Source organism: Corynebacterium striatum ATCC 6940 (assembly GCF_000159135.1).
GTDB lineage: Bacteria > Actinomycetota > Actinomycetes > Mycobacteriales > Mycobacteriaceae > Corynebacterium > Corynebacterium striatum.
Genome location: NZ_GG667524.1, coordinates 22,423 through 62,905 on the forward strand (window position 1 = coordinate 22,423; position 40,483 = coordinate 62,905).

33 protein-coding genes, 3 tRNA genes and 1 pseudogene are annotated in these 40,483 nt (G+C 60.4%); 17 read left to right on the forward strand and 20 right to left on the reverse strand.

Going from position 1 to position 40,483, the window contains the following annotated elements:
- Positions 1-154 precede the first annotated feature (154 nt).
- Positions 155-440 (forward strand): annotated as a pseudogene (locus HMPREF0308_RS14220) (transposase); the annotation flags it as partial.
- A gap of 247 nt (positions 441-687) precedes the next feature.
- On the opposite strand, the gene HMPREF0308_RS13910 reads toward HMPREF0308_RS14220, so the two are convergent.
- The 3 genes from HMPREF0308_RS13910 to HMPREF0308_RS09340 all read right to left on the reverse strand — a co-directional run bounded on the left by HMPREF0308_RS13910 (position 688) and on the right by HMPREF0308_RS09340 (position 2,971).
- Positions 688-861 (reverse strand): hypothetical protein, encoded by a 174-nt coding sequence (locus tag HMPREF0308_RS13910; protein ID WP_005530995.1) that lies wholly within the window; start codon positions 859-861, stop codon positions 688-690.
- 22 nt (positions 862-883) lie between these two features.
- Positions 884-1,426, reverse strand: a complete 543-nt coding sequence (locus HMPREF0308_RS09335) for a hypothetical protein (RefSeq protein ID WP_005530997.1) — start codon at positions 1,424-1,426, stop codon at positions 884-886.
- Between the two features lie 393 nt (positions 1,427-1,819).
- Positions 1,820-2,971 (reverse strand): cystathionine gamma-synthase, encoded by a 1,152-nt coding sequence (locus HMPREF0308_RS09340; protein ID WP_034657402.1) that lies wholly within the window; start codon positions 2,969-2,971, stop codon positions 1,820-1,822.
- Between the two features lie 180 nt (positions 2,972-3,151).
- Here HMPREF0308_RS09340 and HMPREF0308_RS09345 point away from each other — a divergent pair, with 180 nt between their 5' ends.
- The 3 genes from HMPREF0308_RS09345 (at position 3,152) to chrA (ending at position 6,032) form a co-directional block, all read left to right on the forward strand.
- Positions 3,152-4,198: a mechanosensitive ion channel family protein gene (locus tag HMPREF0308_RS09345; RefSeq protein WP_005531000.1), complete on the forward strand. Its 1,047-nt coding sequence runs from the start codon at positions 3,152-3,154 to the stop codon at positions 4,196-4,198.
- Positions 4,199-4,203: 5 nt separating this feature from the next.
- A complete protein-coding gene (locus HMPREF0308_RS09350) occupies positions 4,204-4,593 on the forward strand; it encodes a globin (protein WP_005531002.1) in 390 nt (129 codons plus the stop codon).
- Between the two features lie 248 nt (positions 4,594-4,841).
- Complete coding sequence (gene chrA, locus HMPREF0308_RS09355; RefSeq protein WP_005531004.1) at positions 4,842-6,032, forward strand: chromate efflux transporter; 1,191 nt, start codon at positions 4,842-4,844, stop codon at positions 6,030-6,032.
- A 23-nt stretch (positions 6,033-6,055) separates the two neighbouring features.
- Here chrA and HMPREF0308_RS09360 read toward each other — a convergent pair whose 3' ends face one another.
- From HMPREF0308_RS09360 to HMPREF0308_RS09380, 5 genes are all read right to left on the reverse strand, one after another.
- Complete coding sequence (locus HMPREF0308_RS09360) at positions 6,056-6,700, reverse strand: DUF8185 domain-containing protein (protein WP_005531009.1); 645 nt, start codon at positions 6,698-6,700, stop codon at positions 6,056-6,058.
- A 57-nt stretch (positions 6,701-6,757) separates the two neighbouring features.
- Positions 6,758-7,186, reverse strand: coding sequence for an acyl-CoA thioesterase (locus HMPREF0308_RS09365; RefSeq protein WP_005531026.1), 429 nt, complete (start codon positions 7,184-7,186; stop codon positions 6,758-6,760).
- Positions 7,187-7,273: 87 nt separating this feature from the next.
- Complete coding sequence (gene ettA / locus HMPREF0308_RS09370; protein ID WP_005531027.1) at positions 7,274-8,944, reverse strand: energy-dependent translational throttle protein EttA; 1,671 nt, start codon at positions 8,942-8,944, stop codon at positions 7,274-7,276.
- 138 nt (positions 8,945-9,082) lie between these two features.
- Complete coding sequence (locus HMPREF0308_RS09375) at positions 9,083-9,721, reverse strand: single-stranded DNA-binding protein (RefSeq protein ID WP_005531030.1); 639 nt, start codon at positions 9,719-9,721, stop codon at positions 9,083-9,085.
- A gap of 212 nt (positions 9,722-9,933) precedes the next feature.
- The gene (locus HMPREF0308_RS09380; RefSeq protein ID WP_005531032.1) at positions 9,934-12,054 is read right to left on the reverse strand and encodes a bifunctional copper resistance protein CopD/cytochrome c oxidase assembly protein; all 2,121 of its coding nucleotides are present in this window, start codon (positions 12,052-12,054) and stop codon (positions 9,934-9,936) included.
- A 75-nt stretch (positions 12,055-12,129) separates the two neighbouring features.
- On the opposite strand from HMPREF0308_RS09380, the gene HMPREF0308_RS09385 reads away from it, so the two are divergent.
- From HMPREF0308_RS09385 to HMPREF0308_RS09395, 3 genes are all read left to right on the forward strand, one after another.
- Positions 12,130-13,077 carry a LysR family transcriptional regulator gene (locus HMPREF0308_RS09385; RefSeq protein WP_005531034.1) on the forward strand — a complete coding sequence of 316 codons (948 nt, stop codon included), beginning with the start codon at positions 12,130-12,132 and terminating at the stop codon, positions 13,075-13,077.
- A 108-nt stretch (positions 13,078-13,185) separates the two neighbouring features.
- Positions 13,186-13,259, forward strand: a tRNA-Arg gene (locus tag HMPREF0308_RS09390).
- A 104-nt stretch (positions 13,260-13,363) separates the two neighbouring features.
- Entirely contained in the window at positions 13,364-14,023 is a 660-nt protein-coding gene (locus tag HMPREF0308_RS09395) for an alkaline phosphatase family protein (RefSeq protein WP_034657382.1), read from the forward strand.
- Positions 14,024-14,061: 38 nt separating this feature from the next.
- Here HMPREF0308_RS09395 and HMPREF0308_RS09400 read toward each other — a convergent pair whose 3' ends face one another.
- On the reverse strand, positions 14,062-14,247 hold the full coding sequence (locus HMPREF0308_RS09400; RefSeq protein ID WP_034657383.1) for a PspC domain-containing protein: 186 nt from the start codon (positions 14,245-14,247) through the stop codon (positions 14,062-14,064).
- A 141-nt stretch (positions 14,248-14,388) separates the two neighbouring features.
- Here HMPREF0308_RS09400 and cmrA point away from each other — a divergent pair, with 141 nt between their 5' ends.
- The gene (cmrA, locus tag HMPREF0308_RS09405) at positions 14,389-15,201 is read left to right on the forward strand and encodes a mycolate reductase (protein ID WP_005531037.1); all 813 of its coding nucleotides are present in this window, start codon (positions 14,389-14,391) and stop codon (positions 15,199-15,201) included.
- A gap of 40 nt (positions 15,202-15,241) precedes the next feature.
- Here cmrA and HMPREF0308_RS09410 read toward each other — a convergent pair whose 3' ends face one another.
- Positions 15,242-16,753, reverse strand: a complete 1,512-nt coding sequence (locus HMPREF0308_RS09410) for an alanine/glycine:cation symporter family protein (protein ID WP_034657384.1) — start codon at positions 16,751-16,753, stop codon at positions 15,242-15,244.
- Between the two features lie 331 nt (positions 16,754-17,084).
- On the opposite strand from HMPREF0308_RS09410, the gene orn reads away from it, so the two are divergent.
- The 4 genes from orn (at position 17,085) to crtI (ending at position 20,459) form a co-directional block, all read left to right on the forward strand.
- Positions 17,085-17,717 (forward strand): oligoribonuclease, encoded by a 633-nt coding sequence (gene orn / locus HMPREF0308_RS09415; RefSeq protein WP_005531039.1) that lies wholly within the window; start codon positions 17,085-17,087, stop codon positions 17,715-17,717.
- A 50-nt stretch (positions 17,718-17,767) separates the two neighbouring features.
- Positions 17,768-17,840, forward strand: a tRNA-His gene (locus HMPREF0308_RS09420).
- A 130-nt stretch (positions 17,841-17,970) separates the two neighbouring features.
- Positions 17,971-18,867: a phytoene/squalene synthase family protein gene (locus HMPREF0308_RS09425; RefSeq protein ID WP_005531040.1), complete on the forward strand. Its 897-nt coding sequence runs from the start codon at positions 17,971-17,973 to the stop codon at positions 18,865-18,867.
- On the forward strand, positions 18,867-20,459 hold the full coding sequence (gene crtI / locus HMPREF0308_RS09430) for a phytoene desaturase family protein (protein WP_005531041.1): 1,593 nt from the start codon (positions 18,867-18,869) through the stop codon (positions 20,457-20,459). The genes HMPREF0308_RS09425 and crtI overlap by 1 nt, the downstream gene beginning before the upstream one ends.
- Before the next feature lie 92 nt (positions 20,460-20,551).
- Here crtI and HMPREF0308_RS09435 read toward each other — a convergent pair whose 3' ends face one another.
- Positions 20,552-21,436 carry an LLM class flavin-dependent oxidoreductase gene (locus HMPREF0308_RS09435; protein WP_080548649.1) on the reverse strand — a complete coding sequence of 295 codons (885 nt, stop codon included), beginning with the start codon at positions 21,434-21,436 and terminating at the stop codon, positions 20,552-20,554.
- Positions 21,369-22,592: a L,D-transpeptidase gene (locus HMPREF0308_RS09440; protein ID WP_034657386.1), complete on the reverse strand. Its 1,224-nt coding sequence runs from the start codon at positions 22,590-22,592 to the stop codon at positions 21,369-21,371. The genes HMPREF0308_RS09435 and HMPREF0308_RS09440 overlap by 68 nt, the downstream gene beginning before the upstream one ends.
- 262 nt (positions 22,593-22,854) lie before the next feature.
- Here HMPREF0308_RS09440 and HMPREF0308_RS09445 point away from each other — a divergent pair.
- Positions 22,855-22,927, forward strand: a tRNA-Lys gene (locus tag HMPREF0308_RS09445).
- Positions 22,928-23,069: 142 nt separating this feature from the next.
- On the opposite strand, the gene HMPREF0308_RS09450 is transcribed toward HMPREF0308_RS09445, so the two are convergent.
- The gene (locus HMPREF0308_RS09450) at positions 23,070-24,347 is read right to left on the reverse strand and encodes a glutaminase (RefSeq protein ID WP_005531046.1); all 1,278 of its coding nucleotides are present in this window, start codon (positions 24,345-24,347) and stop codon (positions 23,070-23,072) included.
- A gap of 35 nt (positions 24,348-24,382) precedes the next feature.
- Here HMPREF0308_RS09450 and HMPREF0308_RS09455 point away from each other — a divergent pair, with 35 nt between their 5' ends.
- Complete coding sequence (locus tag HMPREF0308_RS09455) at positions 24,383-24,937, forward strand: isochorismatase family protein (protein WP_034657417.1); 555 nt, start codon at positions 24,383-24,385, stop codon at positions 24,935-24,937.
- Positions 24,938-24,965: 28 nt separating this feature from the next.
- Here the strand turns inward: HMPREF0308_RS09455 and HMPREF0308_RS09460 are convergent, their stop codons facing one another.
- The gene (locus HMPREF0308_RS09460; RefSeq protein WP_005531048.1) at positions 24,966-25,244 is read right to left on the reverse strand and encodes a DUF3618 domain-containing protein; all 279 of its coding nucleotides are present in this window, start codon (positions 25,242-25,244) and stop codon (positions 24,966-24,968) included.
- A 171-nt stretch (positions 25,245-25,415) separates the two neighbouring features.
- Between HMPREF0308_RS09460 and bcp the strand changes: the two genes are divergently transcribed.
- Together bcp and HMPREF0308_RS09470 are read left to right on the forward strand one after the other, a co-directional pair.
- Positions 25,416-25,886 (forward strand): thioredoxin-dependent thiol peroxidase, encoded by a 471-nt coding sequence (gene bcp / locus HMPREF0308_RS09465; protein WP_034657419.1) that lies wholly within the window; start codon positions 25,416-25,418, stop codon positions 25,884-25,886.
- Between the two features lie 35 nt (positions 25,887-25,921).
- Positions 25,922-26,554, forward strand: coding sequence for a TetR family transcriptional regulator (locus HMPREF0308_RS09470; RefSeq protein ID WP_005531050.1), 633 nt, complete (start codon positions 25,922-25,924; stop codon positions 26,552-26,554).
- Here the strand turns inward: HMPREF0308_RS09470 and acpS are convergent.
- The 6 genes from acpS to HMPREF0308_RS09500 form a co-directional block, all read right to left on the reverse strand.
- On the reverse strand, positions 26,551-26,979 hold the full coding sequence (gene acpS, locus HMPREF0308_RS09475; protein ID WP_005531051.1) for a holo-ACP synthase AcpS: 429 nt from the start codon (positions 26,977-26,979) through the stop codon (positions 26,551-26,553). The genes HMPREF0308_RS09470 and acpS overlap by 4 nt on opposite strands.
- A gap of 11 nt (positions 26,980-26,990) precedes the next feature.
- The gene (locus HMPREF0308_RS09480; protein ID WP_034657387.1) at positions 26,991-27,761 is read right to left on the reverse strand and encodes an ATP-binding cassette domain-containing protein; all 771 of its coding nucleotides are present in this window, start codon (positions 27,759-27,761) and stop codon (positions 26,991-26,993) included.
- A 9-nt stretch (positions 27,762-27,770) separates the two neighbouring features.
- The gene (locus tag HMPREF0308_RS09485) at positions 27,771-28,805 is read right to left on the reverse strand and encodes an ABC transporter permease (protein ID WP_005531058.1); all 1,035 of its coding nucleotides are present in this window, start codon (positions 28,803-28,805) and stop codon (positions 27,771-27,773) included.
- Complete coding sequence (locus HMPREF0308_RS09490) at positions 28,802-29,803, reverse strand: substrate-binding domain-containing protein (protein ID WP_005531059.1); 1,002 nt, start codon at positions 29,801-29,803, stop codon at positions 28,802-28,804. The genes HMPREF0308_RS09485 and HMPREF0308_RS09490 overlap by 4 nt, the downstream gene beginning before the upstream one ends.
- Before the next feature lie 232 nt (positions 29,804-30,035).
- A complete protein-coding gene (locus tag HMPREF0308_RS09495; RefSeq protein ID WP_005531060.1) occupies positions 30,036-39,164 on the reverse strand; it encodes a type I polyketide synthase in 9,129 nt (3,042 codons plus the stop codon).
- 147 nt (positions 39,165-39,311) lie between these two features.
- Positions 39,312-39,515: a hypothetical protein gene (locus tag HMPREF0308_RS09500; protein WP_141276860.1), complete on the reverse strand. Its 204-nt coding sequence runs from the start codon at positions 39,513-39,515 to the stop codon at positions 39,312-39,314.
- Between the two features lie 37 nt (positions 39,516-39,552).
- Between HMPREF0308_RS09500 and HMPREF0308_RS09505 the strand changes: the two genes are divergently transcribed.
- Positions 39,553-40,365, forward strand: a complete 813-nt coding sequence (locus tag HMPREF0308_RS09505) for an HNH endonuclease family protein (RefSeq protein ID WP_005531062.1) — start codon at positions 39,553-39,555, stop codon at positions 40,363-40,365.
- The last annotated feature ends 118 nt before the right edge of the window (positions 40,366-40,483 follow it).

Below are 40,483 nucleotides of genomic sequence, written 5' to 3' on the forward strand. Positions count from 1 at the left end.
GCGCCCGCAGTCTTCGCGACGCTGCCCTCGTGGAGCATAGTCACGACGTTCATTTCCAAAAATTACGACGTCTACGGCGTACAGAAGATGCGGCACGTGCTGCGCCGCCGGGGCATTAACATTGGACGCGAGCACACAGCCCGGCTGATGCGCAGCGCTGGACTGTCCCGCAAGGACAAAGGCGGGCCCAATTTATCACTCGGACCACGGCTCACAAGGTGTACACATCAGCAGCGTTTAGCACACGATGCCAGGAACTTGGCGTAATCCAGTCCATGGGTGCTATCGGTACCAGTGCAGATAATGCGTTAGCAGAGTCATTTAATTCCACGATGAAAAGAGAAGTCCTGCGCAATAGGAAAGTCTTCGAGAATCCGCTGCAATGCCGGCGGGAGGTATTTCGGTGGTGCATCAGATACAACACACAGCGCCGACACTCATGATGCGGACAGGTATCGCCCGATGTCTTTGAAGCCCAATCTATTACACTGACCAAGGCAGCATTACTGCCACTCACCTTGTCTACTTTTCAGGGGTCACGCCCGGCGTCCTTTTCGAGGATAGGTAGAAGTTGATTCGAAAGGTACCCATGATGGTCGCCCTATTTGTCCTCGGGGCCCATCACAAGAACTAACTCGTACACCACGCTAACGGATGCAACCGCCGGCTGACGACTTTACTCACTGGTTATTCCTGATGATTGTTTTTGACGCGATTGACCAGAACTGCTGCAACTATAGTGAGCAGTATGAGGATGAAAAATCCGAGGATCGACTTGTTTGTGATGGCGACATAACCTGAAATTGCCAGCCCAAATAGTGCAACGACAATCGCATTGGGAGATATTTTATGTCTGTTCATTAGTCCTCTTTACACTTGATCGTTAAGTACACTCGATGCCTCGGACTCTTCCGGCCCACGTGTAATGGGCTTTTAAGCGATTATTGCAGCGTTTGTGGTGACTGAGGACTACTGTTGCCCCAGTGATGATGGCTCCAACGACGGTGCAGGCGGCCCACCCGACACCGGGAATGGCGCAGATGGCGGCCCCTAGGGCAAACCCCGATCCGCTGATGATCATATCCTGCTCAAGAGGGGTGAACTCTACCCAGAATCCCCCGTTTTCTTTCCCTCCGCTCACATAGGGGGTGATGGCATGTGGATCCCTTAACGTTAGATCCATGTGCTCGAGGTCGAAGGTTACGGTGGAGTCATCATTTACAGTTCGGGGAACATCCGAGTTGATCAGTTCTTCAAAAGCTTGATCCAGAACCTCCGGGGTGACTGTTCCTTCCGCAACGGTCTGTTCTTGGAACTCTTGAGGGGTTGTAGGATCGTCCTTTTCTGCAGCGGAGGCTAGTCCCTGACTAGCAAAAAGGATAGCTATGGAAGCTAGTGAAGTTAGTGCTTTTGACTGAGTTTTCATAGTGTTCCCGATCTCTAGAGAACCGAACTACTCCCGAGGTTACATACTGTCCAAATTGTGGGCAATAGTTTGACGAATTGTGTGAGGTGATCTATCGCACCTCACGTGAGAAAACACTTGGCTGGGTCAAGTCCGCGTATTGGTAAATATGCGCAGAACACCACCCCAATCAAGAAACAATGGAAATCAAGGCGAAAGCCTAGGAACAAAACCCAGGGCACTTCACAACACACAACCACCAAGCTGCGTGAAGAATTCAAAACATCCGCAGTCCCCGACGCGATAAAACGCAACCTCAGGGTCTGGTAATCCAGGGCCGGGTGCTTAGGGCTGGGCTTTTGGCAATGAGGCACCAAGCACTCGCCTTTAGCGGTTGTGGCGCCCCAACACTATCTAGTGCAGCGCGTCCAACGCCTGCTCGAAGTCCGCGATGAGGTCCGCAACGTCCTCGATGCCAATGGAGATGCGCACCAGATCCTCCGGCGGAACCAGTTCGGAGCCCTCCGCCGAAATGTGGGTCATGTTCTGCGGATGCTCGATGAGGGATTCCACGCCGCCCAAGGACTCCGCCAAGGACACCAGCTGGGTGTTCAGGCACACCTGTTTTGCATGCTCCGCATCGTGGAAGCGCACGGACATCATGCCTCCGAAGCCGCGCATCTGCTTCTTCGCCAGCTCGTGGCCTGGGTGCGAAGGAAGACCCGGATACAGGACCTGCTTGACCTCAGGGCGGGATTCCAGGAACTCGGCCACGGCCTGCGCATTCGAGCAGTGGCGGTCCATGCGCACGGACAAGGTCTTGATGCCACGGACGGTGAGGTAGGCGTCGAATGGCGAGGACACTGCGCCGACATTGCCCTGGAAGTAGAGCAGGCGCTCGTCCATCTCCGCCGAATTGGTCACCACGGCACCGCCCAGCACGTCAGAGTGTCCGCCCAAGTACTTCGTGGTGGAGTGCAGGATGTGGTCCGCGCCGAGATCCAGCGGGTTCTGCAGGTAAGGAGTAGCGAAGGTGTTGTCCACAACGATCTGAGCGTTGCCCTTGTGCTTGACCACCTCAGCGATGTCCGTGATGTTGGTAGCCGGGTTGGTTGGGGTCTCCAGCCAGATGAGCTTGGTGTTCTCACGCACCGCCGCAGCCACGGCAGAGGCATCGGTGGTATCCACGATGGATAGCTCGATACCCCACTGGCCATAGTCGTGGTGCAGCAAGCGGTACATTCCACCGTATGCGTCATTGCCCAAGATGACATGGTCGCCCGGGCGCACGATGATGCGGATCAGCGTGTCCACCGCCGCCATGCCGGAGGAAAAACATCGCGCGTACTCAGCGTTTTCCAGGGACGCGAGCGTTAACTCAAGCGAACGCACGGTGGGGTTGGCCACGCGTCCATACTCAAAACCACCGCGCAACTGCGCCAAACCGTCCTGCTGGAACGTAGTCGACGCGTAAATCGGCACGTTAATACTGCCCATGTAGGGGTCTGGGTGGTAGCCAGCATGAATCGATCGGGAGGAAAAGCCTGGGGCGCGGTTCTCAGTCATGTCTAGAAACTCTAGACCAAGCTGTCCATTCCAAACAGTGATTGCAATGTTTTTATTCATCTCATCAATGAGCGTTCCCTTAAGCTTTGAGAATTTCCGTACCATGGTGTGGTTGTGCGTCACACGGAATCATGACTGGTTCCGGCGTACACTTTGAATTTTCCCCGAGTAGAAAGCACCATGAGTTTTCCTACCACCACCGCAAGCACCGCGCTCCTTGCAGCTAGCCCTAATGCCGAGCAAGCAGTCGAAACCGTCACTGGGTTCTGGAAGAACGAAACCACACAATCGTGGCTCGTCGACAAACCAATTCGCATCGCGATCATCCTGCTCATCGCTTTGGTCGCCCACTGGCTTCTGCGCCGGCTCATCACCAAGCTCGCCGATAACAGCATCAAGAACGGGCGCCTGAAATCACAGGTTCGTCCACGCCGCAAGGTCGCTAAGCAGGACACCGCACTGGCGAAAACACACGAGGCACGCCGCGTTTCGCGCCTGCAGACCCTCGCGAGCGTGGGCCGTTCCGCCGCAGGCATCTTCGTCTGGGTGTGGGCAGTCCTCGCTATCTTATCCGAGGTCGGCGTCAACGTCGCACCTCTCGTGGCCTCCGCCGGTGTGGTTGGTGTCGCTCTTGGTTTCGGTGCGCAGTCGCTGGTCAAGGACTTCCTCTCCGGCATTTTCATGCTGCTGGAGGACCAGTACGGCATCGGCGACACCATCGACTTGGGCAATGGCGTCTTCGGCGACGTGGAGTCCATCTCCCTGCGCATCACCACGGTTCGCGACATAGACGGCGCCCTGTGGTACGTCCGCAATGGCGAGATCCTGCAGGTAGCCAACCACTCAGACCACTACTCGGTGGCCCGCGTGCAGGTTCCGGTCGCGCTTTCTAACGATCCCGACAAGGCATTTGAGGTCATCTCCAAGGCTGTCCAGGACGCTGCGCTTGACGACGCCGTCCGCGACGACCTCCTTGATCAGCCCGACGTCAACGGCATTTCCAGCCTCGAGGTCGATCACATGTCCTTCCGCGTGACCGTGAAGACGCTGCCGGGCAAGCAATGGGGCGTTCAGCGCAAGCTGCAGGCGAAGATTCTCAACGCAATGCACGCGCACAACATCGACACCCCATATCCTCAGGGAGTGAGCTTCTATGACATGGATGAGGCCGAATACCCATTCATCGAGAACTCTCTTAATCCCGCAGATCCCGGAAACGAGTCTTAAACACTATGCAGCCCACGAGCGTGTATGAAGCAGTTGGCGGTATGGAGACCTTCGACAAATTGGTCGGCGTTTTCTATGCCCAGGTCCGCACCGACGACGTCATCGGCCCAATGTATCCCGACCAAGATTGGGAGGGCGCCGAGGAACGCCTGAAGTGGTTCCTCGTGCAATATTGGGGAGGCCCGCAGCTGTTTAGCGATAACCGCGGGCACCCGCGCTTGCGCATGCGCCATGCGGAATACCCCATCAATCTTGAGGCGCATGACCGTTGGCTCGAACTCATGGCCAACTCGCTGGCCCAGATCGATGAGGAGACCATTCCGCCGGCTTACCGACACATGATCTGGGTCCACATGGAGCGCGTAGCGCAGATGCTAATCAACCGCCAGGGCTAATCAGCAGCGCTAGGTTTTCTTCCTAGTCTTCCCAGGAGAAAGCAGCACGGACCTGCTCAGAGACGAGGTTCCTTGACCAAGGTCTACACTGCAAGCGGAGTCAGAGCCACGCGATTCTCGTTATTCATAACCTTTTAGGGACGGCGATACGCATTGCTTTCTCCTTAGAAAAGAAAAAGTTTATTGATGCGAATGCGATTTACATCCGCAGCTCGCGAAGGCGCCCCCACGCCACTAGCATCCTTAGAATGACGACTTCACAAGGCGGCTTTTCAGAGGTCAACCGATCCTTTGGTCCGCTTGGCTGGACAGCTTTTGGTGGACCGGCCGCGCACTTGGGGTACTTCCGTACCGAGTTTGTCGAGCGCCGCCGTTGGCTCACCGACGCCACCTACGCAGATCTCGTCGCCATGTCCCAGTTTCTGCCCGGCCCGGCCAGCTCCAAGGTGGGCATGGCGGTGGGCTATCACCGCGCCGGCCTGCCGGGCATGGCCTTGTCATGGTTCCTCTTCACCATCCCCTCCGCACTCATATTGGCAGTGTTTGGCCTAGTGGTCGGCGGCGAAACCACTGCCTCGCCTGTAGGCGCAGGCTGGTTGGCTGGCCTGTTGGCAGCGGCAGCCGGCGTGGTCCTGCACGCCATCATCGGCATGTGTAAGAAGCTGCTCAAAACACCTGTGGCCTGGGCGCTGGCGGTGGTGAGCTCCCTCGTGCTGATCTTCGCGGGCTCCTCGTGGCAGCTCGCGGTCATCCTCATTGCGGGTTTCCTCGGGGCTACCATCTTGCGCGGGCAGTTGGGCGTCGGTGAGCAAGCGGGCGCTGAGCACGGGCTCCGTGCGGTGTCGGTCCGGCTGGCGTGGGGCTGCTTGGGCGCGTTCTTCCTCCTGCTCGGCGGGCTGGCCATAGCTGCACGTTTAAGCGATGCTTGGCTCATCACCCGTCTCAACGCGTTCTACCAATCAGGCGCTCTGGTCTTTGGCGGCGGACACGTAGTGCTGCCGCTGCTCGAGGATAAATTCGTGGGCGCAGGCTGGCTCACTCAACAGGAGTTCCTGGCCGGGTACTCAGTGGCGCAAGGCGTGCCGGGTCCGTTGTTCACGTTCGCGTCTTATCTTGGCGCGGTCGACGGCGGCGTGGGCGGCGCCGTGTTGGGCACGGTCATGATTTTCTTGCCTGGCGCTTTGCTAACACTTGCCGCACTGCACTTTTGGTCGCGGTGGCAACACTTAAGGTGGCTGCGCACCGCCTTCGCGGCGGTAAATGCCGCGGTCATCGGCCTACTGATCGCAGCGCTGTGGGACCCGATTATCACCCACGGCGTCACTGGCTGGGCTAGCGCCGGAATTGCGGTTGCGACCTACGTTGCTTTGCAATTCTTCAAGGCGCCGCCGTGGTCTGTAGCCGTGGGTGCGGCGCTGCTGGGGTGGGCGCTACTCTAGCGCCGTGGCCGACGAGGTATCGGCTAGAACAGGGAGAGCCGCGTCGAGCGATACACACTGCCAAAGGGGGCGTCGACGCGGACCCACCGGCCAAGGCCGGATACGCGTAGATGACGTGGAATATCCATCGGCGCAGCGAAGCCGGGAATAAGCCCCAGGTTGGTGCAGGCGAAAATCATGCGCATGGGGATTCCCACCTCTTGGTTCTCCGGACCAGTGACGGTAACCACGGTCTGATTCAGCAGGCTCGCCGGTGGGCCGAGGGGTCCAGAGAACTGGCGGGCGAGCTGCTGGCCCTTATCGGAAAGCTCCCGCACTACCTCAACGGGCAGGGTATCGAGCAAGACGAATCCGGTTGCTGGCGGCAGGGCGCCCGGCCACGAAGGGTCCCGAGCGGGGCCGAGCTCAAGGGTGCCGGGTTCGGCGTCGCCAAGCAGCAAAGCCTCATGCAGAGCATTCGCAGAGACCACTGCCCCGTCGCGGGAGACCGTGCCCTCCACGCGGCGGGAGGCCACCACCTCAAATGGCGTAGTGACAAACACGTCGACGGTGTTCTCGTCGAGCTGGCGCAAGCGCACTAACGCCGCCACGTCCAGCCCCACTGCACGCGCGATGAGGGCCCGCAATCCAGGTCCACCACCTCTTAATTCGAGTGATTCGTTGACCATGGCTTGCAGGCCCTCCTTCGACGTACTGATGCGCGGCGAGCTCGAATTCAGCTCACGCTATGCGTCCAGCTTAACCAAAGCATTCTCAAGAATGATCTTCTTCTCCTCCTCAGAGATAGCACGCGGCATCTGCGTTGCCTTGTCGATGACAACCTGGGTGCAAGTGATAACGCATGCGACGTTGCCGGTGCTGTCCTTGATCTCCTGGCGGGTGGTGAACGAGGTGTTACCCAGGCGCACCACGGTGGTCTCAACCGTGACCGTGCTGTTCTTGCCATCCCACTTGAGCGGACGAACGTAGTCGGCGTCGAGGTGACGCACGAACGCAATCATGTCCAGGCCGTTTTTGTAGAAGTGGTCCATGGCAAAAGCCAAACGGGCCTCTTGCGCCAGCTCGATGTAGTTGGCGTTCATCATGTGGCCGTACATGTCGAAGTCAGACCAACGGACACCAACGGTGTGCGCGTGCACGTTCTCAGAAGACATTCTTTAAAAATCTCTTTCCAATTGGGGTTGGGGTTTAGGGAAAAGCTAAAAGGGCGTCCGTTTTCCGGACGCCCTTTGCGTTAAACGCTAGCGGGTCAGCTTGCGGTGGGTCACGCGGCTCGGGCGAGCGGCGTCCTCGCCGAGGCGCTCGATCTTGTTCTTCTCGTAGTCGCCGAAGTTGCCTTCGAACCAGAACCACTTGCCCTCTTCCACGTTGCCTTCCCAGGCAAGGATGTGGGTACAGGTGCGGTCCAGGAACCAGCGGTCGTGGGAAATGACCACGGCGCAGCCCGGGAACTTCTCAAGGGCGTTCTCAAGGGAGCCCAGGGTCTCGACGTCCAGGTCGTTGGTCGGCTCGTCAAGGAGAATCAGGTTTCCGCCCTCTTTCAGGGTCAGAGCCAGGTTCAGGCGGTTACGCTCACCACCGGAGAGAACCTTGGAAGGCTTCTGCTGGTCCGGGCCCTTGAAGCCGAACGCGGACAGGTAAGCACGCGATGGCATTTCGTTCTGGCCGACGTGGATGTAATCCAGTCCGTCAGAAACAACCTCCCAGACGGTTGCCTCAGGGTCGATGTTCTCACGGCCCTGGTCAACGTAGGAAAGCTTGACAGTCTCGCCAACCTCAACGGAGCCGGAGTCCGGCTGCTCCAGACCAACGATGGTCTTGAACAGGGTGGACTTACCCACACCGTTCGGGCCGATAACGCCGACGATGCCGTTGCGCGGCAGGGTGAAGGACAGGTCCTTGATAAGAGTTCGGCCGTCGAAGCCCTTGACCAGGTTCTTGACCTCCACGACCTTGTTGCCCAAGCGCGGCGGGGTTGGAATCTGGATCTCTTCGAAGTCGAGCTTCTTGTACTGCTCAGCCTCCGCAGCCATCTCCTCGTAGCGCTGGAGACGAGCCTTGTTCTTGGCCTGACGAGCCTTGGCGCCGGAGCGAACCCAAGCGAGCTCTTCCTTCAGGCGCTTCTGCAGCTTCTTATCCTTGGCGCCAGCAACTTCCAGACGCTCGGCCTTCTTCTCCAGGTAGGTGGAGTAGTTGCCCTCGTATGGGTAGAGCTTGCCGCGGTCAACCTCACAGATCCAGCCCGCAACATGGTCGAGGAAGTAGCGGTCGTGGGTAACCGCCAGAACGGCGCCCTTGTAGTCAGCGAGGTGCTTCTCCAGCCATTCCACGGACTCGGCGTCCAGGTGGTTGGTCGGCTCGTCGAGCAGCAGCAGGTCCGGCTCGGAGAGAAGGAGCTTGGCCAAGGCGACGCGACGGCGCTCACCACCGGAGAGGTTGTTCACCGGGGCGTCGGAAGGCGGGCAGCGCAGCGCTTCCATGGCCTGCTCGATCTTGGAATCGACCTCCCAAGCATCGGCAGCGTCGAGCTCCTCCTGGAGCTTGCCCATTTCTTCCATGAGCTCATCGGTGTAGTTGGTGGCCATCTCTTCTGCGATGGCCTCGAAGCGCTGCTTCTTCTCAAAGATCTCGCCCAAGCCCTCTTCGACGTTGCCGCGAACGGTCTTCTCGTCATTGAGTGGTGGCTCCTGTAGAAGGATGCCCACGGTTTTGCCCGGATCGATGAATGCTTCACCGTTGGATGGCTGGTCGATTCCGGCCATGATCTTCAGAATGGAGGACTTACCTGCACCATTCGGGCCAACGACACCAATCTTGGCACCTGGGTAGAAGGCCATCGTTACATTGTCGAGAATGAGCTTCTCGCCGACTGCCTTACGCACATTTTTCATCGTGTAGATGAATTCGCCCATGTTTCACCCTTTGCTTAACTTGGGAATGGTTTATAACACAACAAAGAGTACATCACATGGGAGGACAAAGCGCCCCGGGTTAGGGTTATCCTTCGCAGGTATTTTCCTCCCCTCACCCGAGGAGCAATCCACCGCTTTTTATACGGATACCTCTTCTAGCTCTTGGGCTCCGCCTTCCTCGCTTGTTTCATTCTCAGCATCCACATGTAGAGCGTTCTGGCCACCGAGCCCGCGAGCTGCCTGCCGGCGGTCAGCGGCAGTGTCGTGCTCGTCATCGCGTTCGGCTTCGGACTCGGTGGTGGCGTCTGTTGGAGCAGCGTTTGACTGCGCCGTCCTATCCAGATCGATCTCCGGCATCTCATCGCCCGATGCCGGTGGCTCCAGGCCATCCGTGGTGTATACGTGTTCCAGCTTGCGAGAAGAAATGATGTAGCGGTTGAGGTCTAGCCCCACGTAGAAGGCCTTCACGAAGGTGCGGAACTTGTTTTGACCGTTCGGGCTGGTCCACGAGTCCGAACACACCGAACCAACGACAATAACCGGCATCCCACGGTGCAGGGACTTCTTCACGTTGATGGCAAACTGACCCCACATCTCAACATCGATGTAAATCAGATCAGTATCGCGCCACTCCCGCTCGCCGTTTACCGTGCTATCCGCGGGAACACGGCGCGAAGACGCCATACGCAGGCGTGTCTTGTACATGTCGGTATTAACTTTGACGAGCTCCGGCTCGTGGGTGAGATGACCAGTGATGGTGATAGGTAGCTGGGACATGTCCTTAAATTCCTTTTCTTTTAGAGTCTTAGGGTCTCAGATGACGGAAAGGGCCGCGCCCCTTCCTGCCTGCATCATCACTGCGAATGGACAAGGGCTACAAGAGGAAGTTTTGCAAGCTGTGGATAACTAGTTGGCAGCGTCAACAAAACGCAAATAACTCCCACCAGTTGGTGAGAGTTACTCACAGATTGCGCTGTTTCTCAGTGAAATTACTGCTGCCGGAAGCCGGTAGCGTCGCCCTCGCTCATGCGTCGCAGCATCTCGTTGTAGTCCTCCAAGTCCGCATCGCCATCAACCTCCGCCTTGGCATCGTGGCGACGCGCTATAGCGCGGTCGTCGCGCAGCCAGTCTAGGAAGAGTTTGCCAAAGACGATGACCAACGGGAACTGGCCAAAGCCCCATGCGATGCCGCCACCCACGCGCTGATCTTGCAATAGGTCGGGGTTCCACGGCAGGTTCAGCGACAGGTAGAACGCCTCGCCCAGCACGCTTTGCAGCTGCATGAGGTAGACGCCAGCGAAGAGGTGTAGCGGCATGGAGAAGAACAGCACTAGCAGGCGCAGGTTGGTCGGCGCACGGAACGGCAATGGGTCTGGGCCGATGACCTCCCAGTAATAGATGTAACCGGAGATGAGGAATGCCCAGTTCATAATGAGGTGACCGGCGTGCTCGGACACCGCCACCTGATAGAGATCGGGATACAGGTAGAGCACGTAGAGGAATACGAGGAACTGGATGAGGTTGACTGCCGGATGCGTCAGGAACTTCAGCACCTTGGCCTTGGTCACGGCCACAGCCGCATCATGGATGGTCGGCTTGCCGGGAGCACCTGGCTCAAAAGCTTCCATTACCAACGTCAGCGGTGCACCAAGCACCAAGAACAGCGGGATGGCCATAGACAAGAACATGTGCCCCAGCATGTGCATCGAGTACAACGCCGGAATGTAGAGACCAATGCCCGAGCTCATGATGAAGGTCAGACCAAGCGCGCCCAACATGAACCACGCGGTGCGCACTGGAGACCAGCTCAGACCACGGCGACGCAAGCGCAGCAGCGCGTAACCGTAAAGCGCCGCGAGTCCGAGACCGAGGGTGCCGAACATGAGGTCATAGCGGTACATGGTCCAAATGTTGGTGACGGTCGGGGCGTCGAGAAGCTCATAGCCCAACAGCACCTGCATGTTGTTCAGATTCGGATCCCGGGGCGGTGGCGGCGGGGTGCGCCCCATAGAAATCGCTACGCCTACCGTGGCAGCCATGACGAGGACCTCCACGAAGGCCACTCGCCTAAACAGCTCAGGGCGACGTTCCAGCTGCGGAATGGTGATTTGACGATGCGCCAGTCCAAAGACAGCAAGCAGGATGGTCAGTACCGTCTTGGTGACAATGAGCAGGCCGTAACGGGTGCTAAAGAGATCGCTGAACTCCACGCGGATAAGCGCATTGATGATGCCGGATGCCGCCATGGCCACGATAGATACAAACGCGACCACCGAATAGCGACGAACCGCCGTAGCCATTCCCGGGCCCAAACGCCGGCTATGGGCGATGAGCCCCAGCAGGCCACCCACCCACAGCACCAAGAAGAACAGGTGGAAGAGCAAGGAGTTCGTTCCATAGTCATGGTCGCCGCCAGCAGCCGAGTGTCCCTCCATGCCGAGTGGCACCATTTGCAGGAGCGAAACCATGAAAGCGATGGGCTGCATTGACCATTTTCTGGAGGCTAGGCCTAAGACACCAACGACTACTGAAATAGCTGCGGTGACGAGCCAAGCCTGGGAGGTAGCAATGCTTTCCAGCGCCATGCTCATCAATTGCGGGTTGAGCACCTGGGCAAAAGGAGTACCAGTGAGGTCCGACATCACCAAAGGAACTTCAAGAAGAGCCACGATGGCAACGCCGAATGCCGCAAAGGCACCCGTTCGGGCCGCAATATGCCCATCCACGGTGAGGCGAGATTCAATGAGACGCTCATTGTCTTTGTCGGGGATCTGCGGCGAGATAAGGAAGGCAGAGACCATGAACGATCCCACAGATAACGCCATAAGCAGCCAGGCGACGGCGCGGAAGAACGGCAGTCCGAAGGTGGTCAGGCGGCCTGGGTCAGGGATACCGAGCGCAGCAAGCGAATCCGCGAGGAAGAACAAGGAGATGAAGCCACCCACGAATCCCGCAAAGAATATTGCACTGGCGTACAACCATTTTGCATTTTTCGCACCGCCGCTGGCGGCAGCAGCGCTAGCGGGCTTAACGGCGGCGCCTTGCGGGCTTTCTTTCCCAGCCCCTGCTGCATGCAGCTGTGAACTGGCAGTACCGTCCTGTTTTTTCATAGGCGCAGTGTACCGCCGAAACCATTGCCTTACCTAAAACGAATAATTCTCTAAATTTTGGCATAATCACGAGTTATGGATTCGCGCCAGCTTCTCTATTTCCGAGCCGTTGTTGATCACGGTTCGTTTACTCATGCGGCTGAAGCATTAAACATGACTCAGCCATCTCTTAGCCTCTCCATCCGAAAGCTCGAAAAAGAACTCAACGTCCAACTTCTCACCCGCGGTCGCGCTGGCGTGAAGACTACGGAAGCAGGAGTTTATCTCTACAGCATCGCCTCCAAAGTTGAAACGCTGCTTAGCGACGCTACCCAGCGCATATCCGAAATCGCCGAAGGCGCTGCAGGCAGTGTTTCTATTTCCTCGGCGCCTGAGTTCAACTGGTTGTTCATGCCGGAGGTCCTGCACCGAATGTTTGAGAGCGCCCCTGACGTCAATATTTTCCTCGATGACCCAGAGCCCACCATCACCCTAAACCGCGTGTTGGAAGGCTCCATCGACCTAGGCCTCATGCCCTCAACTGATCCGCAGGCTTTTGCGCAGCGTTATCGCGACGAGCTCATTGTCCACGAAGCCACCGAGATGGAATTCCGCGTGGCAGTTCCAGAACGCCTCAGCCACCTGCCGGATCCGGTTTCTTTGGCAGACCTTTCCAAAGAAACGTGGATCTTGCCGCCCCGCCACCCTGAGTTCATTGGCATGCCTGAACTGCTCGACCAGGTCTTCCTAAAGACCCCTGGCGCAGTTCCTAGCCGAATCCAGGAAATTTCCACGCTGCAAACCGGCCTCCCGCTGGTATCTGGCGGAATCGGCATATGCCTGTTGCCGAGTTCAGCGCAAGCGCTAAACCATCGCGGTATTCACTATCGCCGCATTGCGGAGGGTATCCCTCCGATGCAAGCCTTGCTGATTTTCCGCCGCGACCGCGATCTCTCCCCTGCGGCAAAGCAACTGGTGGACCTGATCCTCGACGTCGGCGGCGAAAGCGAAGAATCCCTCCTCGACAGTGCCAACCTGCTCTAAGCATTAGGCCTACTAGCCCTCGCCGCTTTCGCCGGTGAAAGGCGGCTGACGAGAGGCGCCGCCCCCACTTCCAGCCTGCCCAGCACTCTGGTCTAATATGTGGGATATGCCTCCATAGCTCAGCGGATTAGAGCAGTGGGTTTCTACCCCATGTGTCGCGGGTTCGAGTCCTGCTGGGGGCACGCAGGTCAAGGCCACCTTTTGCCGGAATTCACGGCAGAAGGTGGCCTTTTCTTTGTATCTTTCCTCTCCACACGGCTCGGGGCGCAAGCCTAGGATGGAATCCATGGATATCACCCTGGCTACCTTCGTCACGGCCCCTGCAGCCGCCCTCATCGGCATGCGCTTCGACAACGCGTGGGCTCCTTCCCCCAGCTATGCGCAGTCCCGCAACAGCGTCTTGACGGGCCAGTATCCGCAGCGCGAAGCTAAGACCCGGATCACGGATATCTTCCGCGAAGCAGGCTACAGCATAAGCGAGGACATCGACTCCCCACCAGGTACCGAGGACGCCCCGGTATTCCGCCTGCTGGAAGAACCTGCGGACCCGGCGCGGCTGCGCGACGTCGCCAAGCATGGCGTGGTCGCCGTGTGTTCCTTAAGCGGCGGGCCTTCCCCCATGTCCTTGGTTTGGCCGGGCGTGACGGACACCGCCGCCCCTTCCTGCAAGGAGCTGGTCTCCCCCATGGATTTGGCGCCCACGCTCGCGGCAATTGCGGGCCTTGATGTACGCCCGAACGCGCAGCTTTCCTTCGACGGCCTCAACCTAGTCCCGGTGGTGCGTTATGGCGCGTCGGGGCATGCGGCGTTGTTCTTCGACAACGGTGTGCGCATGCAGGACGCCGTGCTTATCGACGCCGTGGCAAGCCCCGCACGCCATGCAGCCAGGCTCCGCGATGAGTGGGAGACCTGGCATCGGTTCATGCGCTTTGGGCCGCTGCAATAAGGCCCGCTGCGGCAGATTAGCGAGCGAGTTTGCGCTTATTACGCAACCGGCATGATCACCCATAACAGGATGTAGAGCAAAATCCCGGAGAATCCGAGGAGCGTTGCGATAACGAAGAGCGCGCGAACCAAGGTTGGGTCGAGGTTGTAGGCCTGGGCAATTCCGCCACACACGCCTCCGATGTAGGTGTCAGTGGTCGAACGGGTCAAACGGTTGTTGTTCATTTCTGTCATCTCCTTTCACTTTCAATTCAACCTAATGTCACGCCATGTTGCATCAGGGAGAGCCCTGATAAACACCCTGATTTCTGGCTTTTCGTCTACGCTAGACGGAGTTGTTAACACGGCGAAAGGAATTTTCACCTCATGACTAAGCACGCAGGGCTGCCCGCCCCCACCCGCACTTCTTATGCTTTGCTCACTGGTGCCAGCCAGGGCATCGGCGAGGCGATGGCGCGCGACCTTGCTTCACGCGGCTACAACGTCATCCTGGTGGCGCGCCGCCAGGAAGTCCTCGACCGCATCGCTGCGGAACTTAAGGCCCAGCATGAGGTGGATGCCATTGCTCTGGCCGCCGACTTAGCAAAGGAAGCCGACGTCGACCGCGTCATCGAGTTCATGGCAGACAAGGAGATTTCCATCATCGTGAACTCTGCTGGCATCGCCAGCTTTGGCAAGTTCATGGATCAGGATTGGGACTATGAGACCAAGCAGTTCGATCTCAATGGCAAGGCCGTGCACCGCCTAACGCGTGCAGCGCTCAAGCAGATGCTGCCGCGCCGCTCGGGCGCTATCTGCAATGTGGGTTCTGCTGCGGGCAATGTCTCGATTCCGAACAACGCGACTTACGTGTTCACCAAGGCCGGAGTAAACGCCTTCACCGAGGCGCTGCACTACGAGCTCAAGGGCACGGGCGTGAGCTGCACCCTGCTGGCTCCAGGCCCAGTCCGCGATGCGGTCATTCCGGAAGAAGAGCAGTCCATCGTGGATAAGGTGGTGCCGGACTTCCTGTGGACCACCTACGAGTCCTGCTCCGCGGAAACCCTCGCGGCAATGGCGCGCAACCAGCGCCGCGTGGTGCCGGGCCCGCTGTCCAAGGCGATGAACGCTCTGGGCCAAATCGTCCCTACCCCGATTGCCGCACCGCTCATCGGCAGCTTCTACTCAAAGATGGCCTAAGGCACTCCCACCCTTTCGGCGAGCCTGCTTTTGGTGTGCCTTACTCGGCGACAGAGGAAGAGCGAGCGTTCTTGCGCTCTACCCAGAAGTCGGCGTTCTTGATGCCCAGAGCTTCAGGGTCGAAGTCCGGATCCTTGCCAGCCTTCTTCTGCGCGCTGTAGTCCTTGAGGCACTTGAGTGCCGGGACCTGGAGGAAGAGGATGGCGATGATGTTGAGCCATGCGGTGGCGCCCACTCCGATGTCGCCTAGTGCCCACGCGGAGCCCGGGGTGGTGGTAGCACCAATGATGACGGAGATGATGATGAGGACGCGCAGGACCCACACCAGCGCGCGGCGTGCGCCAGCATTCTTGATCCAGCGGTTGAAGTAGGTGAGGTTGGTCTCTGCCATGTAGTAGTAAGCCAGGACGGTGGTGAAGGCGAAGAACGCGATAGCAATTGCCACGAAAGAAGCGCCGACACCACTGAATACCGAGTCCATACCGGATTGAACGAAGCCTGGGCCGACCGCAATGCCGTCAGGCAGGGAGCCGGCGTAGCGAACGGCGCCATCCTCGGACTCGCCTTCGAATACCTTGTACATGTCAGTGGAGATGATGATGAAGGCGGTGGCCGAGCAGACGAAGAGGGTATCGACGTAGACGGCGAATGATTGAACGAAGCCCTGCTTTGCTGGGTGGGAAACCTCAGCAGCTGCTGCCGACTGCGGGCCGGTGCCCTGGCCTGCCTCGTTGGAGTAGATACCGCGCTTTACGCCCCACATGATTGCAGAGCCCAGCATGCCCGCGAATCCTGCTTCCATGTTAAATGCAGACTTGAAGATAAGGCCAAATACGTGTGGAATGTCGCCGAAGTTCATGAACAGGATGGTCAGCGCGATGATGATATAAGCGGCTGCCATGAATGGAACGATGAGCGAGGTGAAGTTAGCGATACGCTTGACGCCACCGATGATGATGAAGGCCAAGACGCCAGCCAAGATGACTGCGGACCAGGTGACGTTGACGCCCCAGGCGTTCTCCACTGCAGCGGCCACACCGTTGGCCTGGATGCCTGGGAGGAAGTAGCTGGTAGCCAGAATCATGGAGACAGCGAAGATGATGCCGTAGACCAGCATAAACGGGCCCACAGAGGTGTGGCGGTAAGCCTTTTCGATGTAGTACGCCGGGCCACCGCGGTACTCGCCGGTGTCCTGATCCTTTTCCTTGTAGACCTGGGCGAGAGTACATTCCACGAACGAGGTAGCGGACCCCAACAGCGCCACCGCCCACATCCAGAAGACAGCACCTGGGCCACCGAAGGCGATCGCCGTGGCAACACCGGCAATGTTGCCGACGCCGACGCGACCGGCGAGGGAAATCATCAGGGACTGGAAAGAAGAAACCCCGGATTCTGACTTCTCGCCGTTCTTCAGCTGCGCAATCATGTCGGGAATACAGCGAATCTGCAACCCCTTGGTCACGATCGTGAAATAGACACCGGCGCCCAAGCACAGGAACACGAGTGCTGGGGACCAAATGAGGGAGTTGAGAGCATCCAAGAACCCGGCCATATGAGGGAACCTACTTTCCAAAATTATGATCTCTAGCATAAAGAGTGGCATAAAGAATCATGCACTACTTCAATCGAAATTTGTGAGGGCAATCACGAAAATGTTTTAAAAGAATCTAACTCTTCGCATCACCTGTTGGTTGACCGAAATTTAATGCGCAGCTCAAGAACCGTCAATACCGCTAACAGAAATCATTTAGAAAAACTGAACTATCTGCGTCAAACACACCCTTTGCCTACCCCCGCCACACCTTCCACGCCGGTGGATTGAGCCAGACGGTGGGAAGGGAGGCGTCGACAAGCACGGCTCTAGGAGGACTAAGGTTAAACCCATGACTGACATCGCCCCGAAGAATGACCGACTCGTCTGGATTGACTTGGAGATGACCGGGCTCGACCCGAAGCGCCACGTCATCGTGGAGGTGGCCGCCATCATCACCGATGGCAACCTCAACGTCATTGGTGAGGGAATCGACCTAGTGGTCCATGCCACGGAAGCGGAGCTCGCTGAAATGGATGACTTTGTCACCAACATGCACGCCAACTCCGGCCTGGATAAGGAAATCCGCGAATCCACCACCACCCTGCGGGAAGCCGAAGATGCCGTCCTGGCGCTCATCGCTGAGCACTGCAACCCTGAGCATCCCGCTCCCCTGGCAGGCAACTCCATCGCCACCGACCGCACCTTCATTCGCGCCTACATGCCACGCTTGGATGAAGCGCTGCACTACCGCATGATTGACGTTTCCACCATCAAGGAGCTCAGTCGCCGCTGGTTCCCACGCGCCTACTACAACCAGCCTGACAAGGGCATGGCGCACCGCGCGCTCCAGGACATCATCGAGTCCATCCGAGAGTTGGACTACTACCGCCGCAGTGTGTTCCGCACCGACGAAGGCCCCTCTTCCGAGGAAGCAGCGAAACTCAAGGAGTCAACTACCGCCGATTACCAGGCGTTTTTGTAAATCTCGCGGCGTGAGTTAATCTTATCCGTGCTGCTTTTAAGGCAGCGATGGTGGCTGTAGTTCAGCTGGTAGAGCACCAGGTTGTGATCCTGGGTGTCGCGGGTTCGAGCCCCGTCAGCCACCCCGAATGAGACCCTAGCCTGCACTTTCGCAGACTAGGGTCTTTCTTGATATGACGGGCTACGATAGCCGTGAGCGACTTGCGTAATGCCCGCGCGGTGGCAGGTCTTTCTCCTTCAAAAGGTGGCGTACATTGTTCAGGCTCTTTACTCACACCCCCAACCCACTGCCCCGTTATGACAACGGCGCTGAGCGGGCTGCTGAGCAAATCATCGCGGCCTACTCCACTAGTTTTTCACTGGCCTCTCAAATGCTGAGCCCACAAACCCGCACGGACATCCGCAATCTTTATGCCGTGGTCCGCATTGCGGATGAGATTGTCGACGGTGCCGCCGCCGCAGCTGGACTAAGCCCGCAGGAGGTCCAAGAGACCCTCGACGCATACGAGCAAGCAGTCTTGCAGACACCGCATCGCCGCTTTCATACCGACCCGATTCTGCATTCCTATGGATTGAGCGCACGCCGTTGTGGATTCAAAGACGAGCACATCCAGGCCTTCTTCGCGTCGATGCGGCGCGACCTACACCAGAGTGTTTACTCTACGACGGCCGAGCTGAATCAGTATGTCTATGGCTCAGCTGAGGTCATCGGCTTGCTGTGCCTGGACGCGTTTCTGGTGGGCCAGCCGGTTTCCAGCGCGCAACGCCGGGAGCTCGAGGCCGGCGCCCGCCGCTTGGGCGCGGCCTTCCAAAAGGTCAACTTCCTGCGGGATTTGGGCGCGGACACCGGCCAGCTTGGTCGCTCCTACTTTCCCCAGGCCGGCTCGGCAGGCTTGTCCGCGGAGTCAAAGGATGAACTCATCACCGACATCCGCGCCGACTTAGCCGCCGCCCGCGCGGTGATGGATCAGCTGCCGCTCACGGCACGGGTGGGAGTCATCGCCGCCACAGATCTCTTCGAAGCTTTGACCAACGATATTGCTGCACTGCCCGCTCTCGCCTTGCCCACTAAGCGCGTCAGCGTCAGCATCCCGCGCAAGCTGGCCCTTCTGCTGCGGGCACCCGTGAAGTCCCTAAGGAGGACGCGTTGATGAAAACCTTTAGGCGTGGCGCTGTGGCTAAACAGCCAGAGTCCGTCATCGTGATTGGTGCTGGCATTGCAGGGCTTGCAACTGCGGCTTTGCTCGCTCGCGACGGCAAGCAGGTTACGGTGGTGGACAAACTCGAAGAGGTCGGTGGGCGCGCAGGTTCGCTGTCTGCAGAGGGCTTCCGCTGGGATACCGGCCCGTCGTGGTACCTGATGCCGGAGGCCTTCGATCACTTCTTTGAGCTGTGCGGTACCTCGACTGCGGAGGAGCTTTCGCTGGTTGACCTCACGCCCGCCTACCGCGTCTATGACGACTCGGGCCAGTTCATCGACGTCGAGACCGGCGTGGATAAGGTGGCCACGCTCTTCGAGTCCATCGAGCCCGGCGCGGGCCAGCGCGTAAGGGACTATCTGGACCAGGCCACGGACGTCTACAACGTGGCCCTTGAGTGCTTCCTGTACACCACATTTAGTGATCCCCGCGAGCTCCTCGCGCCAACTGTTCGCTCCCGTTTAGGAACTTTGGCTCAGCTACTCACCCGCACCTTAGATAAGCACGTGGCGGCGTCTTTCCGGGATTACCGCCTACGCCAGGTGCTCAGTTACCCGGCGGTCTTTCTTTCTAGCGAGCCTTCCGCAGCACCGGCAATATACTCGCTAATGAGCCACACTGATCTGGTTGAAGGCGTGCGCTATCCGCTCGGCGGCTTCAGTGCGGTGGTCGAGGCTATAGCGCGGCAGGCCCGCAATGCTGGCGTTACCTTCTTGCTGGGAACGGAGGTCACGGGAATCCTCACCGACGATTCGGCCCGCGCAACAGGTGTCCGGATCATGACTTCCGCAGGCTCCCAAGAGCTGCTTGCCGACGCCGTCGTCTCCGCCGCCGATCTACACCACACCGAAACCTCGCTGCTGCCTGCGCATCTGCGTTCCTACTCAGCGAAGTACTTTGCGGGGCGCGATGCTGGTTTGGGCACGGTCTTGGTACTGCTGGGCGTAAAGGGTGAGCTGCCGCAGTTGGCGCACCACACGCTGCTGTTCAGTAAGGACTGGGAGCCTGATTTCCGTGCGGTCTACCACGGCCCAGAGCCCACGCGTGTGCTGGATGCTTCGCATTCCATCTATATTTCTAAGACCTCCGCCACCGATCCGGCGGTGGCGCCGGTCGGCCACGAGAACCTATTCGTGCTGGTTCCGGTCCCCGCGGACACCGCGTTGGGCCACGGCGATGCCTACGGCGCTCACCCGTCTGCTCGCGTGGAAGCCATTGCCGATGCCGCCATCGCACAAATCGGCCGCTGGGCTGGCATCGACGACTTCGCCTCTCGCATCGTCGTGCGCCACACCCTCGGGCCGGCCGACTTTGCGGAGCGCTACCACGCCTGGCGCGGCGGCTCGATTGGCCCAGCGCACACTCTGGCGCAGTCGGCCTTTTTCCGCGGCAAAAATGTCTCCTCCAAGGTCAAAGGCCTCTACTATGCCGGCGCCACGACCGTTCCTGGCGTTGGCGTACCTATGTGTCTTATCTCCGCAGAGAACATTCTCAAGCGAATGCACGGCGACACCACGGCTGCGCCGCTCGCGCATCTTCATTAGGCCTCTTTTTCGGCGGTGCGTGCATTCGAACCATCTTTCTGCCCCTACGAAACCCGCTCAGCCGCACTAGATGGTTCGAATGCACACGAGCGCTAGCGAATGAACAAGTCCAGCCCGGCGAGCAGCTCCTCTGAATGCGCTCTGCCCTCGCGGTCGGGCATATCGCCGGTGACTAAGAACTCCTCGACGCCGAGTTTCTCTGCGATGTCGGCAAGCTTGGCTTCCACCGCAGCGGGAGTACCGTAGACCGTATTGGCAAGCGTCTGCTCGAGGCGTTCGCGTTGTTGGCCGGTTAATCCTTTCAAGTCGGGATCTGGGTCGAGTGCACCAAACACGCCGGTGCTTCGGGAAAGCACCTGGGCATAGGCCTCGGGAAGGAGAAGGCGCCGGGCATAGGCCTCGTCTTCGGCCACCGCAATGTTGAGTGAGGAAATGACCACCGGCGAGGTGCCTTGGAAGTTCTCCCGATAAACCCGTGCAGCCTCAACCTGCGTCTCGGCTGGGCCGCCAAGGATGACGCCCAAGCCCAGCTTGGCCGCAGAAAGCGCAGAGCGGAAACCGGCCAAGACAAAAAGCGGCGGCCCAGCATGGGGCCGGAGGGTGATGGGGGCGTCGCCAAGCAAGAAATTGCGTACTTGGGCGAGGTCGGAATCGAAGCGTTGCTTGGCCTCCACGGTCTGCCGCAACGCCTCGCGTACTGGTTTAGTAAACCCCACCGAAGAGCCCAAGCCGATAATGATGCGCCCTGGATACAGCGACTCCAACATCGCGGCCTGCTCCGCGATGATCAATGGCGGGTGATTCGGCACCATAATGCCCGCCGTGCCAACCTGAATCCGCGCGGTCCAAAACAGAAAAGCGCATGTCCACCACTGTAGCCATGCGCCCCGTTTCGAAGTGAAACTTATTCTAAGCGTTTGCGTTTGTATTGCCCTTGGACCACGTCTCCCAGTCCATGTTCCAGTCGCCGAGGCCATCAAACGCACTGAGTTGCTCGCCGCCGGTGTTGAACACGCGCACGATGTCGCCACGCTTAACCACCGACTGGAACCACTGCGCAGCCTCTGGAGAGACGTTGATGCAACCGTGGGACTGGTTGTAGACGCCCTGGGCACCAATGGACCATGGAGCCGAGTGGACGTAAATTCCGGAGTAAGACATCTGGGTCGCGTAGTTAACGTTCGTGCGGTAACCACCTGCATCCAGTGCTAGACCATATGTAGTGGAATCCATGACGAGGGACTCGTACTCATCACCAATGATGTAGCGGCCGTTCGGCGTATCCCACATACCGTCAGTGCCCAAGGAAACTGGGATAGAACGCAGCAACTGACCGTTCTTGAAGACCTGCATGGTCTTAGTGGCGTTATCGACTAAGGAAATTACGCGGTCCCCAATAGTGAAGTTCGTGGAAGAGTCCTCGCCACCGTAAATACCGCCACCGAGATTCTTGCCGTAGAGATCAACGTTAACCTCTACCTTGGTACCAGGCTCCCAGTACTCCTTCGGACGCCAGCGAACTTCCTGGTTATTGATCCAGTAGAAAGCGCCCTCAACCTCAGGGGTGGTCTTGACGGTGATAGCTTCCTCGGCGGCCTTGCGGTCAGTGACATAGTTGCCAAAGCGAACACCAATAACCTGTCCAACGCCTACTTCGGCGCCGGGGATCGGCGACAAAGCGACCTCAGAAACACCCGCTGCCTGTGGGGTAGCGAAAGTTACGGTCTTCTTGTTTCCGTCAACGTCTTCTGCCTGGATTGTGTAGGTGTGATTGTATCCAAGGACCTCATCGGTGGACCAGGTCTTAGAGTCGGCGGACAGCTTTTCTGCGACTTCGACGCCAAGCTCGTTCGTCATAGTAACCGTCTTCATTTTGCCTTCGGTCTTTACCGTAATGGTTTCGGAAGGATCGACGTCGGTCGCACCGTCCTTAACGGAGACTTCAAGTCCCTTCTTCTTAGCGGCGGCAGAGCTTTCTGCAGCAGCATCATTTCCCGCGGCGGCAGCTGCGGACTGCTCGGAGCTCTTATCTTGAGCTGTGGAATCAATGGTGCAAGCTGCGGCAACAGTCGCAGTCAAAGCAACGGCGGTGACTGCGATAACACGACGGGCAAGAGGTAGGGGATTAATCACGGGAGCCCTTTTATAAAGCACAGAGGAGTCGGTTAAGAATTTCTCAATCAGCCTATAACGAGCTTCTTTAAAACACCACACGGCGCTTCACGTGTTAACCAATTGTTATCTGCTCGGCACCCCCTCCCATGCGCAAGCAAAGCAAAACGCCAAAACGGCCACGAAAACCATGAGTGACCTGCCGATTTTACAGTTTTCCAACAAGAGTGTTAAAGTTACTTCTCGTTGCACGGCAGGCAAACAAGCCAGCCGGACAACACATGCGCCATTAGCTCAATTGGCAGAGCAACTGACTCTTAATCAGTGGGTTCGGGGTTCAAGTCCCTGATGGCGCACAATAGAAAGTCTCGCAGCTTCATTCCCAAGAATGAGGTTGCGAGTCTTTTAGTTTTGCGAGAGGCCCCAGGATCTGCATAACTGACAACGAAGGGGGCGCCGGCGTAGCTTTCCGACGCCCCGTTGGCAACTACGCAGGTTCTAAATCTGCTCGCCCGCGATTTGGTAGTCCTCCGGGTCGCCCACAGGTACCTCGGTGCCGTCGGACATCTTGAGGTCCTCAAGCTCCTGGTCTGGGTCGACCAGCTCGATGTCGAAGCCCGACTCGCGAATTCGGCGCAGCCCCTCCTTGAGCATCCTACGACCCATCTTGTTCGTCGCGGTCACGTTGGACAACTCCAAGACCACCTTGTCCGCGCTCAAGTCATAGCGCTCCAACTCGTGCAGGACCGTCTCAGCCGCGTTGAAGTTGAGAACACCCTGGAGATAGATGACCGTAGCGTCGCCGTCGTCAATAATGTGGCGAATCGGCTGGACACCGTAGCGCTCCTCCGTTGACATCAGGTGCAAGCCCATGTCCTTAGATAAGAGCTTGAAAGCTTCCACGCCACGGACAGAATTGCCTTCCTCGTTCAGACGCGGCGAGAAGGTAGCAACACCCAGCTGCCCCGGCAGCGTTCCGAGCAAGCCGCCGGCCACACCGGACTTCGCCGGAATACCTACCTCGGCCATCCAGCGGCCGGCACCGTCATACATTCCGGCCGAGCTCATCAGCGCCAGAGTTAGCCGGCAGACATCGGCGTCCAGAATCTTGTCATTCGTTACTGGCTGGCGGCCACCATTAGCCAAGGTCGCCGACATCACCGCCAGGTCCTTCACCGTCACTCGAATAGAGCACTGTTTGGTATAAGTAAGCACGGCGTCGTGCGCTTCGTCCTTAATAATGTCGTAGTTGCGCAGCATGTGCGCCAAAGAGAGGTTGCGATCCGCGTGGTCTAGCTCCGAGCTGAACGCGCTCTCATCGATCTCTAGCTCGCGTCCCGCCAGGCGCGACATATAGGTAAGGATGCGCTCCACGCGTTCCTCAACCCCGGAGTCAACGCCATTGATGAGCTGGGTAACCGCAATTGCACCAGCATTGATCATTGGGTTGACCGGACGGTGGTCATCGCGGTTGAGGGAGAGCTCGTTGAACGCTTCGCCGGAAGGCTCCATTCCGACGATTTCACGCACTGCGTCCAACCCCAGTTCCTGCAGCGCCAAGGCGTAGACAAAAGGCTTGGACAAAGACTGCATGGTGAACTCGACGTCCGCGTCACCCGCCGAATACACGTGGCCCGTGGTGGTGCACAGCGCGGCGCCCAGGTACTCCGGTTCCGCAGCCGCGACCTCTGGGATGTAGTCAGCTACCTTTCCACCGTCCTTATCACGGACACTGTCGAGGATTTCCTGCAAATAAAATGGGATTGGTGTTTTCATCTCCGCCCAGCTTACGGATGACTATGATTGCCCGCATGAACAGAACTCTTGTCATTGTGGACGTGCAAAACGACTTTTGTCCTGGCGGCTCCCTCGCGACGGATCGTGGAAACGAGGTAGCGCGCGACGTCGCCAAGCTGGTGCGCACCCAGGATTATGACTTCATTGTTGCTACGCAGGACTGGCACATCGACCCCAAGGGGCACTTCTCTGAAGACCCGGACTTCGTGGACACGTGGCCGGTGCACTGCGTCGCTGACACGGAGGGCGCGGCCATGCACGCCGCGCTTGCCGACGCTCCCATCGACACCTTCTTCCACAAAGGTGCCTACACCGCAGCTTATTCCGGGTTTGAGGCCGAGTGCGTCGACGATGGTGCAACCCTGGCGGAGTGGCTGCGCGAGCGTGAGGTAAGCGAGCTCGACATCGTTGGCATCGCCACCGATCACTGTGTGCGCGCCACCGCGATCGACGCGTTACGGGAAGGCTTCACCGTCAACGTCTTGGAGAGCTACTGCTCTCCAGTCAGTGAAGAGCGCGCAAAAAAGACCTTTGCCGAACTGCGCGAGGCAGGGGCAAAGGTCGTCTAAGGCGGGGGGGCAAAAATGCCGCGTCGAATTAGCGGCGCTCAGCGAGCAGGCGCTGCAGCTCCTTGATGTCGTTCTTGCGACGGTTGGAGCGGAAGACTGCTAGTGCTACGAGGCCGACTACAGCTGCGCCAACGCCGGCGAGTGCCATCTGAACGTTGCGATCCTGCAGCTTCTCGGTTGCGGCGCCCTTTGCGTCATCGACCAAGTTCTTTGGCTTGCTGCGGTCAGCGAGCTCGTCGAGGGTGCTAGCCAGCTGGCGGCGGGTGCGCTCGATGTCGCGCTGAATGTCATTAATATCGCGTGCCACGTTGTAACTCCTGAATTCGTAATTTCGCTTTATAGGCCTTTTGGCTCAGCTTCCACCGAGTCAGTCAAGGGACCAGTCTACAGGCATCGACGCAATACGTGCACGCGGGGATACCGGCACCTGCGCCTAGGATGGCCCAGACCATCACGAGGGCACGGTATGGTTAAAGGCATGACTGAAGCAAAGCGTTTGGAAATCGGAGACGTTGCCCCCTCTTTCACCTTGAGCGACGATCAGGGAAATTCTGTAAGCCTCAGCGACTTCGCTGGAAAGCGCGTGCTCGTGTATTTCTACCCGCGCGCCAACACGCCAGGTTGCACCAAAGAGGCGTGTGACTTCCGCGATTCCCTTGAGCAGCTCAATGGTCTCGACATCGCGGTCGTAGGCATCTCCCCTGATAAGCCAGAGGCCCTGGCTAAGTTCCGCGCCGATCACGAGCTGAACTTCCCACTTCTGTCTGACCCTGAGAAGGAAACGCTCGCGGCATACGGCGCGTTCGGTGAGAAGAAGAACTACGGCAAAGTGGTACAGGGCGTTATTCGCTCAACTTTCCTCGTTGAGCCAGATGGCACCATCGGCCAGGCCATGTACAACGTGAAGGCTACAGGTCACGTCGCCCGTGTGATGAAGGGGCTGTCTTAAGCTTCGGTACATACACAATCACCTAAACAATTCAGATGAGCATCAAGCACGATACCGAGCTGCTGGTTCCACGCCGGCGCCCGGCCCAGGCACGTAGCCGCGAGAGATACAACAGGATCCTCAAGGCTGCGCGAAGCGTGCTTGTCGACGTTGGCTTCGAGTCCTTCACCTTCGACGAAGTCTCGCGCCGCGCGGAAGTGCCTATCGGCACGCTGTACCAATTCTTTGCCAACAAGTACGTGCTGATCTGCGAGTTGGACCGCCAGGATACCGGCGAGAATCTGGAGGAGATTCAGCGCTTTTCTGAGCACGTCCCGGCCCTGCAGTGGCCGGACTTCCTTGATGAGTTCATCGACCACCTCGCCCGCATGTGGCGCGAAGACCCCTCCCGCCGTGCGGTGTGGCATGCGGTGCAGTCCACTCCGGCCACACGCGCCACGGCCGCAGATACGGAGCTGCAGCTGCTCAAGCCCGTGGCGGAAATCCTGGAGCCGCTGGCCCAGCGTATGACCTATGACGAGCGCGTGGAGCTGGCCGGATTCCTCGTACACACGGTGGTCTCGATGCTCAACTACGCAGCATCTGGCGAGCCAGAGAACTTTGACGACGTCGTGGGCGAAATCAAGCGTATGCTTATTGCGTACTTGTTCTCCGTAGCCACTAGCTAAAGGTTAGGAACCGTGAGCAGGACGGTAGCGGTGGCATAGTCTCCGTCGTGGCTGATGCTCAGGCTCGTTCGCATATCCCCGAGACTTGCAGCCACGCTCTCTTTGATGTGGCCGTGCAGGACCAGTGCGACTCTCCCCCAGGCGTCCGGCTGAACCTCGATTTCTTGCCATTTGACGTCGTTTTCTGCCACCACCGGCGGGCGGCCATAAAGCGCCTGCGACCATGCCTTAATAAAAGCTTCCTTCGCCGCCCACCGCCCGGCGAGGTGCTCGGCGCGGCGCGCGGAGTCGCCTTTGCGCGTAGCCACGCGCAGCTCCGTGGCACTGAATACCGCCTCGAAACGAGTGCCCGGCACGCTGAGCTGCTGGGCAAACTCCGAGATACAAACAAGGTCAGTGCCCACGGCGAAGGTAGCGGCGTTCATAGCCTCTCACTCTAACTCGCGAGCTCAGTCTTGAGCATTTCGAGTTCTCCGCCACCAGCCATCCACTGGGTCAGATCTTCGACGCTTACTTCCGCCTTCGAAGCATTGAGAACCACTTCGCCCATGTTAAGTACCACGAAGCGGTCCCCCACCAAGAACGCGTGCTGCGGGTTGTGGGTAATCAGCACCACTCCCATGCCGCGATCACGAGCGGCGTCGATAAAGCGCAGCACCATGCCGGACTGCTTGACGCCAAGCGCCGCCGTGGGCTCATCCAGCACGATGTAGCGCGCACCGAAGTAGATGGCGCGCGCGATGGCCACCACCTGGCGCTGGCCGCCGGAGAGCGCTTCCAGCTCCACGTCGATGTCGGCTAGGTCTACGCCCATTTCTTGCAGCTGCTCGCGGGCAATGGTGCGCATCTCCTTTTCCTTCAACAGGCCGAAAGGACCTGCGAGTTCCTGGCCTAAGAAGAAGTTGCGCCACACGGAAAGCTGCGGCACCAGCGCGAGATCCTGGTACACGGTAGCGATGCCCGCATCGAGGGCGTCGCGGGGGCTGGAAAAGGTGGTAGGGGCGGCGTCGACAAGCAGCTCGCCCGAGGTGGGTGTGTTGAGACCCGACAGGATTTTGATGAGCGTGGACTTGCCTGCACCGTTGTCGCCAAGGACGCAGGTGACAGTGCCTGGGCGCAGCGTCATGTTGACACCACGCAGGGCATGGAAATTACCGAAGGATTGCTGAATATCGTGCAGCTCGATGCTGTGTGCATTCTCAGTCATCACTGCCTCCTATTTCCGCTTGTTGAAGTTGGCCACAGACGTGTTGGTAAGAACCGCAAACAGCAGCATGGCGCCGAGGAAGAACTTGAACCAGTCGGGGTTCCACCCCGCGTAAACGATGCCCTGGTTGGTCATGCCGAATATGACTGCACCGATGGCCGTGCCTACGGCAGTGCCGCGGCCGCCCGTCATCGAACAGCCACCGATAACCGCCGCGATGATATAGAGGAACTCGTTGCCAATGCCCTGGCCCGCCTGGATGGAGTCGAAGGCAAAAAGCGTGTGCATGCCCACAAACCAGGCGGCGAAACCGACGACCATGAACAGGATGACCTTGACGCGGCGCACAGGAACACCGACGGCACGGGCGGCGTCCTCGTCACCACCGACGGCGAAGATCCAGTTACCGAAGCGGGTCTTGTAGAGGACGAAGGAGGCCACAGCGACGAACAAGATCCACCACAACACGGTGGCACGGATGCTCAGCGAGCCGAGGTGAATAGTGCCAGCGAAGATGGCGCGTGCGGCAGCAAAGCCCTGCATGTCAGAGATGGGAGGTGTGGCCACCTGGCCGGTAACGAGCTTGGTCACGGCCAGGTTCAGCCCCTGCAGCATGAGGAATGCGGCAAGGGTGATGAGGAAAGAATCGATCTTCGTACGCACGACAAGCAGGCCGTTGATGGCACCAATGGTCAGGGCCGTCACGAGGGCGAGGGCTGCTCCAACCCAGGAGTTGAGGTGCAGGTTGTAGTTGAGCATGGTGGCCACGAGCGCAGAGGTAGTCACGGCGACGCCGGAGGATAAGTCGAACTCGTTGCCAATCATAAGCAGGCCCACGGCCAAGGCTACGATGCCCAGGGTGGAGCTGGCGTAGAGCACCGTGGAGAAGGCCTCCATCGAACGAAACGATGGAGCGACAATCATGAACAGGGCAAAGATGACGATGGCACCAAGGACACTGGCTAGCTCGGGGCGGCGCATGATGCGGGCGCTTAGGCTCCGCGATGCTAGCCGCGCATCGATGCTTGGCGACGTCTCGGTCATCGCAAGCCTGCCTTAGCGGACTCTGAGATTACGTCGACGTTGGTGGAGTCGACGAAGGAAGGGCCGGTGTAGACGGGACGGCCGCCGCCCACGGTGGAGCCGTTGCGGTGTGCGAGCCACAAGGCGTCGACAGCCATGTAGCCCTGCATGTAAGGCTGCTGGTCCACGGCCCAGGCGACGTCGCCGGAAGCGATGGCGTCGACAAGCTCAGCGTTGGTATCGAAGGTGGCTACCTTTGCCTTGGCGCCGGAGTCAGCGATGGCGTCGACGGCGCGCATAGCGACGGGCGCTTGGAGAGCCATGACCCAATCAATGGATTTGTCCTGCTCGAGCTTCGCGTTCAGGGTGGACTGTGCTGCAGTGAGGTCCTGACCGTTGACATAGAGCAGCTCAACCTTGCCGCCCTGTCCGTCCTGCAGACCCGCGCAGCGATCCTCCTGGGACTTGTTGCCTTGTTCGTGGATGACGCACAGGGTGTGCTTGGCGCCGTCCTTCTTGAGGCGCTCGCCTGCCTTGGTGCCGGCGACCTTCTCCTCTTGGCCGAAGAACGCGGTCATGCCGTACTTCTGGTAGGAATCCATGCCGGCGTTAAGGCCGACGGTGGGGATTCCTGCGTCGGCGGCCTTCTTGGCTACAGGACCGATGGCGCTGGCGTTTGGCATGGTGACGGCGATGCCGTCGACGCCGGAGTCAATGGCGGACTGCACGAGGTTGGCCTGGTTAGGGGCCTGCGGATCGGAAGAGTAGCGCAACTCGATGTTGTCCTTCTTGGCTGCGTCCTCGGCGCCCTTGCGCACGAGATCCCAGTAGGTATCGCCAGGGGCACCGTGGGAGATCATCGATACGACGATGCGCTCGGTGTCCACTCCCCCGGCGAGTTCGTTCTCACTGTTTTCGCGCGGCGCACCACCGGTGGAGGAGCATCCCGTCACTGCTAGCGCGGCGGCCAAAGCCACCCCGGTTCCCACAATCTTGCAAGCTTTAACGTTGAAGTTCATGCTTGCATAGTGCCCCACCTGCAACAGGGACTCAAACCGCTGACCTGCATCTTTATCGTTTCAGGTGGCGCAAGCTGGCACTTTCGACGCCGTTTTTACCCCCGTTACAGCTTCCCAAACCCCCAACACAAAGCCACAAATACACAAAAGGGAGGGCTCCCCATTTCTGGGAAGCCCTCTCTGCCGCTTCGGCCACTGGCGTGAATGTCCTAAAGGCGTTTTTCCTTCTTGATTAGTTCAGCATCTGCCCGGTTTCAAGGATTCCGTCGCGCAGACGAGCGGCGTCGTCAAGCAGCACTGCGGCCTCACGTTCCTTCACAGCGTCACCAGTACCGCCCAGGTTGCGATCCACCGGACGCTCGTAGAGAACTGCCCCGCCGCGCATCGCAGACTCGATGCGGCGCAGCCCGGCGCGCTCACGCTCGTGCGCCTGCTGCTGCCACTGAGCAACGGCCTCCGCATCCTGCGCCGCCGCCAGTGCAGCCAGGAATGCGCCCGGGTGCACAATTGCCACTAGCGCAGACACGTGACCGAAGCCCAGCGAGGTAACCAGGCCTGCCTTCGGTGCGTACTCGTCACGACCGCGCAGGTCCAGCTGATGGCGTAGCCAAACCAGGTGCTCATGCTTAGCCAGCACTGGGTCCACGCAATCCAGGGAACGATTCGGCGGCAGGATGCCCTCACGCAGGACCTGCGTCAGGCCAACCATCTGGAACGCGGCGGCACCACCCTTGGCGTGGCCAGTCAGGGTCTTCTGCGAAATCACGTACATCGGGTTGCCGTTGTGGCGTCCCATCGCGGCAGCAATGCGCTCGTGCAGATCCGACTCGTTCGGGTCATTCGCATTGGTCGAGGTGTCGTGCTTGGAGATGATGGACACCTCATCCGGCGTGACGCCATGCGCACGCAGGGCCTGCGCCAAGCGGGAATCCACGCCGCCACGGGCCGCAGACAGCGCGCCCAATCCCGGCGCGGGGATGGAGGTGTGAGCGCCGTCCGCGAAGGACTCCGCGAAGGCCACCACGCCCAGAACCGGCAGTCCCTGCTCCGCGGCGAATGAGCCACGGGCCAGCAGCAGGGTGCCGCCACCTTCAGACTCGATGAAGCCTCCGCGGCGCCTGTCGTTGGCGCGGGAGAAGTACTTGTGGTCGATGCCCTTTGCTTCCATCTCTGCGGTCTCCGCGGTCGCAGCCATGTCGCCGAAGCCGGTGATGCTCTCAATAGATAGGTCATCGACACCACCAGCGACCACGAAGTCTGCCTTGTGCAGGCGCAGCTTATCCATCGCTTCCTCCACGGAGACCGCAGCGGTAGCGCAGGCTGCAACCGGGTGGACCATCTGGCCGTAGCCGCCCACGTAGGACTGCATCACGTGCGCTGCCACCACATTCGGCAGGGCTTCCTGCAGAATGTCGTTCGGGCGCGACTGCGCCAGCAGCTTATCCACGTAGAGCGAGCGCAGGGAGGCCATGCCGCCCATGCCGGTGCCCTGCGTCGAGGACACGCGTGCGGGATGAACGCTCGCGAGCAGCTCTGCCGGGCTGAAGCCCGCCGAAAGGAATGCCTCCACGGTGCACACGATGTTCCACAGCGCCACACGGTCGAGGTTGTCGATCATGTCGGCCGGGATGCCATAGACCGCCGGGTCGAATCCGGTCGGCACCTGGCCGCCGACGAAGCGCGACATTGCCACGCGGCGCGGCACACGCACTGGCGAGCCGGCCGGGCGGGTAACCTGCCATTCCTCACCATCGAAGTGCGCCGTAGCGCCCTCAACTTCTTCTACGAAGGACTTGGCGGTTGCTTCATCGTCCACGGTGAAGGTCAGCGGCTTCTCCAGGTAGATGGTGGTCAATTCAGGCGCGAGGTTGTCCACCATCGGCATGTGCGGGCCGAAGTCATCGTGGTAGCGGCGCACGCCGATGTTGGCCATCACTTGGTCATGGAATTGTTCGTAGACGTCTTCCTCGGCAATGGCTTCGCCGGTCTCCAGCACGGTCCACTGGGCCGACTGGGCATCCCACTCGATGAGGCCCATGGTCCAGGCCAACTCAAGCACGCCGGCAGCGGAAAGCTCGCCGGTAAGCTCGACCTCGAAGCGGGTACGCGAGGAACCCAGCGGGCCGAGCTCACCTGCGCCGACGATGACGACCATGTCATCGAGCGACTGCGTCACGCCACTGAAGTCTGGCGTGGTCCACTGCAACGGGGACAGCGGGTTCGGCAGTGCTTGCACCGTCTTCGGGGCCTGGATGACGCCGCCATTGGATGCGCTTGTTTGCTCCGCCCGCCGTGCGGCCTCGCGGGCCAGTTCAGGCAGGTTGAGGTCGGCCTCGCCCAGACCGCCGGTGAAGTCAAGGGTGACCGGGTCCTGGGCCGCCTGCTCACGCACGTCGGCGTTGGCGCCGCCGTCGACCAGCTTGATAGCCATTTCCTCGGTGGAGTAGGTTTCCACGCCCTTGGCCTCGACAAGCTCGACCATTGGGTCGTTTCCGCCCATCAGGCCAGTGCCACGTACCCAACCGATGTGGGCGTGGACCAGCGAGGTGCGCTCGCCCCAGACAGGCTCTGCCTTCCAGCGGGTAACCAAGGCGTCGAGTGCCGCCTTGGCCTCACCATAGGCGCCGTCGCCACCGAAGCGGCCACGGTTCGGGCTGCCTGGCAGCACCACGTGCAGGCGCTGGCCCACGTGGGTATCCGCGCCCAGCTGAGACAGGCCCGCGATGAGCTTCTCCACCGACCACAGCAGCAGACGCATCTGCGACTCGGCCTGGGCGCCGGCGTCGGCCAGCGTGCCCTGCACGCGCGGAGCAGCGAACGGGAAGAGCAAGGTCGGCACCAGCGCCGGCTTGACCAGCTTGGACTTGCCGCCCACTGTGGCCGTCTGCTCGTTAGCAATCCACTCCACCAAGGCGTCGAGATCTTTGAAGGAGCTCAAGTTCGCAGGGACCACCCACAACGCGGCGGAACCAGCGGCGTGCGTGCGGTAGAGCTCCTTGTAGAACTCCACGCGGTCATGGTTTAGGCGCGAGGTGGTTGCCACCACGGTGGCGCCCTCGTTGAGCAGCTCGCCGATGACAGCGGCCGCAATCGAGTTCGGGGAGCCACCAGTAACCACGGCAACGTCGTTGCTCATGGTCAAGCTAGCGGCATCCTCACGCGCATCCTGTGCGTGATCCGGCAGACCAAAGTGCTCCGCCAGCCGCGCCACGGCTTCGCCAGCGCCCAGAACATCGACGTCCGCAGCGTTGAGCTCGCCCGCGGCAACACGCGCAAGATCCTCGCGGGCAGAAGCCCAGCGGTCGTCGATTAGCACTGCCTTATCCGCATCGAAGGACGGCGCGACCTGCTTAGCCCAATCGGAGCCCAGCTCACGGGAGACTAGCTCCGCCAGTGCGGCGTTCTCATCTACTTCCGAAAACTCGGTGGCAGGCGCCGCAACTCCCAGCTTGGACAGCAAGGTGCGGGCGGTCTCCGCAAGGGTATCGGTCATTTCCGCGGTGTAGGCATCCAAAGCAGCGGAGTCCACTACCCCACCGCCCGCAGCACCACCCGCGGAAGGCATCGCGATGCTAATCCCCTCGCGCTGTCCGGCGACGGTCACGGCGGCGTCGATTAGCGAATCCAGCTCCTTGACATTCGCAGCGCCCGTGCCGAGCGTGGCCAGGTCGCCGCCACGCAGGGACGCGCCCTCGCGAGTGCCGAGGACAAGCTCAGCGATGACGCGATCTGCCCAGCCTTCGCCCAAGCCCCAGGCGCCGGTGACGCGCTCAGCCACGTAGCCAGGTTTCTTTCCAGCAGGTCCAGTAAGGCGGCGCAGCGCATCAGCGACCTGCCCGCCCAGGACCGGGCCAAAGGCCTTATAGCCCTTGGCCATGCCTGCGACAGTCTCCTTGAGTTCCGACAGCGCAGCATCGGCCGCGCCATCGATAGCGCCCAGGCCGAACTCCACACCCAGATCCAGCAGGAGCTGGTTGCGGCGGGAGGACACCCCCTCGACGAGCAGTTCGATGGTATCGGCAGGACCCATCTGATCCAGGCGGACCTTGGTCCACACCGCCACGAGCATTTCGGTGGCGAACTGCGCGCTCAGCGGCTTATCCGCTGGGGTCTCCCCACCCGCAGCAGGTGCCGGAACCGGAGCCACGAGGGTCGCGGTCTCCGCTGCTGCCGGGGTCTCAGGGACCAGGCTTGCTGCGGTAGCGCCAGATTCGGCGCCATCCTCGGCACCAGATTCAGCCGCTGCATCCGCCGCCGCAGTCTGCTCCGGCTCCGGGCGAGCGATGGCATCCTCAGCGAAGACAACGCCGCGGTCGCGCTCGATGTTGAGCACCTCGATGCCGTGGCCTGCATACTGCGGCAGGCGCAGGGTCTGGCCCAGCATGTTCGCCAGCGTTGGCGAGGAACCCACGCCCACCTCGACAAAGCGCTCCACGCCCAGGCCCGGGGTGCCGGCGCCGCCGATGGCGCCCGGCTCGCTAAGCAGGAGATCCTGGGTTTCGATCCATCGGACAGGTGAAGCGAACTGCCAGGCCAGAAGCTCAATGAGCAGGGTGCGGCCCAACTGAACCGGGTTCTCAAGGGCGCCCGCGAAGTCAGACAGGATGGCCTTGACGGGATCAGAGTCCACCACGGAGTCAATGGCCTGCACGAACTCTTCAGTGAGCTCAAATGGACGCGCAACCAGGTTCGGCACGTAGTGGCCCACGAGGATATCCAGGTCGATGTCCGCCGGAATGAGGGAATCGAGGTGCTCGCGGAAGGCAGGCACGCCGTCCAGCAGATGAGAGGAGTGGAACGGCACGTCGATGCCCGGGATCTGGATGAAGGCACGCGCCCCCGGCGCGCGGCGCTCGGCGTCGGCACGCAGGGCGTTAAGCCCCGCGCGAGTACCGGCGACGGCGTACTGGACGCCTGCAATGTTGTAGTTGACGATCTCCAGGAACTCGCCGGTCTGCGCGGAAATCTCAGCAACGTACGGGAACACGTCCTTGGCGGAGACGCCGATCTTGTTCGGACGCAGCGCCGCCAGTCCATAGTTGGAGTTGCCCTCGGCGTCGCGCTCGACCAGGCGGTGCATGGTCAGGCCACGGGCGTAGACGATCTCCACTACTGCTTCGAGGGAGAGCACCTGCGCGTAGGCGGCGAGGGCGTTGTACTCGCCCACGGAGTGGCCCGCAAAGTAGGCGCCAGAGTCAAGGACGCCGGCCTCCTGCATCTCGGCGATCTGCGCGCAGCCCAGGGTGGCCATGGCTACCTGCGTGAACTGGGTCAGGAAAAGAGCGCCGTCTGGGTGCGTGAACTCCTCGCCGCGCACGGTGACGGACTGCGGATTGTTGCGCACGATCTCCAGGATGGAGAATCCCAACTTGGAGCGGGTGTGCTTGTCCGCGCGTTCCCATACGGAGCGGGCGCTTGACGACGCCGCGAAGGCGTCCATGCCCATCCCCTGCGACTGGATGCCCTGGCCGGGGAAGCCGTAGAAGGTCAGCTTGTCAGCGACAGTTGCGCGAGCCTCAAGGACCGGAACGCCGTCGACGGAAGCGGTGACGGCTCGGACCTCGCCGAAGCCTGGGCGGGTGTCCAGGCCCACGCGCTCGACCACGAAGGTGACCTGCGCGCCGGGCAGGACAGGCGCCTGCATGGTGGCGCTCCACTCACGGACTGCGGCGCCGTCGAAAGCGGCGGCCAGCTGCGCCAGCGCGGAGGTCCACATGCCGTGGACGATGACGCCGTCCTTCAATCCAGCCAGCTGGGCGGCGAGATCGGCAACGTGGATCGGGTTGCGGTCGCCCGTGACCACGGCGAATGGGTGCATCGACTGCGGGGCGGTCACGGTCATTTCGTGGCGGAAGCTGCGCGGCTTTTCCGCAGTGGTGGACGCTGCACCTGCGACGGAGTCCGCTGCGCCGAGTTCCTGCTCGCCGCGACGGCCCTGGATGGCGAAGCGCTCGAAGAGGCGTGCAACCGGGGTGCCTGCGGTGTCTGCACCAGCTGCGGAAGCACCATCAGTGGCCGTGTCAATATCTACTGCGACGTCGACGACGCGGCCGACTGGGGTGTCGCGGACCTCGCCCGCGGTGGCGGTGATACGCAGCTTCGCCTCGCGCGGCAGCGCGGACTTGAGTTCGAGGTTGTGTTCCAAGTGGACCAGGTTGAGCAGGCCTTCAACGACGTTAGTTCCGTCTTCGGTAACTGCATCGGCGATGACCGCGAACACGGCTGGCCAGGCCTTGCCCACGAGGACGTCTGGGGCCACGTGTGCGCCCTCGGCAACGTCTGCGGAAAGGGCGTCGGCAGGCGCATAGCCCGCGGTGACGTTTTCATAGTCTGCGGAATCCGCGGCGCTGAGCTCGCCGGACCAGATGGCGGTGCCACCGGTTACCTCCGGCAGGGTGCCGCCGGCAGCGACGCGAGCCAGCTCGCGCATGGACTCAGCGGCATCGGCCTCGGTGATAAGCGGCGAGGCGCCCGGAATCTGCGGTGGGGTGATGCGCAGGCGCAGCTGCGCGCCTGCAATCGCGCCCCTGAGCGGGACGCTCAGCCAGTACTCGCCTTCGGCAAGCTTCTCAAAGCGGGAGCCGTTATCTTTGTTCTCGATCGACTCAGCCAGGAACTGGCCGGTGCCAAGCACGAGGCGAAGCGGGTTGAGCTGCTCGCGGCCTGCCCAATTGACCATTGGTGCCTTGAGAATTTTGTCGAAGTCCGAGTGCTCTGGTTTGTCTTGCACACCGGCCTGGGTCAACTCATCTGTTGCGGCCTGCTCGAAGCGGGCAAGCAGCTCAGCCACCGGCTCGTCAACGCGCTCAATGCCGCCGACTGCGGTGGTGCCTGGGATGATGCAGACTTGGTCGGCATCGTAGCGCTCGTCGTGGGCCTGCCACAGGGAGTCCTGGCGCCACAGACGGCGGACCTCCGCGTCGATGACGGGGACGAAGTTGGCGGGCTTGCCCTTCTGGTTGAGCAGCTGCAGGAACCACGCGGCGTCGCCTGGGTGGACGAGCTGGTCGACGGCGGCGCTGCCCAAGAGCTCGCGCAGCTGCATGACTGCCTGCTCCGGGTTCTCGCGCTCTGCGGTGACCTGAAGTTCGATCTCGCCGTGGTCCGCCGGGTTGAGGCGGGCCTCGGTGCGCTCCACCATTGCGACGAAGCGCTGGAACCAGGATTCGTCGACCCACTGCCCCATGTAGGAAAGTTCAAGGTAGCGCTCGAGCCACTGCGCGTAGGTCATAGAGTCAAGGTCACCGAAGTAAGGCTTGCAGGTCTTGCCGATGGCCTCGATGATCTCGTCACGACGTGCGGCCACGGCCTCAGCGTCGCCCGCGACCTCGTCGAGCAGGCGCCCGGCGCGTGCGAAGGAGTTGTCGATCTCGTGGATGTCCGCGCCCAGCTGGGACAGTCCGGAGGTCACGGAGCCGCCGAAGTCCTGGGCTGCAGCGCCCACGCCGGCCCAGCCGCCGTTCTGGACGGTCGGCTGCGCGGCCACGAGTGCGCGCTTCACGGATTCGGAAGCGGTGGATTCCTTGGTCGCCATGGCGGCGGTGCCCACCATAATGGCGTCGACAGGCGCATCCGGCAGCCCCTGCTTGTGTGCCCAGGTGCCCAGCAGGTACTGAACACCGCGGGCTGGGGTGCCGATACCGCCGCCGACGGCCAGCACCACGTTGTCGTGCTCGCGGATGCGGCCATAGGTGGCAGCGAGCAGCTCGTCGAGGTCCTCCCACGAGTGGTGGCCACCGGCGTGACCGCCTTCGATCTGCATGATGATAAGTCCTGGGGCCTGCTCAGCGATGCGCAGTACTTGGTCGATCTGCTTGATGGTGCCTGGCTTGAATGCGACCCACGGGAAGTTGTCCGCGTGCAGGGACTCTACGAGTTCCACTGCCTCTTCGAGCGGTGGGATACCAGCAGAGACAACCACGCCGTTGATGGGCGCACCGTTTGCGCGTGCCTTGGGGAGGGCGCGCTCGCCAGCGATCTGGCGGCGCCACTGCGATGCGGAGAGATACATGGCGTTGAACTGTGCGTTCACGCCTGGCTCGAGGAGTTCCTCTAGCTTCTCCAAGTTGCGTGCCAGCAAGGCGTTAGTGGTCTGGCCACCGCCTGCGAGCTCTGCCCAGTGACCGGCGTTGGCTGCTGCAGCCACGATTTCTGAGTCGACGGTGGAAGGGGTCATGCCGGGCAGCATGACTGGCGAGTAGCCGGTTACCTCGGTGAACTTGGTGGAAAGGCGACCTGCGCGCAGGGTCGGGCGGAAGCACTCCCAGGACATGGGCAGGGCGGGTGCCTGGCCGGCGTCGAAAAGCTGCGACTGCCCGTGCGAACCGCACACCACCAAGGTGCCGATTCCTCGTCCTGCGACGATGTCTCGGGTCAGCGGCTCGACGCCGCCATCAGGGCCGCACTCGAAGATCCAGCGGGCGCCTGCCTCGATGGCCTCGGTGACGCGGGCTGGCCAATCGACGATGTCGGTGAGGACGGCGCGGGCGCCTTCTTCCACGAGCACGGGGTCAAGACCTGCGGTTTTGCCCCACTCGATGACCTGCGCAACGGCCTCTTCCATTGCCGGGTGGTGGTAGGCAGCCTGGATGTCGAGGTGGCTAAAGCGAGGTGCGAACGGGGCGCCGCCGCGCTGCTTGGATTCGACGAGCTTGACGTCCTTGGAGGCCGCCGCTTCGAGGCGGCCCTGAACTGCGGCTACCTCCGCCGGGGTACCGACGATGATGAACTTGTCGCGGCCATTGCGCAGGCCGATGCGACCGCCAGCCTTTTCAATCTGCTCTTGAGTGGCACCGGAGACTGCCACCATAGGAGAACCCTCAGCGTTGCGGACCAAACCGTGAGTGCGGGCTGTACGCGTGATAGCGGCACCGATGAGCTGCGCCAAGGCGATGACCTCGCCGGCTGCGGCGCGGCCGGTGGCAACAAACGTGCTCAAGGTGCCCTGGGAATGTCCAATGGCCGCGACCGCCTGCGAGACGTCGAGCCCCTGGGCAGCAAGCGCTTCAAGCACACCAACCTGGGCGGTGACGATGCCCGGGGTAGAGATAGCAGAATCCGCCAGGTTAATGCGCGGCGAGTTCGCTGCTGCTGCCCACTCGAGCGGGGCAAAGCCGTGCGGGAAGGCGGCGGCGAGATCGTCTGCGAGTGGCTCGAGGATCTCTTCCGCCTGCTTCAGGTGCCCGGCAAGGCGGGTGCCTGCGCCTGCGGCGATAGATGCCTGCAGATTGGGAAGCCAGGCATAGCCCTGTCCTGAAAATGACAGCGCGAAGGGTTCGGCGGCTAGGCGGTTGACCAAGCGTTTGCCTGTGGAAAGCGGCTGGGTAATGGTCGTAGTTTCGGTACGCGGGGTGGTGCTCACTGTGGTTGCTGCTCCTATGCGAGTGCGGCCAGAATTGTTTCGTATCAGAAAGTCAGAGATACAGCATGCCACAAAATCATGAGGAAACCATCATCTTTTGACGGCGTGTGTGGATGCTGCCCGTAAATCACGGTGGCGAGAATGCGGCTAGAAATCACCCAAGAGCTGGGAAACTAGCTCTTCAGCACGCTTTAGTTCCACGCGTGATTGGCCCCGACGCACGCCATCCCCGGCGGGACCTTCGGGCTCTACTTCTGCATAAATCTCGCATGCACTCGCCGGAACCACAGGCGCACTACGGACAATCCCGCGCTGTTGCGTGTATTCATCAAAGAACTTATCGATACTCATTACCGGCGCCAGTCTAGCCGCTAAAATCATCCCCATCATGGCAGCCCGCTCCCCTTTTCGCCCGTACTACGTAGTCGGCATCCTCAACCTCATCGTCGCAGCTCTCGTCATCTTTGGCGCAACCCTCGACACCCCGACTTCACCCTCCTCAGCGACTGCACCCACAACCACTGCAAACGGCAGTCCGGACAATGCGCCCAACAGCCCCACGGCACCGGCTCCAGCAACAGCTTCAGACGCAGCTCCGGCAGCCCCCGAACCCCCTGCGGCACCTGCACCAAATCCAGCATTAGAACAGCTCACCGCCCTGCCGGTTAAGGGCCGCGCGCCAAAGACTGGCTACGAACGTAAGCAGTTCGGGCAGGCATGGTCTGACGATGTCACCGTGGAATTTGGCCACAACGGCTGCGATACGCGAAACGACATTCTGCGCCGTGACCTCGTGGATATCACGCTCAAAGAAAACACTCATGACTGCGTGGTCCTGACAGGTACACTGCATGATCCCTATTCCGGCACTGATATCAGCTTCCAGCGCGGGCAAGGCACCTCCGAGTTGGTACAGATTGATCACATCGTGCCGCTTGCCGACGCCTGGCAAAAAGGCGCCCAAGAATGGTCACCGGAAAAGCGCCGCGACTTTGCCAACGACCCGCGCAACCTCCTCGCGGTCGACGGCCCACTTAACCAGCAGAAATCCGCAGGCGACGCAGCCACTTGGCTTCCACCAAGCAAGGAATACCGCTGCACCTACGCGCAGAAAATCATTGAAGTTAAAGCTACCTACGGGCTGTGGGTAACACAGGCCGAATATGACGCGCTGGCTACCCAGCTAGCAACCTGCCCTTGAGCTACCCCCACTTTTTACCCGCCAAGAATCTGCATATTTTGCGCATAGTTTGACCCTAAAATAGAGCATACCTTTTAGACAATATGCCTGTATGTCACAGAAAACGTGAGCACCCAAG

Excerpts from the sequence above, each read along its gene's own strand:
- acpS (WP_005531051.1), bottom strand. The coding sequence starts at position 26,979 with ATGAACGCCGCTACCTTCGCCGTGGGCACTGACCTTGTTTGTATCTCG.
- HMPREF0308_RS09480 (WP_034657387.1), bottom strand. The coding sequence starts at position 27,761 with ATGACTGAGAATGCACACAGCATCGAGCTGCACGATATTCAGCAATCC.
- HMPREF0308_RS09455 (WP_034657417.1), top strand. The coding sequence starts at position 24,383 with ATGAACAGAACTCTTGTCATTGTGGACGTGCAAAACGACTTTTGTCCT.
- HMPREF0308_RS09380 (WP_005531032.1), bottom strand. The coding sequence starts at position 12,054 with ATGAAAAAACAGGACGGTACTGCCAGTTCACAGCTGCATGCAGCAGGG.
- HMPREF0308_RS09375 (WP_005531030.1), bottom strand. The coding sequence starts at position 9,721 with ATGTCCCAGCTACCTATCACCATCACTGGTCATCTCACCCACGAGCCG.
- HMPREF0308_RS09505 (WP_005531062.1), top strand. The coding sequence starts at position 39,553 with ATGGCAGCCCGCTCCCCTTTTCGCCCGTACTACGTAGTCGGCATCCTC.
- HMPREF0308_RS09450 (WP_005531046.1), bottom strand. The coding sequence starts at position 24,347 with ATGAAAACACCAATCCCATTTTATTTGCAGGAAATCCTCGACAGTGTC.
- HMPREF0308_RS09410 (WP_034657384.1), bottom strand. The coding sequence starts at position 16,753 with ATGGCCGGGTTCTTGGATGCTCTCAACTCCCTCATTTGGTCCCCAGCA.
- HMPREF0308_RS09435 (WP_080548649.1), bottom strand. The coding sequence starts at position 21,436 with ATGGCCTCGGCGACTGGAACATGGACTGGGAGACGTGGTCCAAGGGCA.
- HMPREF0308_RS09400 (WP_034657383.1), bottom strand. The coding sequence starts at position 14,247 with ATGAACAACAACCGTTTGACCCGTTCGACCACTGACACCTACATCGGA.
- chrA (WP_005531004.1), top strand. The coding sequence starts at position 4,842 with ATGACGACTTCACAAGGCGGCTTTTCAGAGGTCAACCGATCCTTTGGT.
- HMPREF0308_RS09340 (WP_034657402.1), bottom strand. The coding sequence starts at position 2,971 with ATGACTGAGAACCGCGCCCCAGGCTTTTCCTCCCGATCGATTCATGCT.
- cmrA (WP_005531037.1), top strand. The coding sequence starts at position 14,389 with ATGACTAAGCACGCAGGGCTGCCCGCCCCCACCCGCACTTCTTATGCT.
- HMPREF0308_RS09365 (WP_005531026.1), bottom strand. The coding sequence starts at position 7,186 with ATGTCTTCTGAGAACGTGCACGCGCACACCGTTGGTGTCCGTTGGTCT.
- HMPREF0308_RS13910 (WP_005530995.1), bottom strand. The coding sequence starts at position 861 with ATGAACAGACATAAAATATCTCCCAATGCGATTGTCGTTGCACTATTT.
- HMPREF0308_RS09385 (WP_005531034.1), top strand. The coding sequence starts at position 12,130 with ATGGATTCGCGCCAGCTTCTCTATTTCCGAGCCGTTGTTGATCACGGT.
- crtI (WP_005531041.1), top strand. The coding sequence starts at position 18,867 with ATGAAAACCTTTAGGCGTGGCGCTGTGGCTAAACAGCCAGAGTCCGTC.
- ettA (WP_005531027.1), bottom strand. The coding sequence starts at position 8,944 with ATGGGCGAATTCATCTACACGATGAAAAATGTGCGTAAGGCAGTCGGC.
- HMPREF0308_RS09350 (WP_005531002.1), top strand. The coding sequence starts at position 4,204 with ATGCAGCCCACGAGCGTGTATGAAGCAGTTGGCGGTATGGAGACCTTC.
- HMPREF0308_RS09490 (WP_005531059.1), bottom strand. The coding sequence starts at position 29,803 with ATGAACTTCAACGTTAAAGCTTGCAAGATTGTGGGAACCGGGGTGGCT.
- HMPREF0308_RS09485 (WP_005531058.1), bottom strand. The coding sequence starts at position 28,805 with ATGACCGAGACGTCGCCAAGCATCGATGCGCGGCTAGCATCGCGGAGC.
- HMPREF0308_RS09470 (WP_005531050.1), top strand. The coding sequence starts at position 25,922 with ATGAGCATCAAGCACGATACCGAGCTGCTGGTTCCACGCCGGCGCCCG.
- HMPREF0308_RS09500 (WP_141276860.1), bottom strand. The coding sequence starts at position 39,515 with ATGAGTATCGATAAGTTCTTTGATGAATACACGCAACAGCGCGGGATT.
- orn (WP_005531039.1), top strand. The coding sequence starts at position 17,085 with ATGACTGACATCGCCCCGAAGAATGACCGACTCGTCTGGATTGACTTG.
- HMPREF0308_RS09335 (WP_005530997.1), bottom strand. The coding sequence starts at position 1,426 with ATGAAAACTCAGTCAAAAGCACTAACTTCACTAGCTTCCATAGCTATC.
- HMPREF0308_RS09345 (WP_005531000.1), top strand. The coding sequence starts at position 3,152 with ATGAGTTTTCCTACCACCACCGCAAGCACCGCGCTCCTTGCAGCTAGC.
- HMPREF0308_RS09395 (WP_034657382.1), top strand. The coding sequence starts at position 13,364 with ATGGATATCACCCTGGCTACCTTCGTCACGGCCCCTGCAGCCGCCCTC.
- bcp (WP_034657419.1), top strand. The coding sequence starts at position 25,416 with ATGACTGAAGCAAAGCGTTTGGAAATCGGAGACGTTGCCCCCTCTTTC.
- HMPREF0308_RS09360 (WP_005531009.1), bottom strand. The coding sequence starts at position 6,700 with ATGGTCAACGAATCACTCGAATTAAGAGGTGGTGGACCTGGATTGCGG.